General features: G+C 68.7%; 45 protein-coding genes and 1 pseudogene (1 of these 46 running past the window's edge). 32 read left to right on the top strand and 14 right to left on the bottom strand.

What is annotated here, in order from left to right; translation table 11 throughout:
- Window positions 1-159 precede the first annotated feature (159 nt).
- Together ABEA07_RS28685 and tnpC are read left to right on the top strand one after the other, a co-directional pair.
- On the top strand, window positions 160-273 hold the full coding sequence (locus tag ABEA07_RS28685) for a DUF4951 domain-containing protein (protein ID WP_425584160.1): 114 nt from the start codon (window positions 160-162) through the stop codon (window positions 271-273).
- Between the two features lie 518 nt (window positions 274-791).
- A pseudogene (tnpC, locus tag ABEA07_RS20790) lies at window positions 792-1,646 on the top strand (IS66 family transposase); the annotation flags it as partial.
- 193 nt (window positions 1,647-1,839) lie between these two features.
- Here the strand turns inward: tnpC and ABEA07_RS20795 are convergent.
- On the bottom strand, window positions 1,840-2,004 hold the full coding sequence (locus ABEA07_RS20795) for a hypothetical protein (RefSeq protein WP_345540226.1): 165 nt from the start codon (window positions 2,002-2,004) through the stop codon (window positions 1,840-1,842).
- Between the two features lie 211 nt (window positions 2,005-2,215).
- Here ABEA07_RS20795 and ABEA07_RS20800 point away from each other — a divergent pair, with 211 nt between their 5' ends.
- The 4 genes from ABEA07_RS20800 (at window position 2,216) to otsA (ending at window position 6,854) form a co-directional block, all read left to right on the top strand.
- Window positions 2,216-2,488, top strand: coding sequence for a hypothetical protein (locus ABEA07_RS20800; RefSeq protein ID WP_345540227.1), 273 nt, complete (start codon window positions 2,216-2,218; stop codon window positions 2,486-2,488).
- A gap of 263 nt (window positions 2,489-2,751) precedes the next feature.
- Window positions 2,752-3,513, top strand: coding sequence for a trehalose-phosphatase (gene otsB, locus ABEA07_RS20805; protein WP_345540228.1), 762 nt, complete (start codon window positions 2,752-2,754; stop codon window positions 3,511-3,513).
- A complete protein-coding gene (locus tag ABEA07_RS20810; protein ID WP_345540229.1) occupies window positions 3,510-5,453 on the top strand; it encodes a glycoside hydrolase family 15 protein in 1,944 nt (647 codons plus the stop codon). The genes otsB and ABEA07_RS20810 overlap by 4 nt, the downstream gene beginning before the upstream one ends.
- Before the next feature lie 15 nt (window positions 5,454-5,468).
- Window positions 5,469-6,854, top strand: a complete 1,386-nt coding sequence (gene otsA, locus ABEA07_RS20815; protein ID WP_345540230.1) for an alpha,alpha-trehalose-phosphate synthase (UDP-forming) — start codon at window positions 5,469-5,471, stop codon at window positions 6,852-6,854.
- A gap of 37 nt (window positions 6,855-6,891) precedes the next feature.
- Here the strand turns inward: otsA and ABEA07_RS20820 are convergent, their stop codons facing one another.
- Window positions 6,892-7,215 (bottom strand): hypothetical protein, encoded by a 324-nt coding sequence (locus tag ABEA07_RS20820; protein ID WP_345540231.1) that lies wholly within the window; start codon window positions 7,213-7,215, stop codon window positions 6,892-6,894.
- 177 nt (window positions 7,216-7,392) lie between these two features.
- On the opposite strand from ABEA07_RS20820, the gene ABEA07_RS20825 reads away from it, so the two are divergent.
- Window positions 7,393-8,904, top strand: coding sequence for an aminotransferase-like domain-containing protein (locus ABEA07_RS20825; protein WP_345540232.1), 1,512 nt, complete (start codon window positions 7,393-7,395; stop codon window positions 8,902-8,904).
- Here ABEA07_RS20825 and ABEA07_RS20830 read toward each other — a convergent pair.
- From ABEA07_RS20830 to hisN, 3 genes are all read right to left on the bottom strand, one after another.
- A complete protein-coding gene (locus tag ABEA07_RS20830) occupies window positions 8,825-9,751 on the bottom strand; it encodes an ROK family protein (RefSeq protein WP_345540233.1) in 927 nt (308 codons plus the stop codon). The two genes, ABEA07_RS20825 and ABEA07_RS20830, sit on opposite strands and share 80 nt — an antisense overlap.
- 4 nt (window positions 9,752-9,755) lie before the next feature.
- Window positions 9,756-9,950, bottom strand: coding sequence for a DUF2905 domain-containing protein (locus ABEA07_RS20835; RefSeq protein WP_076999379.1), 195 nt, complete (start codon window positions 9,948-9,950; stop codon window positions 9,756-9,758).
- A 211-nt stretch (window positions 9,951-10,161) separates the two neighbouring features.
- Window positions 10,162-10,944 (bottom strand): histidinol-phosphatase, encoded by a 783-nt coding sequence (gene hisN / locus ABEA07_RS20840; protein ID WP_345540235.1) that lies wholly within the window; start codon window positions 10,942-10,944, stop codon window positions 10,162-10,164.
- Between the two features lie 119 nt (window positions 10,945-11,063).
- Between hisN and ABEA07_RS20845 the strand changes: the two genes are divergently transcribed.
- On the top strand, window positions 11,064-11,453 hold the full coding sequence (locus tag ABEA07_RS20845; RefSeq protein ID WP_345540236.1) for a DUF5329 family protein: 390 nt from the start codon (window positions 11,064-11,066) through the stop codon (window positions 11,451-11,453).
- 18 nt (window positions 11,454-11,471) lie between these two features.
- Here ABEA07_RS20845 and ABEA07_RS20850 read toward each other — a convergent pair whose 3' ends face one another.
- From ABEA07_RS20850 to ABEA07_RS20870, 5 genes are all read right to left on the bottom strand, one after another.
- A complete protein-coding gene (locus ABEA07_RS20850) occupies window positions 11,472-12,359 on the bottom strand; it encodes an ABC transporter permease (protein ID WP_345540237.1) in 888 nt (295 codons plus the stop codon).
- Window positions 12,356-13,225: an ABC transporter ATP-binding protein gene (locus ABEA07_RS20855; protein ID WP_345540238.1), complete on the bottom strand. Its 870-nt coding sequence runs from the start codon at window positions 13,223-13,225 to the stop codon at window positions 12,356-12,358. The genes ABEA07_RS20850 and ABEA07_RS20855 overlap by 4 nt, the downstream gene beginning before the upstream one ends.
- Window positions 13,226-13,236: 11 nt before the next feature.
- Window positions 13,237-14,307, bottom strand: a complete 1,071-nt coding sequence (locus tag ABEA07_RS20860) for an ABC transporter substrate-binding protein (protein ID WP_345540239.1) — start codon at window positions 14,305-14,307, stop codon at window positions 13,237-13,239.
- A gap of 20 nt (window positions 14,308-14,327) precedes the next feature.
- Entirely contained in the window at window positions 14,328-15,212 is an 885-nt protein-coding gene (locus ABEA07_RS20865) for a TauD/TfdA dioxygenase family protein (RefSeq protein WP_345540240.1), read from the bottom strand.
- A gap of 139 nt (window positions 15,213-15,351) precedes the next feature.
- A complete protein-coding gene (locus ABEA07_RS20870; protein ID WP_345540241.1) occupies window positions 15,352-16,452 on the bottom strand; it encodes a class I SAM-dependent methyltransferase in 1,101 nt (366 codons plus the stop codon).
- A 31-nt stretch (window positions 16,453-16,483) separates the two neighbouring features.
- On the opposite strand from ABEA07_RS20870, the gene ABEA07_RS20875 reads away from it, so the two are divergent.
- From ABEA07_RS20875 to ABEA07_RS20930, 12 genes are all read left to right on the top strand, one after another.
- Window positions 16,484-17,278, top strand: a complete 795-nt coding sequence (locus ABEA07_RS20875; protein WP_345540242.1) for an SDR family oxidoreductase — start codon at window positions 16,484-16,486, stop codon at window positions 17,276-17,278.
- On the top strand, window positions 17,275-17,664 hold the full coding sequence (locus ABEA07_RS20880) for a dihydroneopterin aldolase (protein ID WP_345540244.1): 390 nt from the start codon (window positions 17,275-17,277) through the stop codon (window positions 17,662-17,664). The genes ABEA07_RS20875 and ABEA07_RS20880 overlap by 4 nt, the downstream gene beginning before the upstream one ends.
- Window positions 17,664-18,575, top strand: a complete 912-nt coding sequence (gene ttcA, locus ABEA07_RS20885; protein ID WP_345540534.1) for a tRNA 2-thiocytidine(32) synthetase TtcA — start codon at window positions 17,664-17,666, stop codon at window positions 18,573-18,575. The genes ABEA07_RS20880 and ttcA overlap by 1 nt, the downstream gene beginning before the upstream one ends.
- A 64-nt stretch (window positions 18,576-18,639) precedes the next feature.
- A complete protein-coding gene (locus tag ABEA07_RS20890; RefSeq protein ID WP_345540246.1) occupies window positions 18,640-19,275 on the top strand; it encodes a DUF4136 domain-containing protein in 636 nt (211 codons plus the stop codon).
- 31 nt (window positions 19,276-19,306) lie between these two features.
- Window positions 19,307-19,945, top strand: coding sequence for a histidine phosphatase family protein (locus ABEA07_RS20895; protein WP_345540247.1), 639 nt, complete (start codon window positions 19,307-19,309; stop codon window positions 19,943-19,945).
- 368 nt (window positions 19,946-20,313) lie between these two features.
- Window positions 20,314-27,684: an amino acid adenylation domain-containing protein gene (locus ABEA07_RS20900; protein ID WP_345540248.1), complete on the top strand. Its 7,371-nt coding sequence runs from the start codon at window positions 20,314-20,316 to the stop codon at window positions 27,682-27,684.
- Window positions 27,681-32,690: an amino acid adenylation domain-containing protein gene (locus ABEA07_RS20905; RefSeq protein ID WP_345540249.1), complete on the top strand. Its 5,010-nt coding sequence runs from the start codon at window positions 27,681-27,683 to the stop codon at window positions 32,688-32,690. The genes ABEA07_RS20900 and ABEA07_RS20905 overlap by 4 nt, the downstream gene beginning before the upstream one ends.
- Window positions 32,691-32,702: 12 nt before the next feature.
- Window positions 32,703-33,419, top strand: coding sequence for a 4'-phosphopantetheinyl transferase family protein (locus ABEA07_RS20910; protein ID WP_345540250.1), 717 nt, complete (start codon window positions 32,703-32,705; stop codon window positions 33,417-33,419).
- Window positions 33,416-34,222 (top strand): alpha/beta fold hydrolase, encoded by an 807-nt coding sequence (locus tag ABEA07_RS20915; RefSeq protein WP_345540251.1) that lies wholly within the window; start codon window positions 33,416-33,418, stop codon window positions 34,220-34,222. Before ABEA07_RS20910 ends, ABEA07_RS20915 begins: the two co-directional genes overlap by 4 nt.
- On the top strand, window positions 34,215-35,159 hold the full coding sequence (locus tag ABEA07_RS20920; RefSeq protein WP_345540252.1) for an alpha/beta fold hydrolase: 945 nt from the start codon (window positions 34,215-34,217) through the stop codon (window positions 35,157-35,159). The genes ABEA07_RS20915 and ABEA07_RS20920 overlap by 8 nt, the downstream gene beginning before the upstream one ends.
- A 103-nt stretch (window positions 35,160-35,262) precedes the next feature.
- Window positions 35,263-35,757 (top strand): hypothetical protein, encoded by a 495-nt coding sequence (locus tag ABEA07_RS20925; RefSeq protein WP_345540253.1) that lies wholly within the window; start codon window positions 35,263-35,265, stop codon window positions 35,755-35,757.
- Window positions 35,738-37,705, top strand: a complete 1,968-nt coding sequence (locus ABEA07_RS20930; RefSeq protein WP_345540254.1) for a hypothetical protein — start codon at window positions 35,738-35,740, stop codon at window positions 37,703-37,705. Before ABEA07_RS20925 ends, ABEA07_RS20930 begins: the two co-directional genes overlap by 20 nt.
- 50 nt (window positions 37,706-37,755) lie before the next feature.
- Here ABEA07_RS20930 and ABEA07_RS20935 read toward each other — a convergent pair whose 3' ends face one another.
- The gene (locus ABEA07_RS20935) at window positions 37,756-38,676 is read right to left on the bottom strand and encodes a LysR family transcriptional regulator (RefSeq protein WP_345540255.1); all 921 of its coding nucleotides are present in this window, start codon (window positions 38,674-38,676) and stop codon (window positions 37,756-37,758) included.
- A gap of 103 nt (window positions 38,677-38,779) precedes the next feature.
- Here ABEA07_RS20935 and ABEA07_RS20940 point away from each other — a divergent pair, with 103 nt between their 5' ends.
- Window positions 38,780-39,223, top strand: a complete 444-nt coding sequence (locus ABEA07_RS20940) for a VOC family protein (protein ID WP_345540256.1) — start codon at window positions 38,780-38,782, stop codon at window positions 39,221-39,223.
- A 40-nt stretch (window positions 39,224-39,263) separates the two neighbouring features.
- On the opposite strand, the gene ABEA07_RS20945 is transcribed toward ABEA07_RS20940, so the two are convergent.
- Together ABEA07_RS20945 and ABEA07_RS20950 are read right to left on the bottom strand one after the other, a co-directional pair.
- Window positions 39,264-42,425, bottom strand: a complete 3,162-nt coding sequence (locus ABEA07_RS20945) for an efflux RND transporter permease subunit (RefSeq protein ID WP_345540257.1) — start codon at window positions 42,423-42,425, stop codon at window positions 39,264-39,266.
- Window positions 42,422-43,669: an efflux RND transporter periplasmic adaptor subunit gene (locus tag ABEA07_RS20950; RefSeq protein WP_345540258.1), complete on the bottom strand. Its 1,248-nt coding sequence runs from the start codon at window positions 43,667-43,669 to the stop codon at window positions 42,422-42,424. The genes ABEA07_RS20945 and ABEA07_RS20950 overlap by 4 nt, the downstream gene beginning before the upstream one ends.
- A gap of 220 nt (window positions 43,670-43,889) precedes the next feature.
- Here ABEA07_RS20950 and ABEA07_RS20955 point away from each other — a divergent pair, with 220 nt between their 5' ends.
- The 6 genes from ABEA07_RS20955 (at window position 43,890) to mdoH (ending at window position 51,813) form a co-directional block, all read left to right on the top strand.
- Window positions 43,890-44,354 carry a hypothetical protein gene (locus tag ABEA07_RS20955; RefSeq protein ID WP_345540259.1) on the top strand — a complete coding sequence of 155 codons (465 nt, stop codon included), beginning with the start codon at window positions 43,890-43,892 and terminating at the stop codon, window positions 44,352-44,354.
- A 142-nt stretch (window positions 44,355-44,496) separates the two neighbouring features.
- On the top strand, window positions 44,497-45,870 hold the full coding sequence (miaB, locus tag ABEA07_RS20960) for a tRNA (N6-isopentenyl adenosine(37)-C2)-methylthiotransferase MiaB (protein WP_345540260.1): 1,374 nt from the start codon (window positions 44,497-44,499) through the stop codon (window positions 45,868-45,870).
- Window positions 45,870-47,297 carry a sensor histidine kinase gene (locus ABEA07_RS20965; RefSeq protein WP_345540261.1) on the top strand — a complete coding sequence of 476 codons (1,428 nt, stop codon included), beginning with the start codon at window positions 45,870-45,872 and terminating at the stop codon, window positions 47,295-47,297. Before miaB ends, ABEA07_RS20965 begins: the two co-directional genes overlap by 1 nt.
- A gap of 29 nt (window positions 47,298-47,326) precedes the next feature.
- Window positions 47,327-47,992, top strand: a complete 666-nt coding sequence (locus ABEA07_RS20970) for a hypothetical protein (protein WP_345540262.1) — start codon at window positions 47,327-47,329, stop codon at window positions 47,990-47,992.
- A 19-nt stretch (window positions 47,993-48,011) separates the two neighbouring features.
- Window positions 48,012-49,433: a sigma 54-interacting transcriptional regulator gene (locus tag ABEA07_RS20975; RefSeq protein ID WP_345540264.1), complete on the top strand. Its 1,422-nt coding sequence runs from the start codon at window positions 48,012-48,014 to the stop codon at window positions 49,431-49,433.
- A gap of 388 nt (window positions 49,434-49,821) precedes the next feature.
- Window positions 49,822-51,813, top strand: a complete 1,992-nt coding sequence (gene mdoH / locus ABEA07_RS20980; protein ID WP_345540265.1) for a glucans biosynthesis glucosyltransferase MdoH — start codon at window positions 49,822-49,824, stop codon at window positions 51,811-51,813.
- A gap of 71 nt (window positions 51,814-51,884) precedes the next feature.
- Here mdoH and ffh read toward each other — a convergent pair whose 3' ends face one another.
- Window positions 51,885-53,270, bottom strand: coding sequence for a signal recognition particle protein (ffh, locus tag ABEA07_RS20985; RefSeq protein ID WP_345540266.1), 1,386 nt, complete (start codon window positions 53,268-53,270; stop codon window positions 51,885-51,887).
- Window positions 53,271-53,359: 89 nt separating this feature from the next.
- On the opposite strand from ffh, the gene ABEA07_RS20990 reads away from it, so the two are divergent.
- The 5 genes in view from ABEA07_RS20990 to ampD are tightly spaced (at most 10 nt apart) and all read left to right on the top strand, a layout consistent with a single transcriptional unit that may run on beyond the window.
- On the top strand, window positions 53,360-54,169 hold the full coding sequence (locus ABEA07_RS20990; RefSeq protein WP_345540268.1) for a cytochrome C assembly family protein: 810 nt from the start codon (window positions 53,360-53,362) through the stop codon (window positions 54,167-54,169).
- On the top strand, window positions 54,166-54,405 hold the full coding sequence (locus ABEA07_RS20995; protein ID WP_345540269.1) for a PP0621 family protein: 240 nt from the start codon (window positions 54,166-54,168) through the stop codon (window positions 54,403-54,405). The genes ABEA07_RS20990 and ABEA07_RS20995 overlap by 4 nt, the downstream gene beginning before the upstream one ends.
- Before the next feature lie 10 nt (window positions 54,406-54,415).
- Window positions 54,416-56,107 carry a sensor histidine kinase gene (locus ABEA07_RS21000; protein WP_345540271.1) on the top strand — a complete coding sequence of 564 codons (1,692 nt, stop codon included), beginning with the start codon at window positions 54,416-54,418 and terminating at the stop codon, window positions 56,105-56,107.
- A gap of 4 nt (window positions 56,108-56,111) precedes the next feature.
- Window positions 56,112-57,629, top strand: a complete 1,518-nt coding sequence (locus ABEA07_RS21005; RefSeq protein ID WP_345540273.1) for a sigma-54-dependent transcriptional regulator — start codon at window positions 56,112-56,114, stop codon at window positions 57,627-57,629.
- Window positions 57,607-57,671 carry the 5' portion of a 1,6-anhydro-N-acetylmuramyl-L-alanine amidase AmpD gene (ampD, locus tag ABEA07_RS21010; protein WP_345540274.1) on the top strand. Its footprint extends 541 nt past the window's final position, so 65 of the gene's 606 nt are visible here — the first part of the coding sequence; the start codon lies at window positions 57,607-57,609; the stop codon falls past the right edge of the window. Before ABEA07_RS21005 ends, ampD begins: the two co-directional genes overlap by 23 nt.

Below are 57,671 nucleotides of genomic sequence, written 5' to 3' on the forward strand. Positions count from 1 at the left end.
GATCAACGGCGCATGGTACGTCTTCGACCCCAGCTACAAGACTCACACCTTCAAGACCGGCATCGACCTGGCCGGCGCCGCCGGCTACAGCGCGGCGAGTTACCTGAGCGCCGCCCCGATGCTGTTGGACAGATGCAAGCGCAGGGGTTGACGCAGGAGATGGCCACGCAATGGCGCGGCTTCTATGCCAACGAGTTTGCTCGAAACGCTAACAATTTGACTGCGCAGAATCGTGTTCAGCTGATGGACACTATTCTCGGACTGATGAAATAGGTAGAACTATGACGACATCGCAAAGGTTTAGCTACATCAATGGCTCGGATGTTGAACTACGCGTAATCGTTGAACCGTGGGCTGATCAATTTTTGATCCGTCCTGGTCAACGGGTTGAGGTACTTGTTCGCGGTGATGGCACGGCTGGTGCTGTTGAGCTAGAACAGCTTCCTACAGGTCTGATCATTTATGGCTACGAGGGCTGCATCGTCTCCCTCCTATCGGATGGCAAAGAACTTGCACCTTCGGCCCAAAGGTAGTTGCCGCGAAGGGTGCCCAGAACATCGCGAATGGACCCCGACTCGCGCAACAGTTGACGCATAGCGAAGCTGCCTCGATCTTCGTGAACGGGGGGCTCCACGCAGACGTCATTGCTGCATCGAAGGTAGCTATACCTGGGAGTCAGCTAAACAATCCTGCGCTTGTGAAAGCGCTGACCGCGGATGGAAGCAATATTGCTGACTGGGCGAAGATGACTACGCAAACGTTCAACAGCCCCTCGGGGCCATTCCAAGCCCACTTCTATCAAAATCTCAAGGGATGACAGCCGCGGCAGGACCATCACCGCACGGCTGTGGGTATACCTGGCCGGCGGGTGGTTGCCCGATGACCAGCAGCGCTGGCGCCGCGTGGCGCCGGCGGCCCTGTACGACTTCACCACCGACGGCTCGGGCGAGCATGCGCGGCGCATGCTCGGTGCCTGGCGTGGGTTCCTGCAAGCCGATGACTTCTCGGGGTATGCGCAGTCCTGGCGCGACGGCATGACGCATGCGGCGTGCCTGGTTCACGCAAGACGCCGGTTTGCCAAGATCGTCAAGGACGCGCCCAAGGGATCGCCGCCGGGGCTGGCGCACGAGGCGCTGCGCTTCTTCGCCGAGATCTACCGTATCGAGAGCGACATCCGCGATGCCGACCCGGACCGGCGCTTCGAGCAGCGGCAGCTTCGCACCAAGCCGCTGATGAAGGATCTGCACGACTGGCTCGCGGGCCATGCACCCACGGTGCTGCCCAAGCCGCCCCTGGGGGAGGCCTTCGGCTACGCGTTGAGCAACTGGACGGCGCTGAACACCTTCGTCGAGCACGGCATCGTGGAGGCGGACAACAACATCAGCGAGCGTGCCCTGAAGCCAGTGGCCCTGTCGAGGAAGAACTGGCTCTTCGCGGGTTCCGAGCGCGGTGGACAGGCCGCGGCCGTGGCCTTCAGCCTGATCGAGACGGCGCGGCTCAACGGGATCGAGCCCTATGCGTACCTGCGCGACGTCCTCCAGCGCATCAACGGCCATCTACAGCTACGGGCCCTTCGGCGACGAGATCATTCTGGCGACACCGCTGGACAAAGTGCGACCGGGAAGCTACTTCGCGCGAGAGCTTGAGTACATGGGGAGTAAGGGCTACGTCCCGAGCGCCGATGGAACTCGACTCATCAGACCTTGATGCCATGATCGATCTAGCCGATATTGCGCCCGCTTTCTCGTTTGTCGTGAGCAAGGGCCTTGTACCGATCGCGGGCGATTACAAGCCCCAGGAGTTCGGCAATGCGGCTCTTGTGATGGGGGGGCGCCGTTCTCACTTCGATTCGAGCGTGATCGCGGCCAGGTCTTTGTGGACGTTGGAAGCAATGCCGCGGGATGGCACAAACTTGAGTACGTCCTTGAGTTCGTGGACAACTCCGTCGCCCATGAGCAGCTTGGCGAACCGCCGGACCCAACGGCCATGGCGAACCTGCTTCAAGGGCGCTGGCCCAAAGATTGGCCAGTCGAGATAGGTCGACTCGGAAAGTCAATCCGCGAATCTGGAGATGCTGGCGGCCTGACGCTGGTGGATTCCAAGAAAAGATGGATTGCGATGTGCGACTTGGTGACCTCATCGGCTGCTATCAAAATCCGAAGACGAGGCGATCGGCCTATTTGCTGATGGGTTGGCTTGGAATGAGGGAGGGCGCTTGATCGAGCTTTCCACGAGCGCAGCTTCAACAAGCTCGAACTCACCGCCGATGCCCGCGGCCAGCGCACCGGCCCAGGGCCTGCCGACGTCGCAGACGGTCAGGACCAGCGCCACCGATAGCGTAGTCACCACCACCTACGAGGCGGCCAACAAGTACGTGCCGCAGACCCGCACGGTCGATGCGGCGGCAGGCCAGCTCAACCTCGCGACCACCTCCACCGACGACGCGTTGGGCAACCTCACCGCTTGGGCGGGCCGGGTCGGGTCATGAGATCGCGGATAGCGTCAAAGACCTGTTGGCTGATGCGGGCGTTGCACTGAATTCGTCAACGAGCATCGATTGCGGCAACGCACGTCCGCCGCACGGGCGGGGCCTTGCCCGCCTGGGCCAGTCGACGGCAATGTGACCCGGTGGCAGTAACGAGCGGCTCAGCGCGCTTGAGCGTGTCAGCGGGCACTCCCCCTACAGACTAGACCCCATTGCCGGCTTTGACCGACGCAGCACCCCCACCGACTCTGCTATGGTTTTCCCCCATGCAGACGCCCCCCAGCCTCACGCGCGACGCTGCGCTCTTCCTCGACTTCGACGGCACCCTCGTCGGCATCGCCGAAACGCCCGAGGCGATCGAGGTGCCCAGCGCCCTGGTCCCCCTGCTGAGCGACCTGAGCGAGCTGCTGGGCGGGGCGCTCGCGGTGGTGTCCGGCCGACAGATCGACGTGCTGGACCGCTTCCTCGCCCCCCTGCGCCTGCCGGCCGCCGGCGAGCATGGAGTGCAGCGGCGGGACGCCGAGGGCCAGATGCAGGAACAGCGTCCGCCCGACCTGCAGGAGGTGCTGGACACGGCCAACGAGCTGGCCCGCGTGTACGAAGGCCTGCTGGTGGAGCGCAAGCACGCGGCGATCGCCCTGCACTACCGGCTCGCGCCCCAGCTCGAGGCGGTGTGCCGCGACGCGCTGATGCGAACCATCGGCGACCAGCCCCAGTTGGAGCTGATGCACGGCAAGTTCGTGTTCGAGGTCAAGCCGGCGGGCATCAACAAAGGCATCGCCATCGACGCCTTCCTGCGGGAGGCGCCTTTCGCGGGACGCACACCGGTGTTCGCGGGCGACGACACCACCGACGAGAGCGGCTTCGCGGTCGTGCAGCCGCGCGGCGGGGTGGCGATCAAGGTGGGTTCCGGGCCCAGCCTCGCGCTGCACCGGCTGGATTCCCCCCGGGCGGTGTTCGAATGGCTGGTGGAGGCACGCAAAATGCTGGCCGATTCGCCATCCACCCGCCGAGGAAAACCCGCATGACGAAAAACCCGAAAGAGGTCAGGCCCCAGGAGGTTGAAGAGAAGCAGCCCAGCCGTGCCGGCGAGTCGATCGCCGCGGCGTCCAACGCGAGCGACAAGCCGGCCACCGGCCCCGAGCCGGTCACGCAGCCCGCCGCCCGCGGCGGTTTCGCCCCGCCGCTGGAGTCCTCGCTCAACGTCGGCGTGATCGGCAACTGCGCCTACAGCGCCCTGATCGACTCCCGCGCCCGCATCGTCTGGTGCTGCCTGCCGCGCTTCGACGGCGACCCGGTGTTCAATGCCCTGCTGCACCCCGGCGAGGACGCCAGCGCCTGGGCCATCGACATCGAAGACTTCGCCTCCAGCAAGCAGTGGTACGAGCCCAACACGGCCGTGCTGCGCACGCAACTTTTCGACAGCGCCGGCCAGGGCGTGGAGATCACCGACTTCGCGCCGCGCTTCTACAGCCGCTCACGCTACTTCCGCCCGCTCAGCATCGTGCGGCGGGTCAAGCCGGTCCAGGGCACGCCCCGCGTGCGCATCGCGCTGGCGCCGCGCTTCCAGTGGGGCAGCACGCCGCCGCAGATCACGCGCGGCAGCAACCACATCCGCTACGTGGGGCCGGACTTCGCACTGCGGCTGAACACCGATGCGCCCGTTTCGCACGTGCTGTCGGAGCAGCCCTTCGTACTCTCGCGTGAGCACAACTTCATCCTCGGCGCCGACGAGACGCTGATGGACGGCATCGCCGACACCGCGCGCCACTTCGAGCAGGAAACCATCGCCTACTGGCGCACCTGGAGCAAGCGTCTGGCCATTCCCTTCGAATGGCAGGACGCGGTGATCCGCGCCGCGATCACGCTCAAGATGTCGCTCTACGAGGACACCGGCGCGATCGTCGCCGCCATGACCACCAGCATCCCCGAGGCGCCGGGCAGCCAGCGCAACTGGGACTACCGCTACTGCTGGCTGCGCGACGCCTTCTTCGTGGTGCGCGCCCTCAACAGCCTGTCCGAGGTCGGCACCATGGAGGACTACCTGCGCTGGCTCGGCAACGTGGTGATCGGCTCGCACGGCGAGCACATCCAGCCGCTGTACGGCATCGGCCTGGAGCGCGAGCTGCCCGAGTCCTTCGTCGAAGGACTGGGTGGCTACCGCGGCATGGGCCCGGTTCGGGTGGGCAACCAGGCGCAGGAGCACTTCCAGCACGACGTCTACGGCAACATCGTGCTGGGCGCCTCCCAGGCCTTTCACGACCACCGCCTGCTCAGCCGCGGCGGCGTGGCCGAGTTTCCGCACCTGGAGGCGGTGGGCGAGCAGGCGATCCGCGTCTACGGCACGCCCGATGCCGGCATGTGGGAGCTGCGCACGCGCGCCCGCGTGCACACCAGCTCGGCCCTGATGAGCTGGGCCGCCTGCGATCGCATCGCCAAGGTCGCGCGCGCGCTAGGGCTGCCCGAGCGCGCGGCCTACTGGCATGGCCATTCCTCGCGCATGCGCGAGGAGATCCTCACCAAGTCCTGGTGCGAGGAGCGCCAGGCCTTCGCCGAGAGCTTCGGGGGGCATGAGCTGGACGCGAGCATCCTGCTGATGGTGGAAGTCGGGCTGATCGACGCGCGCGACCCGCGCTTCATCTCCACCGTCGAGGCGATGGAAAAGACGCTGTGCGACGGCCCCTACATGCGTCGCTACGAGGCGGCAGACGATTTCGGCAAACCCGAAACCGCCTTCAACATCTGCACCTTCTGGCGCATCGACGCCCTGGCCAAGATCGGCCGCAAGGCCGAGGCGCGCCAGATTTTCGAAACCATGCTCGCCGCTCGCAATCCGCTGGGCCTGCTGTCGGAAGACACGCACCCGGTCACCGGCGAGATGTGGGGCAACTTCCCGCAGACCTATTCCATGGTCGGCATCATCAACGCGGCCGTGCGCCTGTCGGCGCCGTGGGATTCGTGCATCTGATCATCTAAGGAGCCCATGAGCCGACTCGTCGTCATTTCCAATCGCATCGCCGACCCCCGCAAGCCGGCTGCCGGCGGGCTGGCCGTCGCCCTCGGCGAAAGCCTGCAGCAGACCGGTGGCCTCTGGTTCGGCTGGAGCGGCAACATCGTCGAGGAAGCGCCCACGGGCGAGGGCGAGCTGCGCGTGCAGCAGGCCGGCAAGACCACGCTGGCCACCATCGACCTCGGCCGCGAAGACCATGACAGCTACTACCTGGGCTACAGCAACGACGTGCTGTGGCCGGTCTTCCACGACCGGCTCGACCTCGCGAACTTCGACGCCGGTTTCATCAGCGGCTACCGCCGGGTCAACCAGCTCTTCGCGCGCAAGCTGCTGCCGCTGCTGAAGCCGGACGACATCATCTGGGTACACGACTACCACCTGATCCCCCTGGCCGCCGAGCTGCGCGGCATGGGTTGCCGCCAGCGCATCGGCTTCTTCCTGCACATTCCGCTGCCGCCGCACATCATCATGGCGGCGATCCCGCAGCACGAGTGGCTGATGCGCTCGCTGTTCGCCTACGACCTGATCGGCTTCCAGACCCACCAGGACGTGCAGCACTTCGAGCAATACGTGCGCAACGAGGCCAACGGCGAGGTCAAGGGACAAGGCCTGTACCGCGCCTACGGCCAGACCGTGCGCTGCCGCGCCTTCCCGATCGGCATCGACGTCGACGAGTTCGCCGCGCTCACCCACGCCAAGGAATCGCGTGAGATGTTCGAGACCATGCGGCGCGAATACTCCAGCCGGCGCCTCTTGCTGGGCATCGACCGGCTCGACTACTCCAAGGGCATTCCGAACCGGGTGCGCTCCTTCCGCGAGCTGCTGGCCAACTACCCGGAGAACCGGCGCAGCGCGACCCTGATCCAGATCGCGTCGCCCACGCGCGAGACGGTGGACGCCTACGCCGACATCCGGCGCGAGCTCGAGTCGCTGTGCGGCGCCATCAACGGCGACTACGGCGAGCTCGACTGGATGCCGGTGCGCTACATCCACCGCATGGTCGCCCGCAAGCGCGTGCCGGGCCTGTGCCGTGCGGCGGCGGTGGGCCTGGTGACGCCGCTGCGCGACGGCATGAACCTGGTGGCCAAGGAATACATCGCGGCGCAGGACCCGGCCGACCCGGGCGTGCTGGTGCTGTCGCGCTTCGCCGGCGCCGCCGAGCAGCTGAAGGAAGCGCTGCTGGTCAACCCCTACGACACGCACGGCACCGCGGAGACGGTGCAGCAGGCGCTGCAGATGCCGCTGGAGGAGCGTCGAGAACGCCACCAGATGCTCCTGTCGCGCATTCGCGCGGAGGACGTGCACTGGTGGCGGCGCACCTTCCTCGATGCGCTGCGCGCGGCGGAGAGCGTTCGCTAGACCCGCGCTGGCGTTGCTCCATTTCGTCGATCCTCCCTCAATGGAGTAGCAGGCGAAGAAGCTGCGCAACGGGCGAGGGGCGCAGCGCCATGTGCGATGCCGGCCTCGGCACGCCGCGGATGCGTGCCGGCGCTGGCGCCCGCGCCTCGATCTCGACCCAGCCGCCGCGCTCGGCGACATAGGCCTCGCCCTCGCGGTAGTCGTTCTTCACGGCGAGAACGGTCTCGCCGAACCACGAGGGCGGCGAGACCACGCGTACGCGGCCTTCCAGCACGACCAGCGCGGCGCCGGCATCGAGGGCGACGCGCAGGGATTGGCCCGGCAGGAGTTCGGTGGACAAGGGAAGATCGGGGGCGGTCATGGCAAGCCTTCGGGGGGTGGACGGTGCATCCATCGTAGGAAGGGCAATGCTCAATAAACAGGCACAGGCACGCGGGATTGTGGCCAGAACAGAGCGGCTGCGCGGGCCTCTGTTACGGTCGTTTTTTGCCCATCTGCTTCTGTTGCTGCCGCTGCCCTTTTGAAGCAGCATCCAGGGATGGACGCCGTCCCTCTCTACCGCCAGCTCGCCACACACTACATCGACGCGATCCGGGCCGGCTCGCTCAAGCCGGACGACAAGTTGCCCTCGCTGCGCCACCTGATGCGCCAGCACGGCATCAGCCTGTCGACCGCGCTGCAGCTGTGCCGATCGATGGAAAGCGAAGGCTGGGTCGAGGCGCGCGAACGCTCGGGCTATTTCGTGCGGCGCCCGCGGCGCCTGGCGATGGCGGCGATGGACGAGCCCGCGGCCGACCGCGCACCCGACCCCGCCCAGTTCGTCGGCATCCACGCCAAGGTGTCGGACTTCGTCGCGCGCAGGCGCCGGGTGACGGACAAGCTCGACCTGTCCATCGCGCGCGGCGCGCCCGGGCTCTATCCCAGCGAGGCGCTGCGCCGCGCGCTGACGGCCGCGCTGCGCCGGCGCCCCGGGATGCTGGCGGTGGCCGCGCCGCTCAAGGGCCATCTGCCCTTCCGCGAAGTGCTGGCGCAACGCAGCCTGCGGCTGGGCATGACGCTCTCGCCGGACGACATCCTCGCCACCAATGGCTGCATCGAGGCGCTGAACCTCGCGCTGCGCGCAGTGGCCCAACCCGGCGACACGGTGGCGGTGGAATCGCCCACCTTCTACGGCCTGTTGCAGATACTGGAGAGCCTGGACATGCGGGCGCTCGAGATCCCGACGAGCCCGCAGACGGGCATCTCGATCGAGGCCCTGGAGCTGGCGATCCGCACTTACGACAACATCAAGGCGGTGATCGTGGTGCCGCACTTGCAGAACCCGCTGGGCAGCGTGATGCCCGACAGCCACAAGGAACGGCTGGCGCGGCTGTGCGAGCAGCACGCGATCCCGCTGATCGAGGACGACACCTACGGCGCGCTGCTCGATGCGCCGATGCCGCCGCGCGCGCTCAAGTCCTTCGACGGCTCCGGCAACATCATTCATTGCGCCTCGCTGCACAAGATCCTGGCGCCTGGGCTGCGGCTGGGCTGGATCAGTGCGGGGCGCTGGCAGGCGCGCGTGGAGATGCTGAAGTTCGCGCAGACACGCAACAACGAGGCGCTTTCGCAGGCTGGCGCCGGCCAGTTCATGGCGACCGGTGCCTACGACCGCCACCTGCGCCACCTGCGCCAGTGTCTGAAGGCCCAGCGCGAGCAGACGGCCGACGCGATCGCCGGCTACTTCCCCGGGGGCACCCGGATCAACCTGCCGCCCGGCGGACTGCAGCTATGGGTGGAGCTGCCGCAGCGCCTGTCCTCGACGCGTGTCTTCGAAGCGGCGCTGGAGGAGCGCATCGTGATCGCGCCGGGCACGCTGTTCTCGAACTCCTCGCGCTTCGACCACTTCATGCGCATCAACTGCGGCTGGCCCTATGGCGAGGCGATCGATGGCGCGCTGCGTCGGCTGGGGGAGATCGTGGCGGAGGTGATCAGTCCAGCAAGGCCAGCGCCGCGTAATCCCCCACCCGCTCGCCCAGCCCCGCCGGTACCAGTACCGCATCCCGCGTGAGTGCCGCCAGCTTGCCGTCGATCTCGGCGGCCAGCTTCGGCAGGAGAACATCGCGGTTGTGCCAGAACACGCTGCCGCCCAGGCTGATGCGCTCCAGGTCCAGCGTGGCGATGAGGTTGAAGAGCATGCGCCCCATCACCCGGCACAGCCCATCGATGGCGGCCTGGGCCTGCGCGTCGCCGGCCGCGGCGGCGGCGAACACTTCGTGTGCCGGACGGGCGAAGCGGCGCGCGATCGCGTTGCCCGCGACCAGCGCCTCGACGTCGCCCCGGTTGCCGCAGCCGCACAGCGCGCCGTTGTCGTCGTCCGCCACGAAGCTGTGGCCGGCATGGCCCGCGTTGCCGTTCTTGCCGTGCAGCACGCGGCCGTCCACGCACAGGCCCACGCCCACGCCGGTGCTCCAGGTGACGTAGGCGCAGTGGTCGCTGCCCTGCAGCGCGCCCCAGCGGCGCTCGGCCTCCAGCGCAGCCACGGCGTCGTTCTCCACCCGGACGTGGCGGAAGCGCTGCCTGAGCGGCGCCTCCAGCACGGCGGTCATCCAGTCGTTGGGCAGGCCGCGGGCCGGGCCGGCGATGCCGCCGCAGATGTTGGGCGTGGCCAGCTCGAACAGGCCGTCGCGCAGGACAAAGGGTCCGGCCGAGGACACGCCCACGCGTTCGACCGAATCGGGGTCGACGCCCTGTTCGGCGCAGGTCTCGTCGACGAGCCGCAGGATCTGCCGCGCCACCGCGTCGTTGTCGCCGGTCTTGGCGGTCGGTTCGCTCCTGCGCCCGATCAGGGGCGAGGTGCTGTCGGCCGACAGGCTGACCGCCACCTTGGTGCCGCCGATGTCGACACAAGCTCTCATGGGTTCAGATCCACCTTGCAATGAGGGCCGCGATCATGCTGAGCACGACCGTGCTTCCGATGGGCAATTGCCAGTCGCGCCCGAAGGCGCGGAACTCGAAGTCGCCGGGCAACCGCCCGAAGCCGAAGCGCCGCAGCCACTGCGTCAGCCCGCTCATCAGCAGGAGCGCGAGGACGACGACGATCAGCCAGCGAATCATGCGGGGAGTCTAGTCCACTGAAACACTGAAAAATCGACTGGTGCAGTCCACCCGAAACGGGCGCGCTGCGGCGTTGCAAATGCTCGCGATACCGACCGGTATCGCTGCGCTTTGCGCCTTGCATCGCATCCCGTCTCGGGCGGCCCTCACCATTCATTTCAATGTTTCAGTGGACTAGTGCAGTGCTTCACGGTCGCCCGCCAGGGCATGGTCATGCATTCAGGATCTCCAGCGCCTGCTGGTGCAGCGCCGGCGTGGCGGCGGCCACCACGCGTCCGTCTGAGTCCAGGCCCAGTGGACGCCCTGCCCAGTCCGTGATGACGCCGCCGGCGGCCTCGATCAGGCCGGCCGGCCCCAGGTAATCGTAGGGCTGCAGGCCGCTCTCCACCACCAGGTCGATGGTGCCGCCGGCCAGCTGGGCGTAGCTGTAACAGTCGCCGCCGAAGCGGCGCATCGCGCATCGGCGGCTGAGCCGGTCGAAGGCCTCCCAATCCGCCGGGCCGAAGATGTCGGGCGAGGTGGTGAAGATGCGGGCCGCCTCGACCGAGGCGCATGCGCTGACGCGCACCGGCCGCCCGTTGCGATGGGCGCCCAGGCCGGCCTGGCCGACCCAGCGCTCGCCGAGCACCGGCATGTCGACGATGCCCAGTTCCACGCGCCCGCCGCGCAGCAGGCCGATCAGCGTGCCCCACAGCGGCGAGCCGGTGATGAAGCTGCGCGTGCCGTCGATCGGGTCGAGCACCCAGACGAATGCGGCCTCGACGCCGACGGCGCCGTGCTCCTCGCCGTAGATGCCGTCGCCGGGCCGTTGCGCGGCCAGGATCTCGCGCATGGCGGTCTCGGCCGCCCGGTCGGCCAGGGTGACCGGGCTCTCGTCGGCCTTGGCGATCACTTCCAGCGGGGTGCGGAACAGGCGCAGCGAATGGACGGCGGCCGCGTCGGCCAGGGCGTGGGCGATGCGCAGCAGCTCTTGGGAGGAATCGATGGAACTCATGGCGGATGACGTTGGCAGGACGTCCATTAGACCCGAGCCCGCGGTTTGACACTGTGCCCCGGCTGGGCCAGCATCGGCCCGGGTGCGTGAACGCTCCGCACAACACCTCGAGGAAGCTCATGCACCGCCGCCATTGCCTTCGTCTCGCCGCCCTGGCCCTGGGCCCCGTCCTCGTTCCCGCCGCGCGCGCCACGCCTTCGGAGGATGAGCATCGCCTGATCACCGCGCTGATCGCGCGCGTGCGCGGCATGCACGAGATGAAGTTCGTACGCAACGGCGAGCCGCACGATGCCGCCGAGGCGGCCGAGCACCTGGAGGCCAAGTACAAGCACTTCCGCAAGGAGATCGTGACCGCGGAGGACTTCATCGAGCTTTGCGCGACCCGTTCGGAAGTGACGCGCAAGCCCTACATGGTGCAGCTCGGGAACAACAATCCGCTTGAGGCGCGGGCCTTCATGCTGCGGGAGCTGCGCACGATGCGGCAACGGCAGTCCCGGCACCAGGGCTGAGCCCGGTCTTCAACGCTGTCAGCGCTGCTGGCCCCAGCGGCGCACCGTCAGCCGCTCCAGCGTCGCGAAGCCTACGTTCTCCACGGCCAGCCCGATCAGCACCACCAGCGCGAGGCCGGCGAAGACGCGGTCCGTGTAGAGCTCGTTGCGGTTCTGGAAGATGTACCAGCCCAGGCCGCCCTGCCCCGAGGAGGCGCCGAACACCAGCTCGGCCGCGATCAGCGTGCGCCAGGCGAAGGCCCAGCCGATCTTCAGCCCCGAGAGGATGGAGGGCAGCGCCGCCGGCACCAGGATCTGCAACACGTAGCGCAGGCCTTTCAGCCCGTAGTTGCGGCCGGCCATGCGCAGGGTCTCCGGCACGCCCTGGAAGCCGGCGTAGGTGGCCAGCGCCAGCGGCCACAGCACCGAGTGGATCAGCACGAAGACCAGGCTACCGCGGCCCAGCCCGAACCACAGCAGGGCCAGGGGCAGCAGCGCGATGGCAGGCAGCGGATTGAACATCGAGGTCAGCGTGTCCAGCAGGTCGCGGCCCAGCCGGGTCGAGACCGCCAGCGTGGTCAGGGCGAAGGCCAGCAGCACGCCGGCGACGTAGCCCTGCAGCAGCACGCCCAGCGAGATGCGCGCCTTGTTCGGCAGTTCGCCGCTGGCAAGGCCTTGGACGAGGGCCTGCGCGGTCGCGCCGAAGGTGGGCAGCAGCAGGTCGTTGTCCTGCCAGCGCGCGAGCAGTTCCCACACCAGCGCCAGGGCGGCGAGGATCAGCCCCTTGCGCAGCCAGCCGTGGGCCCGGAGGCGGGTGGACATCGGCAGCGGGCGCTCCACGGCCAACGCGGTGAAGGGCTCGAGCCGGCACTCGTATTCGGGGCGCACCGGCGGATGCTTGGCGTTCACGGGATTCGTGGTGCTCATGCGGCGGCCTGCTCTTCTTCGAACAGCAGCCGGTGGATGCGCTGCGCCGTGGCCTGGAACTCGGCACCGCCCTGGCTGTGCTGGTCGAATCCGTGGCTGTTGATCTCGGCACGCATGCGCCCCGGGTGCGGGGAGAGCAAGGCGATACGGTTGCCGACCACGAGCGCCTCTTCGATCGAATGGGTGACGAATAGCAGCGTGAAGCGCACCTCTTCCCACAGCGCGAGCAGTTCCTCCTGCATGCGGCGGCGCGTGAGCGCGTCGAGCGCCGCAAAAGGCTCATCCATCAGCAGCACGCGCGGCTGCATGGCCAGCGCCCGCGCGATGGCGACGCGCTGCTTCATGCCGCCCGAGAGTTGGTGCGGATGCACATCGGCAAAACGGGCCAGGCCCACCTTGTCGAGGTAGTGCAGCGCGCGTTCCTCGGCTTCCTTGCGGCCCCGCGCGCCGGAGGCGCGCAGGGGGAACATGACGTTCTGGCGCACGGTCTTCCACGGCGGCAGTTGGTCGAATTCCTGGAACACGACGATGCGGTCGGGGCCGGGCTTCACGATGCGGCGGCCGTCGAGCCGGATCTCACCTTCGACCGGGGGAATGAAGCCGGCCACCGCCTTGAGCAGGGTCGACTTGCCGCAGCCGGAGGGGCCCAGCAGCACGAAGCGGTCGGCCTCGAACACGTCGAAGCGCACCTGGTGGGTGGCGCGCACCACGCGCTGCGCCGTGCGGTATTCGAGGCTCACGCCATCGACCTGCAACAGCGGTCCGCCGCTAGCGGGTGCGCGCGCGTCCGAGGCCACCGGCGCGGGCGAGCGCGAGGCCGGGCGCGAGAGGCCGCGGCGCGAGGCAAGAACGGATGCCGACGACATGCTCCGCTTCCTCAGTTGCCCGACACGTTCTGGGCGTCGTCGAAGAAGTAGTCCTTGACCGAGCCGGGCTTGTTCCTGATGGCGCCGACGCGATGCATGAACTCGGCCAGCGCGTAGGTGTTCTGCGGGGTGGTCTTGAACTGGACTTCGGGGTTCTTGATGATCCTGAGGAGCAAATCGCGGTCGATCTTGGCGTTGCTCACCTTGAGGTAGATGTCGGCCGCCTTCTCCGGGTTGGCCGTGATGAAGCGCGCGGCCTCGCCCAGGGCATCGATGAAGGCCTTGTAGGTCTTGGGGCTCTCGCTGCGGAATTTCTCGGTGGCGTACAGCACGGTGGCCGAGGCCGGGCCGCCCAGCACCTGGTACGAGTTCAGCACGATGCGCGCGTTCGGGTTGCCTGCCAGCTCCTGCTCCTGGAAGGGCGGATTGCCGAAGTGGGCCGTGATCTCGGTGCCGCCCTTGATGATGGCCGCGGCCGCGTCTGGATGCGGCACGGCCACGCTGATGTTGTCGAGGCGGTTGAATTCCTTGTCGCCCCACAGCTTGGCCGATGCGAGTTGCAGCACGCGCGACTGCACCGACACGCCGACCGCCGGGAGCGCGATGCGATCCTTGTCAGTGAAGGCGGCGATGGACTTCACGTTCGGGTTGTTGGTGACCAGGTAGTAGGGAAAGTTGCCCAGCGAGGCCACGCCGCGCACGTTCTGCTTGCCCAGCGTGCGGTCCCACACCGTGAGCAGCGGGCCGACACCAGCGCTTGCGATCTCGATGTTGCCGGACAGCAGCGCATCGTTGACCGCCGAGCCGCCGGAGAGTTTGACCCACTCCACCTTGGCGTCGACGCCCGCCGCCTTGGCGTGCTTCTCGATCAGCTTCTGCTCCCGGGCCACGTTGAGCATCAGGTAGACGATGCCGAACTGTTCGGCGATGCGGATGCGGCCTTCGGCCTGAGCCGCAGGGCTGCTCCCAAGGCGAATACCGGAGCCGGCGGCGAAGGCACTCATGTGAACTGCGAGGCTGGCGACGGACAGGGCGAGGCCTGCCAGCAGCGCGGTGGCGCTGCGTGCAAGAGATTTCTTCATGGTCTGGGTGGTTTAGGGTTTTAGAAAGGCGTATCGCCCTCGATCGTGGTGCGATAGAGCTTGCGCCGCAGGTGGTCCGGGGTGCCCGCGGCCAAGTGCATCACCGAGCGGTTGTCCCAGAACACCAGGTCGTGCGGCGCCCAGCGATGGCGGTACACGTACTCGGGCTTCGTGCCGTGCGCGAAGAGTTCAGCCAGCAGCGCGTCGCTTTCGTCCTGCGGCAGGTCGACGATGCGGGTCGTGAAATGCTCACTGACGAAGAGTGCCTTGCGACCGGTCTCGGGATGGGTGCGCACCACCGGCTGCACAGCCGGGGCGACCTTGGCGATCTGCTCTTCGGAGAGCTTGGGGCGCCACGGGTTCCTGGCCCGCAGTTCCTCGTACTTGGCCAGGTAACTGTGCTCGGCCTTCAGCGGCAGGATGCGGTGCTGCAGCGCGGGCGGCAGGCCCTCCCAGGCCAAGTGCTGGTCGGCGAACAGTGTGTCGCCGCCCTCGCTGGGCAGTTCCTGCGCGTGCAGCAGCGAACCGAGGCTGGGGTTCTGCTTGTAGGAGATGTCGGAGTGCCAGTACGCACCGGCATCGCCCAGGCCGAGGGGCTCGCCATCGGGCTTCTTGATGTTGGAGACGGTCAGGATCTCGGGATGGCCCGCCAAATGGAACTGGTGCAGCACGTGGATCTCCAGCGGGCCGAAGCGGCGGCTGAAGGCAATGTGCTGCTCGGGCGTGATGCGCTGGTCACGGAAGACCAGGACGTGGTGGTCCAGGTGCGCGCGGTGGATGCGGGCGAAGTCGGCCGCGTTGATCGGGCGGCCGATGTCCAGTCCGATCACCTCGGCGCCGACCGGCGCATCGACGCGGCGGATCTCGAAATCCTGGGTCGGCGCGGAATTGGAAGGGGCAGTCATTCAAAGGCGTTGAGCGGGAAACCGGTTACTTTAGGAGCCGGTGCCGGCAATGCCAACGAATCGTTCGTTGTTAGCTCAAAGCCAACAAAACTGAAGCGTGTCGAAGCAACCTCGCAGCACTCGGGGCCGGCCCCCGGCCTCACAAGGTATGGCTGCGGTCCCCCTCCGCGAAGCCCAGTGCCTCCCAACCCTCGCCCGCCGCGAAGCCGATCACCTTGAACAGCTCACCCATCTCGTGCTCGTGAATCAATCGGGCGGCCAGCGTGCGCTCGGGCAGCGAGGCCGCTTCGAGCATGGGCAGCAGGCCGGCGTTGAGCAGGAACCTCGCCTGGCTGGTGTAGCCCAGTACCGCCAGGCCGGCGTCCTGCCCGGCGAGCGCGATGCCGGTGAAGTCCACGTGCGCGGTGATGTCCTTCTGGCCCACGTCGGCCAGCGGATCGGCATCGGCCAGGTGGCCGCGGTGGCACATCACGGTGCCCATGTGGCGCTGCGGGTGGTAGTACTCGGCCTCGGGAAAACCGTAGTCGATGAAGAAGGCCGCGCCCTGCTCCAGCCGCTCGGCCAGGGTCGCGATGAAGGCGCGGGCCTGGGGGTGGATCTCGGTCAGGTAGTCGTGACCGCCTTCGATCTCCACCGGCGGGCGCAGCTCGGTGGGCCGGTCGTCCCACCCGAGCGCTCCATTGGCCAGCCGCACCACACCGCGTTCGAACCACTGGCCGCCGCGCCGCGCCACCAGTTGCACCGGCATCGCATCGAGCACCTCGTTGCCGACGATCACGCCGCGCATGCGCTCAGGCAATTCCGACAGCCATTCGACCTTGCCGGCGTGGGCTGCCAGCGCGTGCTGCTGGCGCTCGCGCAGCAGGCCTGACAGGTCCACGATGCGGTAGCGCGCCACGCGATCGCCCAGGGCGCCGAGCAGTTGGGCGGCCAGGGCGCCCGAGCCGGCGCCGAATTCCCAGAGCTCGTCGGTGCCGGTGCGCTCCAGCGCCTCGGCCACCTGTCGCGCCAGGGTCCGGCCGAACAGCGGCGTGAGCTCGGGCGCGGTGACGAAGTCACTGCCGGACTCGGGCATGCGCCCGAACTTGCGGCTGGCGTTGGCGTAGTAGCCCAGGCCGGGCGCGTACAAGGCCAGGGCCATGAAGCGGTCGAAGGGCAGCCAGCCACCGGCGCGCTGCAGGGCGGCGTCGATAATCCGGGTCAGGGGGTCCGCGCGCTCGGCGCCGTGGTTCTCTGTCATCTCTGGGTCATAACACAGGAAATCCATCAGCATGCACGAATCCACCCCACGCCCCCGCGGCGTGCTCGTGACCGGCGGCGGCCGGCGGCTCGGTGCCGCCGTTTGCGAGGCCTTCGCGCGCGCGGGCTGGACCGTGTGGTGCCAGTACCGGGCCTCGCGCGACGAAGCCGAAGCGCTGTGCGCAGGCCTGCGCGCCGGGGGCCTGACGGCGAACGCCGTGGCAGCCGACATCGGCAGTGCCGCCGGCCGGCGCGCCCTGCTGGAGCGCATCGGCACCGAAGGGCCCCTGGCCTGCATCGTCAACAACGCTTCGGCCTTCGAGCCCGACACCGGCCTGGACTTCGATGAGCAGACCGCCATGCGCCAGCTCGGCGTGAACCTCATGGCCCCGATGGACTTCGCCCGCCTGCTCGCCCAGCAGGCCGGGACGGGCGACGGCCTCGACCGCTGCGCCATCCACGTGCTGGACCAGAAGGTCTACAACCTCAACCCGGACTACTTCTCCTACACCGTCTCCAAGCTGGCACTGGAGCGCGCCGTCGCGCTGCAGGCGCAGTCGCTGGCGCCGGCGCTGCGGGTGTGCGGCGTGGCACCGGGCATCCTCTACCCCAGCGGGCCGCAGAACGAGGCCAATTTCCAGCGGGCCGCCAACGCCAACCTCATGCGCCGGCCGATCGACCCGGCCGACGTGGCGCGTGCCTGCGTCTTCCTCGCCGACACACCCAGCGTGACCGGCACCACCGTCAGCGTGGACAACGGCCAGCACCTGGTGCCGCTGCCGCGCGACATCATGTTCGTCGTCGACGAACTGCTGAGAACACCATGAGCTACACACCCATCGACCCGCTGCTCGTCAACTGCCGGCGCCTCTTCCTGCGCGACTACGAGGTCTGGATCAACATCGGCGTGCACGAATTCGAGAAGCGCGCCGAGCAGCGCGTGATCATCAACGTCGACCTCTACGTGCCGCTGGACCTGTCCACGCCCAAGGAAGACGAGCTCGACGAGGTGGTCGACTACGACTTCATCCGCCGCACCGTCGCCACGCGGCTGACCAAGGGCCACATCCACCTGCAGGAAACGCTGTGCGACGACATCCTCGAGCAGGTGCTGGCCCATCCCAAGGTGCAGGCGGCGCGCGTGTCGACCGCCAAGCCCGATGTGTATCCCGACTGCCAGTCCGTGGGGGTCGAAGTCTTTCGGAGCAAATGATGAGTGCAGTGTGGACCGACGAGGCGGCCGCCTCTCCTGCCGCCAGCCTGAGGATCGAGCGCGAGGCGCACAAGCTCGAGAAGCGCCTGTGCCGCGAGGTCGGGCGCGCCATCTTCGACTACAACATGATCGAGGCCGGCGACAAGATCATGGTCTGCGTCTCGGGCGGCAAGGACAGCTACGCGATGCTGGACATCCTGCTCAAGCTCAAGGCGCGCGCGCCGGTGCATTTCGACCTCGTCGCGGTCAACCTCGACCAGAAGCAGCCCGGCTTTCCCGAGGAGGTGCTGCCGACCTACCTGAAGTCGTTGGACGTGCCCTTCCACATCGAGGAGCAGGACACCTATTCCATCGTCAAGCGCGTGATCCCCGAGGGCAAGACCACCTGCGGCCTGTGCAGCCGGCTGCGCCGCGGCATCCTCTACCGCGTGGCCGACGAGCTGGGCGCGACCAAGGTGGCGCTGGGCCATCACCGCGACGACATCCTGCAGACCTTCTTCCTCAACATGTTCTTCGGCGGCAAGCTCAAGGCCATGCCGCCCAAGCTGGTGAGCGACGACGGGCGGCACATCGTGATCCGCCCGCTGGCCTATGTGCCCGAGAAGGACCTGGTGCGCTGGGCGCAGCACCGCGCCTTCCCCATCATCCCCTGCACCCTGTGCGGCAGCCAGGAGAACCTGCAGCGCAAGCAGGTCGGCGAGATGCTGCGCGAGTGGGAGCGCAAGCATCCGGGGCGCCTGGAGAACATGTTCAACGCGCTGCAGAACGTGGTGCCCTCACACCTGCTGGACGGAACGTCCCACGACTTCAAAGGCCTGAAGACGACCGGCGTGGCCGACGAGGACGGCGACAAGGCCTTCGACCCGCCGGAGTTCCCGATGCCTTCGCCCCTGCGCGTCGTGCAGCTTTGAGCCTGCGGAAGCGCGGGGCGCCCCCGCGCCCCCGCCCCCCGCCTCTTCCGGCCAGGAGTCCCGCATGAAACACCTGTTCGCCGCCCTTGCCCTCGCCGCCGGCCTGTCCGGCTGCGCCACCCGCTGGGTGGTCGACAGCGAGGTCCGCAGCTTCTCCAGCATGAACACGGTGCCGGCCGGCGCCACCTACCGTTTCGAGCGCCTGCCCTCTCAACAGGCGAGCGAGGCGCAGCAGGCGGAACTGGAGGCCATGGCCGCCCCGGCGCTGGAGCGCGTCGGCCTGCGCCGCGACGACGCCAATCCGCAGTACACCGCCCAGATCGGCGCCCGCGTGAGCGCCGAACTCTCGCCCTGGGCCGACCCCTGGTACTACAACGGCGGCCTGTGGCCCGGCTACCCCCTCCACCGGCCCTGGGGCTATCCGGCAGGCGGCTACGGGCGCGGCTGGTACGGCGGCGGCTGGTACGGGCCGGTGTTCACGCCGCCCGCCAATCCCTGGTACGCGCGCGAGGTCAGCATCGTGCTGCGCGAGCTGCCGTCGCACCGGGTGGTCTACGAGACCCGCGCCCGCAACGACGGGCCCTACACCGCCAGCGCGGCCGTGCTGCCGGTCATGTTCCAGGCCGCGCTGCAGGGCTTCCCGAATCCGCCGGCCGGCGAGCGCCGGGTTGACATCGCGATCCCTGCCGCCAGGGACTGAGCTTTTCAGGGCTCCCCCTAGAATTTCCCGGATGGAGGTCACCCGACTCATCGCCGTGCGCCACGGCGAGACCGCCTGGAACGTGGACACCCGCATCCAGGGCCAGCTCGACATCGCGCTCAACGCCACGGGCCTGTGGCAGGCCCGGCGCGTGGGCGAGGCCCTGGCCGATGAGGAGATCGGTGCCATCTATGCCAGCGACCTGGCCCGCGCCTGGCAGACCGCGGAGGAAATCGCCCGCCCACGCACCCTGACGATCTGCGCCGAACCCGGCCTGCGCGAGCGGGCCTTCGGGCATTTCGAGGGCCGCACCTTCGCCGACATCGACGCCAACCTGCCCGAGCAGGCCCGGCTGTGGCGCACGCGCGACCCATCCTTTGCGCCGGAAGGCGGTGAATCGCTGCTGGACTTCCGCGAACGGGTGACCGCCACGGCCGCCCGGTTGGCGGCCCGCCATCCCGGCGAACTGGTGGTGCTGGTGGCGCACGGCGGCGTGATGGACGTGCTCTACCGCGCCGCCACCGGCCAGGAACTGCAGGCCCCACGCACCTGGCACCTGGGCAACGCCGCCATCAACCGCCTGCTGTGGACGCCCCAGGGCTTCACGCTGGTCGGCTGGGGCGACACCAGCCACCTGGACCAGGGCAGCCTGGACGAAGCCGCCGCCTGATAGATTCCTTCAAAAGTAGAACTTTTCCATCATCCATTGCCTTTTTATTTGGCTTTGAAGTAGCCTGTTTGTATTCAAAATGTAAGAAGGCGGGCACAATCGTGTCCATGGATCGATTCCGGCCCCCGGAGAACGCAACCAAATGCGTCGAGTGTTGCAGGAGGACTTCCCAAAAGACATAGGCGGCAGGCAGTGCTTTTAGCCGGTGGCGGACTGCGCTACCTCGGAGCAACATCGGCCCATTCGTTTTGAATGCTTTGTGATTACTGAGTGAAGCCGATACATGTGCAGTCGCGGCAACGTGGCGGCATCAAGACAAACAGGGGTTATTGCCGGACGAGGCCAGTTCATAGCGGAGTCACCAGTTCATGGAGCAAGCACCCATTTCCCCATCCACTTCCGAGCCGTCGCTCTCGCTGACGGACCTGTTCGTCCCGCGTTCCGCCCAGCCTGCGCAGGCGCTGCAGGTTTCCAGCCTCGACGTGTCGCCAGCCCTGGCCGCCCGCTGGTCGGCGGAGGCGCGACAGGGGGGCTACCTTGCGGACACGCTGTTCGCGGCGGCCTGGGTTCTTCTCCAATCCCGCTGGCTGGGCACGCCGTCCGTCGAACTGCACGAGGCGCCAGGCCAGGTCCCGCTGGGCCTGCGCTGCGATCCGGACGGCTCCGCCTGGCAGTGGATCGCCGAGGTGGACCGCGCGCGCCGCGCCGGCGCGCCCACTGCGGCGTCCGAGGCCGCATCCGTCCCGCCCTTCGCCTGCTGGCTGCGCGAGGGCGCGCCGCACAGCCAGGACGGCACGGTGATGCTGCAACTGGGCTTCCAGGCGCCCGCCACCCTGCGCCTGGCCGGCGCCGCCACGCTGATGGACAGCGCGCTCGCGATGGGCCTGCTGCTGGCCGTGGCCGATGCCGCCGCCGAGCTGATGGATCACCCCGAGGCCCGCCTGGGCGAGATCCGCACCCTGTTGTCGGCCGACCGGCAACGCCAGCTCGGCGAGTGGAACAGCCCCGCCACGCCCTATGACCGCAGCCTGACCGTCCACGGCCTGTTCGCACGCCAGGTGGCCGGGCGTGGCGATGCGCCCGCCCTGGTCGGCGAGGGCGGCACCCTGAGCTACCGCGCCCTGGACCAGGCCGCCGACACCATGGCCCGCCGGCTGCAAGCCCGCGGCATCCGCCCCGGCGATGCGGTCGGCATGCTGCTCGACCGTTCCAGCGACGCCATCGTCGCCATCCTCGGCATCCTGAAGGCCGGCGCGAGCTACGTGCCGGTGCAGCCCGACTTCCCGGCCGATCGCATCGCCTTCATGCTGGCGCATTCGAACGTCGCCCTGGTACTGACCCAGGCCGCCTACCGTGGCCTGGTGCCCGCCGAGCGCCCGCTGCTGGCCATCGACGAGACCCGCGCGGGCGACGAGGCCGCGCTGCCGCCCCTGCGCCCCGCCGAGGCGGACGGCGAATCGGTGGCCTACGTGATGTACACCTCGGGCTCCACCGGCACGCCCAAGGGCATCGAGATCTGCCACCGTTCGATCCTGCGCCTGGTGCTGAACGCCCACTACGTCGAGCTGCCGCCCGGCGAAGCGGTGCTGCACGCGGCGCCGCTGGGCTTCGATGCCGCCACGCTGGAGATCTGGGGCCCGCTGCTCAACGGCGGCATCTGCGTGGTGCACGACGAGAAGGTGCCGACCGGCGCCGGCCTGGCTCGCACCATCGCCCGGCACGAGGTCAAGACCGCCTGGCTCACCGCCGGTCTGTTCAACGCGGTGGTGGACGACGACCCGGCCCAGCTCGCCGGCCTGCGGCAGTTGCTGACCGGCGGCGAGGCCCTGTCGGTGCCGCACGTGCGGCGCGCCCTGGCGGCCCTGCCCGGCACCACGCTGATCAACGGCTACGGCCCCACCGAGTGCACCACCTTCGCGGCCACGCACCGCATTCCGCGCGACCTGCCGGCCGAGGCCCGCTCGGTGCCGATCGGCCGCCCGATCAACGACACCGTCCTGCGCGTGCTCAGCCCCTCGATGTCCCTGCTGCCGGCCGGCCTGGTGGGCGAGCTGTGCATCGGCGGCCGGGGCGTGGCGCGCGGCTACCTGGCGCAGCCCGAGCTCACGGCCGAGCGCTTCGTGCCCGATCCCTTCGGCGCGCCCGGCGATCGCCTGTACCGCACCGGCGACCAGGTGCGCTGGCTGCCGGACGGCACCATCGAATACATCGGCCGCATCGACGGCCAGGTCAAGATCCGCGGCCACCGCATCGAGACCGGCGAGATCGAGTCCGTGCTGCTGGCCCACGAGGGCATCAAGTCCTGCGCGGTGGTGCCGCAGAAGGACCCGGCCGGTCGACTGCGCCTGGTCGCCTACCTGGTGGCACGCGGCCCGCAGTTGCCATGGAGCGCGCTGCGCCAGCACCTGGCGGAGCGCCTGCCGGAGGCCATGATCCCCTCGGCCCAGGTCTGGCTGGAGCAGTTGCCCGTCACCAACAACGGCAAGCTGGACCGCCGCGCCCTGCCCGAGCCGCCGCGCCAGCGGCCGGAACTGGCGCAGCCCTATGCGGAAGCGCGCACCGAGACCGAACGCCGCGTCTGCGCCGCCTTCGCGCGCGCCCTGGGCATCGACCAGGTGGGACGCGACGACAACTTCTTCGACCTGGGCGGCGATTCGCTGCTGGTGCTGCGGGTGCTGAAAGACCTGCAGCAGGGCAGCGCGCGCCGACTCAGCAGCAATCTGTTCTTCCGCCAGCCCACGCCCGCCGCGCTGGCCGCCGACATGGACGCCGCCGGCACCGCACCGGCCACCCCGCAGCCGGCCCGTGCGCCCGCCAAGGCCGCCTCGACCGACAGCGAACCCGTCGCCCTGATCGCGATGGCCGGCCGCTTCCCCGGCGCGGCCGACGTCGAGCAGTTCTGGGACAACCTGATGGCTGGCCGCGAATCGATCAGCTTCTTCGACGACGCGACGCTGGATGCCGGCGTCTCCGCCGCGCTGCGCGCCGACCCGCTCTACGTGCGCGCCCGCGGCGTGATCGAGGGCATCGAGAACTTCGACGCCGCCTTCTTCGGCATCAACCCGAAGGAAGCCGAGCTGATGGACCCGCAGCACCGGGTCTTCCTGGAGATCTGCTGGGAAGCGCTGGAGCGCGCCGGCTACGTGCCCGACAAGGCGCCGGGCCCGGTCGGCGTGTGGGGCGGCATGTACAACCCCACCTACTTCCAGCGCCACGTGGCGACGCATCCCGACCGGATCGAGATGCTCGGCGAATTCCAGGTGATGCTGGCCAACGAGAAGGACTACATCACCACCCGCGTGGCGAACAAGCTCAGCCTGACCGGCCCGGCCATCAGCGTGCACACGGCCTGCTCCACCTCGCTGGTGGCCATCGCCCAGGCCTTCCACGCGCTGCGAACCGGCCAATGCCGCATGGCGCTGGCCGGCGGCGCCTCGGTCACCTGCCCGCCGCGCAGCGGCTATCTCTACAACGAGGGCTCCATGCTCTCGCCCGACGGCCATACGCGCAGCTTCGACGCGAAGGCCAAGGGCACCGTCTTCAGCGACGGCGCGGCGGTGGTGCTCCTCAAGCGCCTGTCCGACGCGATCGCCGATGGCGACACCATCTACGCGGTGCTGCGCGGCGCCGCGGTCAACAACGACGGCGGCGCCAAGGCCAGCTTCACCGCGCCCAGCGTGGACGGCCAGGCCGCGGTGATCGAGGCGGCACTGGCACAGTCCGGCGTCGACCCGCGCAGCATCTCCTACGTCGAGACGCACGGCACCGCCACGCCGATGGGCGACCCGATCGAGGTCGAGGGCCTGGCCCGCGCCTACGCCGCGCACACCGCCGACAAGGGCTTCTGCACCATCGGCTCGCTCAAGAGCAACGTGGGCCACATGGTCACGGCGGCCGGTGCGGCGGGGCTGATCAAGACCGCGCTGGCCCTGCACAGCGAAGTCATTCCGGCCAGCCTGCATTACGAAGCGCCCAACCCGGCGATCGACTTCGAGGCCACGCCTTTCACCGTCAACAGCACGCTTCGGCCCTGGCCGCGCGCCGAGGCGCCGCGCCGTGCCGGCGTCAGCGCCTTCGGCGTGGGCGGCACCAATGCGCACGTGATCGTCGAGGAGGCGCCGCCGCGCGAACCCTCCGATCCGGCCACCGGCCCGCAGTTGCTGCTGCTGTCCGCGCGCTCGCCCGCCGCGCTGGCGACGGCGGCGGCGCAACTGGCCGATCACCTCGAGACACACCCCGACCTGCCGCTGGCCGACGTGGCCCACACGCTGCGCGTGGGGCGCAAGGCCTTCGCGCAACGCGCCTGCGTGGTGGCCGATTCCATCGATGCCGCCGTGGCCGCGCTGCGCACGGCCGATTCGCCGGCGCGCGCCGCCGCCGCGGCCGCGGCCTGGGTGCCGCAGCCGGTCTTCATGTTCCCCGGCCAGGGCGCGCAGTACGCGGGCATGGGCCTGGCGCTGCATGCCGCGGAGCGGGTGTTCCGCGAAGCCTTCGACGCCTGCCTCGCGGCCTTCGAGGGCGTGCTGGAGTACGACCTGCGCGCACGCATCGCGTCCGACGACACGGGCGCCCTGTCCGCGACCTCGGTCACGCAGCCCGCCACCTTCGCCCTCGAGTACGCGCTCGCGCGCCAGCTCATGTCGCTGGGCGTGAAGCCGGCCGCGATGATCGGCCACAGCGTGGGCGAATTCGCCGCCGCCGTGCTGGCCGGCGTGATGCGCCTGGAAGACGCGGCCCGCCTGGTCGCTCGCCGCGGCGCGCTCATGCAGGCCCAGCCGGCGGGCACCATGCTGTCGGTGCGCATGGCCGCGGCGGAGCTGCTGCCGCTGCTGCCCGAAGGCATCTCGCTGGCCGCCGACAACGGCCCCTCGGTGAGCGTGGCCGCCGGCCCGGCCGAGGCGATCGAGAAGTTGCGCGCCGACCTGGAAGCCAAAGGCATCGTCGCCAGGACGCTGCAGACCTCTCACGCCTTCCACTCGGCCATGATGGACCCGGCGGTCGCGCCCTTCGAGGCGCTGGTGCGGGAGCTGCAGCTCTCAGCACCGCAGTTGCCGATCTATTCGACGCTCACCGGCCGCCTGCTCACGGCCGAGGAAGCCACCGACCCGCACTACTGGGCCCGCCACCTGCGCGAGACCGTACGCTTCTCGCCCGCCGTGCGCGAGGTGCAGGCCCAGCTGCCCCATCCCCTCTTCATCGAGCTCGGCCCGCGCAACACGCTGGCCACGCTGGTGCGCCAGCATGCGAGCAAGGCCCAGCCCGCGCCGGCCGTCTCGCTGCTGGCCGACCAGCCGGCGAGCGAATGCGCCAGCTGGCGCCTGGCCGCCGGACGGCTGTGGGCGCAGGGCGCCGAGATCGATCTGTCGCCGCTGGACACGCGCGCCCGCAAGCACCGCGTGCGCCTGCCCACCACCCCCTTCGAGCGCAAGCGCTTCTGGGTCGAGATCGCATCGCCGATCCCGGCCCCGGCCCCGGCCCCGGCCCCGGCCATGGCCATGGCCGCGCCCGCGCTCGCTTCTTCTTCCACGGCCACCCAGGCCCCTGCCCTCACGATTCCGGAGTTGCCCATGACCACCGCCGTTTCCGCGCCGCCCGCCCGCCGCGCTTCGCTCGTCACGCGCCTGCGCGAGCTGTTCGAGAACATCTCGGGCGCCGACATGGCCGAGGTCGACGGTGCCGCGCCTTTCGTCGAGATCGGGCTGGATTCACTCACGCTCACGCAGGCGGCGCTGCAGGTGAAGAAGACCTTCAAGGTCAACCTGACCTTCCGCCAGCTCATGGAGAGCTATCGCAGCTTCGACGCACTGGCCGAGTTCCTCGATGCCACGCTGCCGCCCGAAGCCGCGCCCGCGGCACCGGCCGCCGTGCCCGCGAGCGCCGCCGCGGCGGTGGCCCCGCAGCAGGCAGTCGCCGCGATGCCCGTGGCGGCGGCGCCGGTGGTCCTGCAGCCCCTGCCGGCGATGACGATGGCACCCGCCAGCGGAAGCGTGGTGCAGCAGGTGATCGCGCAGCAGATGCAATTGATGCAACAGCAACTCGCATTGCTGTCGGCGGCGCCCCAGGTGCCGGCCAGCCCCGTGCTGCCGGCCCCCGTGGTGGAGCAACCCACGCCCAAGGCCTCCGCCGCGGCCACGGCGTCCAACACCCCGGCAGCCGGCGAGCCGGCGGCTGCCGACGAGCCCGCGCCGGCGATCAAGTACGACGTCAAGAAGGCTTTTGGCGCCATCGCCCGCATCCATACGCAGAGCAAGGAGCCGACCGAGCGCCAGAAGGCGCGGCTGGCCGCCTTCATGCGCCGCTACGTGGAGCGCACCGCCAAGAGCAAGGCCTTCACCGCCCAGAACCGCTCGCACATGGCCGACCCGCGCGTGGTCAACGGCTTCCGCCCGGCCACCAAGGAGATCACCTACCAGATCGTGATCGAGCGCTCCAAGGGCTCGCGCATGTGGGACATCGACGGCAACGAGTACGTCGACACGCTCAACGGCTTCGGCATGAACCTGTTCGGCTGGACGCCGGACTTCATCAACGACGCGGTCAAGAAGCAGCTCGACCTGGGCTACGAGATCGGCCCCCAGCATCCGCTGGCCGCCGATGTGACGAAGCTGCTGTGCGAGCTCACCGGCTTCGACCGCGCCGGCCTGTGCAACACCGGCTCGGAGGCGGTGATGGCGGCGCTGCGCATCGCCCGCACCGTGACGGGCCGCAGCACGGTGGTGCTGTTCACGGGCTCCTACCACGGCACCTTCGACGAGGTGCTGGTGCGCGCCGGCCGCCAGGCCAAGGGCATGTCGGCCGCGCCGGGCGTGATGCAGGGCATGTTCGGCGACGTGCGCGTGCTCGACTACGGCACGCCCGAGGCGCTGGAATTCATCCGCGCCAACGCCGATGACCTGGCCGCGGTGCTGGTCGAGCCGGTGCAGAGCCGCCGGCCCGACTTCCAGCCCAGGGAATTCCTGCGCGAGGTGCGCGCCATCACGGAGAAATCCGAGACCTGCCTGATCTTCGACGAGGTCATCACCGGCTTCCGCTCCGACCTGGGCGGCGCGCAGGCCATCTTCGGCATCCGCGCCGACCTCGCCACCTACGGCAAGGTGCTGGGCGGCGGCTTCCCGGTCGGTGTGATCGCCGGCAAGCGCGCCTACATGGACGCGCTGGACGGCGGCGCCTGGCAGTACGGCGACGATTCCGTGCCCACGGTGGGCGTGACCTACTTCGCCGGCACCTTCGTGCGCCACCCGCTGGCCCTGGCCGCTTCCAAGGCCGCGCTGGAGTACCTGAAGCAGGACAACAACAAGCTGCAGACCCAGCTCAACCTCCACACCGCCGCGATGGCCGACGAGCTCACCGCCTTCTGCCGCGAGGTGGGCGCGCCGCTGGAGATCCGCTACTTCTCCTCGCTGTGGCGCGTGACCTGGCTGGAAGACCACCCGCTGCAGGACCTGCTGTTCGCGATGATGCGCAGCCGCGGCGTCCACATCCTGGACAACTTCCCCTGCTTCATGACGACCGCGCACACGCAGCAGGACATCGCCACCATCAAGTCGGCCTTCAAGGAATCGATCGCCGAGATGCAGGAAGCCGAGCTGCTGCCACGCCGCGCGGCCCCCAAGATGACCATCGATCCGGCGCATCCGCCTACGCCGAACGCGCGCCTGGGACGCGACAAGGACGGGCAGCCCGCTTGGTTCGTGCCCGATCCCAAGGCCCAAGGCAAATTCACCAAGTACCAAGCATGACCGACGCCGTCGCCACTTTGCCCACCGAGGAAGCCGCCGAGGACTTCGACCCTTTTGCGGGGGGTCTGATCGAGCGCATCGTCCCGACCACCGAAGCGCAGCGCGAGGTCTGGCTGGGCGACCGGCTGAGCCCGGAAGCCTCGCTGGCCTACAACGAGTCGATGCGGCTGCATCTCAAAGGCGCCCTCGACACCGCGGCGCTCGCACTGGCGCTGGACCGGCTGGTGGCGCGCCACGAGTCGCTGCGCGCCACCATCTCGCCGGACGGCACCCAGCTGCTGATCGGCGAGCCCGCGCCGGTGGCGCTGGTGGAGCATGACCTCAGCACGCTCGACCCCGCCGCGCAGAAGCGGCGGCTGGAGGACGACGGCGTGGCCGTGGTGCTGGAGCGCTTCGACCTGGAGCGCGGCCCGCTGTTCCGCGCAGCCCTCTACCGCCTGTCGCGCATCGACCACATCCTGGTGCTGAGCGCCCACCACGTGGTCTGCGACGGCTGGTCGTGGGGCGTGATCAGCGAAGACCTCGGTGCGCTCTATGCCGAGCAGATCGGCGCCGGCCCGGCCCTGGAGCCGGCGGCGCAGTACTCCGAGTACGCCACCTGGGAAACCGCCGAGGCCGACAGCCCCGGGATGCAGGCCCATGTCGACTACTGGCTCAAGCGCTACGCGGGCGGCAGCCTGCCGGTGCTGGAGCTGCCGCTGGACCACCCGCGGCCGCCGGTGCGCACCTTCAACGCCTACCGCATCGACCACGTGCTGGAGCAGCCGCTGATCGACGGCCTGCGCAAGTTCGGCGCCAGTGCCGGCACCAGCCTGTTCGCCACCATGTTCAGCGCCTTCGCGGCGATGCTGCACCGCCTGACGGCGCAGGAAGACCTGGTGATCGGCATCGCCGCCGCCGGCCAGATGCCCAGCGAGATGCACACGCTGGTGGGCCACTGCGTCAACCTGCTGCCGATCCGCGTCGCGGTCGATGCGCAGCAGCCCTTCGAGAAACTGGCACGCGAGGCGGCCAGCACCCTGCTCGACGCCTTCGAGCACCAGACGCTGGGCTACGGCGCGCTGCTCAAGAAGCTGCCGGTGCCACGCGATCCCAGCCGCCTGCCGCTGGTGAACGTGCTCTTCAACGTGGACCGCGACGCCGCGCCCAACGACGGCAACTTCCCCGACATCCAGGTCGAGCAGAGCACCATCGGCCGCCGCTACGAGAACTTCGAGCTCTTCCTCAACATCACGCCGGTGCGCGGCGGCATGCAGATGGAGGCGCAGTACAACGCCGACCTGTACGACGACGCCACCATCCGCCGCTGGCTGGGCATGTACGAGACCCTGCTGCGCGCCATCGTGCGCGACCCGGCGCAGGCGGTCGGACGCCTGGCCCTGCTGTCGGACGCCGAAGCGCATGCGCTCGCCGCCCTGCAGCCGGCGCCCACGCCGATCGAAGGCGCGCCCCTGATGCATGCCGGCTTCGTCGCGCATGCCGCCAGCCAGCCCGGGCGCCCCGCGCTGCGCGACGGCCAGCATGGCCTGAGCTACCGCGAACTCGACGAACGCTCCAACCGCCTGGCCCACGCGCTGCGCACGCGCGGCATGGGCCGCGGCGAACGCGTCGGCCTGTGCCTGGACCGCGGCTTCGACATGTTCGTGGCCCTCCTGGCGGTGCTCAAGAGCGGCGCCGCCTACGTGCCGCTGGACCCGGCCTTTCCGCAGGCCCGCCTGGACTACTACGCCGAGGACGCGAAGCTCGGCCTGCTGCTGACCTCTTCCGCCATCGCCGCCGCGCCCAAGGCCTGGCGCGCGGACGCGGCCGAGCGCGTGCTGCTGCTGGACCGCGACACCGACTGGCTGGCGCAGCCCGCCACCGCCCTGCCGCCCGGCCCGCAGGATGCGCAGGGCGAGGACACGGCCTACGTGATCTACACCTCCGGCTCCACCGGCAAGCCCAAGGGCGTGTGCGTGCCGCACCGCGCGGTCGCCAACCTGATGCAGACCATGCAGCGCGAGCCCGGCATCGGCCCGCAGGACCGCCTGGCCGCCGTCACCACCCTGTCCTTCGACATGGCGGTGCCCGAGGTCATGCTGCCGCTGGCCGCCGGCGCCGAGATCGTGATCGTGCAGCGCGAGACCGCCATGGACGGCAACCGGCTGCGCGCGACGCTCGAGTCCGAGGGCATCACCATCCTGCAGGCCACGCCCGGCATGTGGCGCCTGCTGCTGGACGCGCAGTGGTCCGGTCCGCGCGGCTTCCGGGCCTGGATCGGCGCCGAGCCGGTGCCGGCCGACCTGTCGCTGGACCTGATGGACCGCACCAGCGAACTGTGGAACCTCTACGGCCCGACCGAGACCACGGTGTGGTCCACCGTGTGGCGCATGGAGCGCCCGATCGTGGCGGCGCGCGGCGTCTCCATCGGCAAGCCGATGGCCAACACCGGCGTGTGGATTCTCGACGCCAACCTGCAGCCCTGCCCGATCGGCGTGCCCGGCGAGATCTGCATCAGCGGCCTGGGCGTGACGCTGGGCTACCTGGACCGGCCCGAGCTGACGGCCGAGCGCTTCGTCACCACCGCCATCGACGGCGTGCCGACCCTCATCTATCGCAGCGGCGACCGCGGCCGCTGGCGCAACGACGGCCTGCTGGAGCACCTGGGCCGCTTCGACTTCCAGGTCAAGGTGCGCGGCTACCGCATCGAGCTGGGCGAGATCGAGGCGCGCTGCAGCGAGATCGACGGCGTGGCGCGCAGCCTCGTCGTCACCCGCGAGGACCAGCCCGGCGACGTGCGCCTGGTCGCCTACCTGGCGCCCTCGGCGGGCGCCGAGATCGACCTGGGCGCGCTCGACCGCCACCTGCGTGCCCGCCTGCCGCAGTACATGGTGCCGCAGCACGTGGTGACGCTGGACGCCTTCCCGCTGCTGCCCAACGGCAAGGTGGACCGCAAGGCCCTGCCCAAGCCCAGCGCCACGCACAAGGACGCGGGCGAACGCCTGGCGCCGCGCAACGAGCGCGAGGCGCTGGTCCTCAAGACCATGGAGCAGGTGCTGAACCTGCCGGGCCTGGGCATCCGCGACGACTTCTTCTCGCTGGGCGGCCATTCGCTGCTGGCGGCGCGGCTGACCACGCTGCTGTCGCGCGAGCTCGACCGCACGGTGCCGCTGCGCCTGCTGTTCGAGGCACCCACCGCCGAGCGCCTGGCCGCGGCCATCGACGCGATGGAAGGCAGCGCCGTGCCGCGCAGCGCGCCGATCGCGCACGTGCCCGGCCGCACCAGCGCGCCGCTCACGCCGATGCAGGAGCGCATCCGCTTCGTCGAGGAGCTGCACCCGGGCCGCCCGACCTACAACGCGCCCTCCGCGCACCGCCTCGGCGGACCGCTGGACGTGGCGAAGTTCAAGGCCGCGCTGGCCATCATGATCGAGCGCCAGCCTTCGCTGCGGACCGCCATCGGCCCGCATCCGCAAAGCGGCGAGCCGGTCGCCCTCATCGCGCCGCAAGTGGCCTACGAGCTGCCGGTGATCGACCTGGGCCACCTGCCCGCGGACCAGCGCGAAACCGAGCTGGTCGAGCGCATGCACGAGCTGGCCGACAAGCCGATCGACATCCACCGGGCACCGATGTTCCACGCGGCGCTGTTCCGCATCGCCGACGACGACCATGCCTTCGTGTTCGTGCCGCATCACCTGGTGTGGGACGGCTGGTCCTTCGACGTGCTGCAGAGCGAACTCTCGACCATCTACGGCGCGCTGGTGCGCGGCCAGGACCACGGCCTGCCGCCGCTGGCGGTGACCCACGGCGACTACGCCGACTGGTACGCCAAGTGGCTGACCGAGCCCGAGTTCGAGGCGCAGCTGCGCTACTGGAAGGACCGCTTCGCCAACTCGCCCACGCCCAAGGCGCCGCGCCCCGACATGCCGCGCAAGGCCGGCATGAGCGGCCAGGGCGGCGCGCACTGGATCACGGTGGAGAAGCAGCTCACCGAGCGGCTGCGCGAGATCGGCCAGCGCAACGACGCCACGCTCAACATGCTGACGCTGGGCATCTACATCCTGATGATGAGCAGCATCGTCGACAGCCGCGCCATCGTGATCGCCACGCCGGTGCGCGGCCGCGAGGCGCCCGAGCTGGAGCCGGTGATGGGCTTCTTCAACAACGTGCTGCCGCTGTCCTTCCAGGTCGACCCGGGCCTGCGCTTCGGAGAGTTCATGCGCTACGTCCGCCAGGAGCTGATCACGGTGATGAGCCACCAGCAGATCCCCTTCGAGCGGCTGGTGGAGGAGCCCGAGTTCAAGGAGCGCGCCCAGGGCGTGGGCCTGTACCAGGCGCTGTTCTCCTTCCAGGACGCACGCGAGCGGCCGCGCGACATCGGCGGCCTCACGCACCGGCAGATGCACCTGCCTCAGCGCGGCGCGACCGACGACCTCGGCATCTGGCTGATGGACAAGCCGCATGGACTGGAAGGCGCGGTGGTCTACAACGCCGACATCTACAAGCGCGAGACCGGCGCGGCCTTCAAGGAGCGCTACATGGAGCTTCTGCAGAAGGTGGCGCAGCGGCCCGACGCGACGCTGGCCGAGCTGTCCTCGCCCGAGGGCTCCGAGAGTGCCGTCTACCTGCAGCGCCTGGCCGCCGCCGACGCGCCCGCGCCCACCGCGGCGCAAGCCGTGGCCGCCCGTCCCGCCCAGCCGCAGGTGCTGCTGCAGCCCGAGCAGGCCAAGCTGGCGCAGATCTGGGCCAGCGCGCTGGCCATCGACGTCAACGACATCCGCGCCAACGACAACTTCTTCGACCTCGGCGGCGACTCGCTGCTGGCAATGCGCGTGGTGCAGCAGGCGGAGCAGGTGATGGGCTTCCGCGTGGAAGCGCGGCGCTACGTGTTCGAGAGCCTGGGCCAACTGGCCTCGGCTGCCGCCGGGACCGCGATCCAGGCGGGTGCGCCCGCGGCAGCGGCCGAGAGCGGTTCGAAGCGCGGCGGCCTGCTCGGCCGCGTGCTGGGCTGGGGCCGCAAGAGCTGAGGTCCCGCCACCATGACGATCCAGCAGCTCCCCTCCTCTGCCCACTGCCGGCTCTGGCAGGTGGACCTGGACGCCACGCCGGCACCGCAGGCGGTGGCGTCGCTGTCGGAATCGGAATGGGAGCGCGCCCGGCGCTTCGTCTTCAAGCGCGACCGCAGCCGCTACATCGCCGCGCATGCGGCGCTGCGCGAGATCCTGGGCTCGCAGTGCGGAATTCCGGCTTCCATGCTGGAATTCCAGCTCGGGCCCTTCGGCAAGCCGGTGCTGGCCGAAGGCCGGCTGCATTTCAATCTGAGCCACAGCCAGTCGCTGGCGCTGATCGCGGTGTGCGAGCACACCGAAGTGGGCGTGGACGTGGAGCTGTTGCGCCCGATGCCCGATGCCGAGGCGCTGGCCGAGACCTACTTCAGCCCCGCCGAGCGCCGCGCGCTGGCCGCGCTGCCGCCCGAGGCGCGCGAGCATGCCTTCCTCTGCTGCTGGACCCGCAAGGAGGCCTGCCTCAAGGCCACCGGCATGGGCCTGTCGGTGGACACCCGCAGCTTCGAGGTGGGCGTTTCGCCCGAGCCGCGCGAGGTCCATATGGGCGCCGGGGAGGACGCTGCCCGCCTGGCGCTATCCTCCTTCCATGACGTCCATGGCGCGCTGTGCGCCGTGGCCCGCCTGCTGGCCCAAGGGACCGCGGCAGCCGCGCCGCCGCGCCCCCTGGCCGAGCGAGAGTTCTGCGTATGACACCGATGCTTTTCGGCCCGGCCTCCAGGCAATTGTTCGGGCTCTACCACGCACCCGAGCGGGACAGCCAGCTCGCCGTGCTGATCTGCATGCCGCTGGGCCAGGAGGCCGTGCGCGGCCACCGGCTGTTCCGCGTGCTGTCCGACCGGCTGGCGCGCGCCGGCGTCGCCGTGCTGCGCTTCGACTACTACGGCAGCGGCGATTCGCCCGGCGAGGACACCGACGGCGATCTCGAAGGCTGGCGGCGCGACGTCTGCACGGCGCACGAGGAGCTGCGCCGCCGCGCGGGAAACCGGCGCATCATCTGGCTCGGCGCCCGCCTGGGCGCGAGCCTCGCCGTGATGGCCGCCAAGAGCGGGCGCTGCGACCCGACCCGGCTCATCCTGTGGGACCCGATCGTGGACGGCGCGCGCTACCTGGACACCTTGCGTGCCGGCCACGTGGACGCGCTCGAGCGCTCCTTCTGCGTGCCCGACACCGACTGGCGCCGCCGCCTGGCGCGCGACCCGGACGCCTTCACCGAGGAGATCTTCGGCTTCGGCGTGTCGCCGCTGATGCGACAGCAGCTGCGCGCGCTGTCACCCGATGCACTGCAGCTCACCGCGCTGCACGAAACCGTGGTCCTCGCCGATGCGGAGGACCAGGCAGCCCATCAATGGGCGGGCAAGGAGACGGCCCGCCACATGCCGCTGCGGATCTCGGCCTTTCAGCACCCGCTGATCTGGACCTCCGATCCGCATCCCAACAACGCCATGGTGCCCACCGAGGCGTTGCAACGTCTGCTGGCAGAAGTTCATGAATGACTACAAAGAGACACCCGTGCAGTTCGGGCCCGACGGCTCGCTGATCGGCATCATCACCACGCCGGCCGACGGCCCGCTGGCCCCCGTGGCCTGCCTCATGCTCAACATGGGTGCCAACCACCGCATCGGCCCGCGCCGCATCAACGTCAAGCTGGCGCGGCAGATGGCGGCGCGCGGCATCAGCAGTGTGCGGCTGGACCTGGCAGGCCTGGGCGACAGCGGCCCGGCCAGTGGGTCCGAGCACTTCCTGACGCAGGCGGTGCTGGACCTGCAGGCCGCGATGAACCTGATCCAGACCATGCTGGGCGTGCGCCGCTTCATCGTGATCGGGCTGTGCTCGGGCGCGACCAACGGCCTGTCGCTGGCGGTGGCCGATTCGCGCGTGGTCGGCCTGCTGATGTTCGATGGCTACGCCTTCCCCGGCCGCCGTGCGCAACTGGAGCGCCAGTTCCGCCGTGCGCTCGCCGTGCCGACCAATCCGGCGGTGATCGGCAAGACCGTGCGCTGGCTGCAGCGCAAGTTCTCCGCCAAGGCGGCTGCAGCGGCCGCGCCGCACATCTTCGAGCCGGATCCGCCGGAGGTCACGGCCGCGGTGTTCCGCCGCTCGATGACGCAGGTGGCGGAACGCAACGTCTCGGTGCTGCTGTTCTACACCGGCACCATGCACGTGGTGGACCGCGGGCGCGACCAGCTCGGGCCCTTTGCGCACGAGGACTTCACCCAGCGCTTCGAGTACCGATTCATCGGGGACATCGATCACAGCCTGACCTCGGTGGCGTCGCAACAGACCTTCATGGAGGTGGTGTGCGACTGGGCGCTGCGCGTGGTGCAGGGGGCGACCAGCGTGGCCGCCTCCCCGGGCGCCGCCGCCCGAACCGGACCGGCCATCGGCAGCCATGCCACCAAGGGCGCGTTGCAGCACGATCCGGTGACTTGAGCCCGCCGCTGCAAGACACTGTCCGCGCCCGAGGCGGGTGAGTCCGGCCGGGCGGCGCCTGCCTGTCCGGAACTGCGCGGCAAATCCCGGTTACTCAGGCCGGATGAACACACTGCCGCTCGACTGCCTCGTCGCCCACTTTCTCGCCAGTGAATGCGGGCCCGCCAGCCGCCTCGACGAAGAGCAGGTTTACGCCATTCCGATCGACGAGACCTACTGGCTGGGCGTGCAGAAAAGCGAAGCGGAAAACAGCCTGCTGTTCTTCGCACATCCCGGGCCGGCAGTGCCCTCGCATCATGTCCGGGAGCACGACGAAGAGACGTCCGAGCGATATTCCGAGGAGCTGGACCTCGGCGACGACGAGGATGGAAGCTGGGTATTGACTGCGGACAGATCCACGGGAAGCTACACCCTTTGGATCAGCGCGAAACATCCGCGGGTGGGACATGTGGAATTTGCGAGGATTGTCAGCAATCTGCGCTGGCGCTTTTCCATCTGGAACGAGGTTCTCACGAGCGGGAACGATGGATTGCCGAAGGTTACTGAGGAAGTTCCCGCACCACCATCCAGGCTCCAACATGGATTTTTTTTCGCGTAGATTCCAGGCAATTTCCGGATCTTCTCGCAAATTCGTCAACCAGAAAGACGACTCCTCATCCGAGGAGGAAGGCGATAGACCAATTCACGGGAGCGGCCAAACTGACCCCGGGCTGCGCTCGCCCAGGATCAATGGAAAGTGGCCCTCCCACCTGCAAAATTTGTTCCATACGCTTTCCATTTCCAAGAGGCACGCACAGCCGGTAATTACTGCCGCGATCGACCTGCTTTACCTGCTCAAGCTTGATGGCAAAGCCTGCGAAAACCTTCGACAATCAGGCCTCATCGACGATATGGCCATTGAACTGAGGAACGGGACGCTGCGCTTTGATCGGGCATTGTCCGGCCGCGGAAGTTTCCTGATACGAATTTTCGAGCATCTGGTGTTGCTGGACAATACCAAAGCGGCCAGAAAATTTCTTCAACTTTGCGACGAACAGTCTCTGCCTCTGGTCATTGAAACCGAGGCAAACAATTACCTGCACGCACGGCTTCAAGGTGATGCCAAGACAGCCAAAGACGAAATGGCTTTCTACACCAAAAGCGTGAAAACGACGATCAAGGGGGGTGTCGCAGCATGTTTGGCGAAAAACAAACTGGAGCGCCTCATCAAAGGCTGCCCCCCAAATGCACGCCACAAGCTCCGCAAGCTCCTCGCGGACGACGTGGTGTCCCAAGCCCGCGACCAGTCTCCGTCGCTCACCAGTGCCATCTTGGCGCTTCAGAACGCCCCGCCGGAATGGAGCGAGGCAGACCTCGAATTGACCTCGCTGGTGCTGAATATCAGGACCGTACTGTCCGACATAGAGGTTGACAAGCAATTATCTTTCGTCAAGAACGAAAAGGTCGTCGAACTATTCCGTGCGATCGAAGAGGGGCTGAGCAAAAAAACCCTCGACCTTTCGGCCTTGCTGGTGAAGTTATGTCCAGGCGCAAATACAACGACAGGCGCAGCAATATTCGTGGGAGCCCTGGTGGGGCATCTGATCAGCAAGGCGGAGGGTCCATTCGATTTTGAAGGCGTTCTGTCGGCTGTGCGGCTTTCGGGCATGCCTGGCGCATACACGAAACATATTGCATACCCTGCTCTTATGGCGATGACCGGCGAAGATGCTACGCGCCTTGCTCAGGCCATGTCGAATTTGCTCGGTGAAACAGGGATCACATTAGCAGAGCTCATGGCACTGAAACAGTTGGCAACAGAACTCGAATTTTATGCTGTCGAGCACGAGCTCCCGTCTAAGAGCTGGACCCTCATCATCCATCAATCAACCGATGCAATACGGAAATTCACAGAGACCAGGGCCGGCATGCAGGATTCCGAGGAGCAAGCCAGACACGATGCCGAAGTCAGAGAACGAGAGCTCAAGGCCAAGCAAAGAATGCGGGAGAATGAGGCCAAACTAAAGGAGGAGCGCAAGAATAATATTTTGGCATCGCTTCCCGATGGTGTGACTGGCACGATGGCCTTGTTTTCAGAGCACGGCAACATTGCAGAGAAAGTTTCGCGTGTCCGAGCGCTGCTGGATCAGTTGGACGAAAAGCATCTCGACGTGCACAAAATCGCGTGCGACTTGGCCGAACTCGGGTCAACTGACGCGCTGGGGCTGCTGGGCTCTCTGGCTGCGGCGTTGCCCCCCGAGGACGGCCGCGCTCTGCTTCTTGCAGTGCCTCGCGAACTAAGGGAGCGCCTCAACTACGAAGCGACGGTACGGGCCATTGCCTCCAACTGGTGGCACATCAAGGCTGGGCCAGAAGGGAGACGTGATCTTGTGGGCATCGTGAAGGAGTTCTGCGACTTCATTAAACCTTTGAAAGCGCTGGTCGGTTTCGATGCTTGGAGCTGCGGAAGGCACATGCGCTCCATCACGATAGGCAACATGCAACCCCACGAGCTGGAATACACACAAGATCATGAGACGGTGGAAAGAATGCTCGGAAAACTGTAGGCGCCGTTCGTCGTGCGGGCGCGGACCTGCTCGGGCACCAACGTCACACTTCATGACAAAGCGCGCGTAGCGGCACGACCCTGGACCCTGGTCCGCTTGGCGATGCCCTTGTAGGCAGCACGGATCTGCTCCACCAGCAGCCCCGCCGCGCCGGCCGGCGCACGGTTGCCCCGATGCACCAGCCCGATGTCGCGGTGGAACGTGTGGCGCCCGAGATCGATGGCCCGAACCGCGGCAGGCCAACGCCGATGCGTCGCGGTCTGCGGCGCCAGGGCCACGCCCACGCCCTGGGCCACCAGCGCCACGATCGCGTCCAGTTCGTCGAGTTCGCAGAGGTCCTGCACCTCCACGTGCGCCGCGCGCAGGAAGCGATCGACCTGCCGGCCGCCAAAGGACGCACGGTCGTAGCGCACGAAGGGCTGGGTGCCCAGCAGTTCCGCCCAGTCCTCGCCCTTTACGCCTCGCGGCACGAGCAGGCGGAAGGGCTCGCGCGCCAGGGTGGTCCAGCGCAGGTCGCTCTGCAGCGCAAAGGGCGGGCGGATGATCACGGCCATTTCGATATCGCCGGCGTCCACCCTGTTCAGCAGCTCCAATGACACGCCGGGCGTGACGCGCGTTCGGCAATCGGGAACCTGCCGGTGGAAGGCAGCCAGCGCCTCGGCCAGTTGCAGGCGCTGAACGGAGGCGATCGCGCCGATGTCGAGCGGCACCGCGGCGCGCGAGGCCGCGTGGCGCGAGCCCAGCTGGCCGTAGAGCCGGATCAGTTCGGTCGCCTGCGCGAGCGTCTCCTGGCCCTTGGCATTGAGGCGGGCGGAGCGGCCGGTGCGGTCGAACAACGTCAGGCCCAGGTCCGCCTCCAGGCGCTGCATCTGCGCGCTGACCGCCGCCTGGGTCAGGCCGACCTTCTCGCCGGCGGCGGCGAAAGTGCCCTCTCGAGCCACGGCGACCAGGGTTTTGAGTTCTCGAATCATTCACAAATTCTGTTGATGCTGGGACCAAAAATGTATTGATTTTCCTTTTGCCGATCCAGGCCTACCATCGCGCTTCCGTTTCTCACCGGCTCGAGACTTCGCGATGAACGCCCCCACCACCAACCCCGGCCTGCTCTCACCCTTCCACCTCGCCTTCCCCGTCCACGATCTGGCGGCGGCCCGCCGTTTCTATGGCGAGCTGCTCGGCTGCCCCGAAGGCCGCAGCTCCGACGAGTGGATCGACTTCAACTTCTACGGGCACCAGATCGTCGCCCATCTCGCCCCCGGCGAGACCGGCACGGCCGCGCGCAACGCGGTGGATGGGCACGGCGTGCCGGTACGGCATTTCGGCATCGTGCTGCCGATGGCCGAATGGGAAGCCATGGCCGAGCGGCTGAAGGCGCAAGGCACCGAGTTCGTGATCGAGCCCTACATCCGCTTCAAGGGCGAGCCCGGCGAGCAGGCGACGATGTTCTTCCTCGACCCGTCCGGCAATGCACTGGAGGTCAAGGCCTTCGCGGACATCGGACGGCTGTTCGCGAAGTGAGGCGCGGCGGGCAGGACCGCAGGCCCCGCCCTACCGGCGCTCAGGCCGTGTGGCCCGCGGGCTGCTGTGGTGCACGCCCTTCGGCCGGCAACTCCTGCATCGGCCCGCTCCCGCTGTAGCGGTCCAGCGCCAGGTAAATGGCCGGCGTGATGTAGAGCGTGATCACCTGCGAGAAGATCAGCCCGCCGACCACCGCCACGCCTAACGGCTGGCGCAGTTCGGCGCCGGCACCCAGGCCCAGTGCGAGCGGCAGCGCGCCCATCAGCGCGGCCAGGGTGGTCATCATGATCGGACGGAAGCGCAGGCGGCAGGCCTCGCGGATCGCCGCCACCGGCGTCATGCCGCGCGCCCGCTGCGCGTCCAGCGCAAAGTCGATCATCATGATCGCGTTTTTCTTGACGATGCCGATCAGCAGCAGGATGCCGATGGTCGCGATCAGGGTCAGGTCGAAGCCGAAGAGCTTGAGCGAGAGCAGCGCGCCCACCGCCGCCGAGGGGAGCCCGGCCAGGATGGTGAGGGGGTGGATGTAGCTCTCGTAGAGCACGCCTAGCAGCACGTAGATGACCAGCACCGCCAGCACCAGCAGCACGGCCTGGCTGGCCTGAGAGCTCTGGAACACCGCAGCATCGCCGCCGTAGCTGGTGATGATCGAGGGCGGGATCTTCAGCTCGGTCTTGAACCGGTCGATCTTCGCGGTCGCGTTGCCCAGCGGCGTATCGGGCGCCAGGTTGAAGGACACGGTCACCGCCTGCAGCTGGCCCTGGTGGTTGACCGAGGTCGGGCCGACGGTGCGCTTGACGGTCGAGAAGGCCGACAGCGGCACCAGCTGGCCGGCCTTGTTGCGCACCGACAGGCGCGACATGTCTTCCTCGAATTGCCGGTCGTCGTCGGCTGCGGACAGGATCACCTGGTAGGTGTTGCTGGGCGCGTAGATGCTGCCGATCTGCCGGTCACCGTAGGCGTTGTAGAGCGCGGTGCGCAGGTCACCGACGGCGACGCCGAGCACGCCAGCCTTGTCGCGGTCGATCTGCAGGGTGGCCTGCAGGCCACGGTTCTGCGAATCGCTGGTGACATCGCGGAAGGCCGGGTCGGCGCGCATCCGCTCCATCAGCTTGTCGGCCCATGCGCCGATGGCGCCGGCGTTGACGCTCTGCAGCGTGTACTGGAAACGGGCCTTGCTCTGCCGCCCGCCGAGGCGCAGGTTCTGCACCGGCTGCATGTAGACGGCGACGCCGGGAATCTCCCGGAAGCGCTTGCGCAATTGCTCCAGCACCTGCGGCATGGGCGGACGCTCCCCGCGCGGCTTGAGCACGGCGAACAGGCGCCCGGCGTTCTGCGTCGCCGTCGGGCCGCCGACGCCGATGAAGGAGTTGACGTAGGCCACGCTGGGATCGGCCTGCAGCGCGTCGGAGACGCGGTCCTGCAAGGCCTTCATGGCGGGGAAGGAGATGTCTTCAGCCGCCTCGGTGGTGATCTGGATCTGGCCGATGTCCTCCTCGGGGAAGAAGCCCTTCGGGATGGAGACGAACAGCCAGGCGGTCAGCGCGAAGGTGGCGGCCGCCACGCCCAGCATCACGGCGCGATGGCGCAGGGTCCAGTCGAGGGTGCGCATGTAGCTGGCATGCACCCACCGATAGCCACGCTCGAAGGCGCGGCCGATGGCGGTACCGGGCTCGGGATGGTGCTCGTCCTCGTCGTCCTCCACCACGCCGCCTTCGCGCGGGTGGTGGCGCAGCAGGCGGCTGGCCAGCATGGGCACCAGGGTCAGGGAGACCACGGCCGACACCATCACCGCCAGGCCCACCACCACGGCAAATTCGTGGAAGAGAAGGCCGATGACGCCGGGCATGAAGAAGATGGGGATGAACACCGCCACCAGCGAGATCGAGATCGAGACGATGGTGAAGCCGACCTCGCGCGCGCCGCGCAGCGCGGCGGCCATGGGCTCCATGCCGCGCTCCACGTAGCGCATGATGTTTTCGAGCACCACGATGGCATCGTCCACCACCAGGCCGACCGCCAGTGTGATGCCCAGCAGCGAGACGTTGTCGAGGCTGTAGCCGAAGGCGTAGAGCAGCGCGACGGCGCCGATCAGCGAGATCGGGATGGTGGCCGCCGGGATCAGCGTGGCCACGACGCGGTGCAGGAACAGGAAGATCACCAGCACCACCAGCAGCACCGTGCCCAGCAGGGTGAGCTGCACGTCGTGCACCGCTTCGCGGATGGAGATGGAGCGGTCGTTGACCATGTTGATCTCGACCGACTGCGGCAGTTCCTCGCGGAAGCGCGGCATCAGGGCGCGCACCGCGTCCACCACCTGCACGGTGTTGGCATTGGGCTGGCGCAGCACCGCCAGCGAGATCGAACTCTGGCCGTTGAAGCTGCTGGCGGTCTTGACCGACTCGAAGCTGTCCTCGATGGTGGCCACCTCGTCCAGCCGCACCGGCGCGCCGTTGCGCTGGCCGACGATCACCTTGGCGAAGTCGGCTGCACGCAGCATCTGCTCGTTGGCCTGGATGGTGAGAGTCTGGCGCGGCCCGTCGAGCACGCCCACAGGCGTGTTGGCGTTCGCCAGGCGCACCGCGTTGGCCAGCTCGTCGAGGGTGATGTTGCGGGCGTTGAGCAGGTCCGCATCGGCCTTGATGCGCACCGCGAAGGCCTTGCGGCCGTAGACCGCGACCTGCGCCACGCCGTCGATGGTGGACAGCGTGGGCGAGACCAGGTTCTCGGCATAGTCGTTGAGCTCGGCCGGGTTCATCGAGGCAGAGACCATCGAGATGAACAGCACCGGCGCATCGGCCGGGTTGACCTTGCGGTACGAAGGCATCTGCGTGAGTTCCACCGGCAGCTGGCGCTGGGCGCGCAGCAGCGCTGCCTGCACGTCGACCGCGGCCGCGTCGATGTCGCGGCTGCTGACGAACTCCAGCGTGATCGAGCTCACGCCCTGGGTGTTGACCGAACTGATGGTCGAAAGGCCGGGAATGGTCGAGAACTGCTTTTCCAGGGGCAGCGCCACCGAGGAGGCCATGGTGTCGGGGCTGGCACCCGGCAACTGCGCGTTGACGTTGATGACCGGCGTGTTGTAGCTCGGCAGGGCCGCGACCGGGATCTGGAAGTAGGCGAAGATGCCGGCCACCACCGCGGCGGCCGAGAGCAGCACCGTCATCGCGGGACGACGGATGCAGAGCTCCGAAATGTTCATGTGCGCTCCCGCTCCGCGACCACCGCCTGCCGCACCGGTTCGACCGCGGCGGCGCTGCCCGGGGTCGCTTCAGGCGCGCCGGCGGGGCGCGACGCCGGCTGGGCGGAGGAGGCGTCCAGGCGCACCTTGCCGCCGGGGCGCACATTCTGCTTGCCCTCGATCACGACCTGCTCGCCGGGCTCCACGCCCTTCACCGCGACCCGGGTGCCGAAGTTGTGCAGGATCTGGACCTTGCGGCGGGTCGCCTTGTGGTCGGCGTCGACCACGTAGACCGAGCTGCCTTCGGCCAGCATCATGACCGCGGCCGCCGGAATCACGGTGGCACCGCTCAGGGTGCGCACCGTCACCCGGGTCTCGACGAACTGGCCGGGCCACAGACCCTGGTCGGTGTTGTCGAAGACGGCCTTGGCGCGCACGGTGCCGATCAGCGGATCGACCGTGTTGTCAACGAAATTCAGCCCGCCCTTCATCGGGGTGCTGCGGCCGGGCACCAGGGCTTCGACCGGGGTGTTCTCGCGGGCCGCCGCCAGCAGGTCCTGCAGCCGGCCCTCGGGGACGGGGAAGCTGACGGCGATCGGATCGAGCTGGGTGATGGTCACCATCGTCAGCGTGGGCTGCACCAGGGTGCCGGGGTAGATGTTGACGGCGCCGATGCGGCCGGCGATCGGCGCGCGCAGAGTCGCGTAGCCCAGGGCCACCTGCGCCGACTGCACCGCCGCCTTGTCGGCCGCCACGGCGGCACGCTGGGCTTGCAACTGCGACAGCGTGGCGTCGACGGCGCTCCTGGCGATGAAGTTCTGCGCCACCAGTTCCTGGCTGCGGCGGTACTGGCGCTCCAGGTCGCCCAGGGTGGCCTCGTCCTTCTGCTGCTGGGCCCGGGCCTTGGCCAGGTTGGCCTGATCGGGGCGGTCGTCGAGGCTGAAGAGCAACTGGCCCTGCTTGACGAACTGGCCTTCCTTGACGTGCACCTCGCGCACGGTGTTCGTGACCTGCGGGCGCAACTCCACGCTGTTGAGTGAGACCACGCTGCCGTTGACCTGCACCGTGATCGGCACGTCCTGCTTCTGCGCGGCGGCCAGGGTGACCAGCGCCGGGGCGCCGGCGGCGGGTGCCGCGTTCCTGCCAGCGACGGCCGGCGAAGCTTCCTGCCCCGCGGTCTGGGCACGGTTGCCCGACCACTTCCAGGCACCGGCTGCGGCCAGGACGAGCACCCCCGCAAGGGCAAGGACGAGTTTCTTGTTCATGAACGCTTTAGTTGGGTAGAAAGGCGTCCGCGGCTCCGCTAGGCGCACTTTTGCCTGACATGTCTATTGGATCAGCGCTCGGGGGGCCGCGTCTATCACGGCCGTAAAGATTAAGTAAAGCAGCCATGAAGCAACGCACACCCAGGCGGTCTGCCTGCGGGGAAGCACAGGCGCCGGCCGGTAGAATCGCCCGCGCCCCCACAGCCTCTGGATGAACACCATGAACCGCTGCAAATCTCATTGGAACGCTCTTGTCTGGGTCGCACTGTGCGCCGTGCTGGCGCCGGCTGCGGCGCAGGATCTGGTCCAGACCCAGAACGAGGCCGCGCTCGGCGGCCGCAACTTTCCCCAAGGCACGCTGCGCGGCCGGCTCCTGGTCGTGAATTCGCCCGAAGTCGAGCTTGACGGCACGGCCGAGCGGCTGGCACCCGGCGTGCGCATCCGCAGCGCCCAGAACATGCTGGTGATGCCGGCCCATCTCACGGGCCAGAACCTGCTGGTCAACTACCGGCGCGATGCCGCCGGGCAGGTCAACGAGGTCTGGATCCTCACCCCGGATGAAGCGCAGGCCAAGCGGGCCTCGGCCGACAAGCCGCTTCTGAACTTCTGGCCCTTCGTGGCCGACACCGGGCCGCGCGACGACGGCAAGACGCCGTTCGACCAACTGCCCCGCTACGGACAGTGACGCTCACCCCCAGGCTCGCTCACTTCGTGTAGCCGCCAACCCTCTCCGGGGGCGACACCAGCGGCTCGGCAGAGCCGATTCCGCGGTGTCTCGCGAACGAGCCGCGCCATTTCCATCTCCATCTCCGTCTCGGGAGAACTCCATGCCATCCCCCAAAGTTTTCATCAAGACCTTCGGCTGCCAGATGAACGAGTACGACTCGGACAAGATGGCCGACGTGCTGCGCGCCGCCGATGGCTACGAACCCACCACCAACGTGGAAGAAGCGGACCTGATCCTCTTCAACACCTGCTCGGTGCGCGAGAAGGCGCAGGAGAAGGTGTTCTCGGACCTCGGCCGCGTCAAGCACCTGAAGGCGCGCGGCGTGAAGATCGGCGTCGGCGGCTGCGTGGCCAGCCAGGAGGGCGAGGCCATCATCGCGCGGGCGCCCTACGTCGACGTGGTGTTCGGCCCGCAAACGCTGCACCGGCTGCCCGAGATGCTGCACGCGCGCGAGCGCGGCGGCGCGCCCCAGGTGGACATCAGCTTTCCGGAGATCGAGAAGTTCGACCACCTGCCGCCGGCGCGGGTCGAGGGCGCGACGGCCTTCGTCTCGATCATGGAAGGCTGCTCCAAGTACTGCAGCTACTGCGTGGTGCCCTATACGCGCGGCGAAGAGGTCAACCGCCCGCTGGACGACGTGCTGGTCGAGGTTGCCGGCCTGGCCGACCAGGGGGTGCGCGAGGTCACGCTGCTGGGCCAGAACGTCAATGCCTACCGCGGCCGCATGGGCGATACCGCTGAGATCGCCGATTTCGCGCTCCTGATCGAGTACATCGCCGAGATTCCCGGCATCGAGCGCATCCGCTACACCACCAGCCACCCCAACGAGTTCACGCCCCGGCTGATCGAGGCCTACGCCCGCGTGCCGCAACTGGTCGGCCACCTGCACCTGCCGGTGCAGCACGGCAGCGACCGCATTCTGATGGCGATGAAGCGCGGCTACACCGCCATGGAATACAAGAGCACGGTGCGCAAGCTGCGCGCCATCCGGCCCGGGCTCTCGCTCAGCAGCGACTTCATCGTGGGCTTCCCCGGCGAGACAGAGGCCGACTTCGAGAAGATGATGAAGCTCATCGAGGAGCTGGAGTTCGACAACAGCTTCAGCTTCATCTTCAGCCCGCGGCCCGGCACACCGGCAGCGCAGCTGCACGACGACACGCCGCACGAGCTCAAGCTGGCGCGCCTGCAGCGGCTGCAGGCGGCAATCGACGCCAACGTCAAGCGCTTCGGCCAGGCGCGCGTCGGCACGCTGCAGCGCGTGCTGGTGGAAGGCCGCTCGCGCAAGAACGCGGGCGAGCTGATGGGCCGCACCGAGTGCAACCGGGTGGTCAACTTCGAGGGCGATCCGCGGCTGGTGGGGCAGATGATCAACCTGCGCATCACGCGCTCGCTGGCCTATTCGCTGCGCGGCGAGGTGCCGACCACCGAGTCGGCCCTCTCATCCGTGGCACCGGCCAGGGCGGCCGCCGGCTGATGGCAGGACTCAAGTCGGCGCGCGGCTCCTTCCAGCAGCTGCTGCTTTTCGCATTCCTCCTGATCACCGCGCTGCTGGTGGGCGTGGCGCTGCGCTCGGTGTTCCAGTACGACACGCTGATGGCCCAGAGCCGCAACGCCGCCGGGCGCGCGCTCACGCTGTCCGGCGCGGCGCAGTCGCTGGCGGAGCGCAGCGCCGCCATGGAACGCGCCGGCCGCCAGTCGCTGGTGCTCAACGACGCGGTGCTGCGGCGCCGCTTCGAGGATGCGGCGCGCGATGCGCGGCAGGTGCTGGACCGCCTGGGCGCCAACGGTGTGCCTTCCGCCGGCCTGGACCAGTGGCGCGCCCAGATGGCGGTGATCGAGGGTCTGATGAGCGGCGCGCCCGAGACCGCGTTGGCGCGCGAAAGCTCCATGGCCATCCAGTTCCGCGACCTGGATGCGCTGAACACGAACATCGCGCAGCAGGCCCAGCTCCTGATCGAGACCCAGAACGACGCACTTGCCCAGCGCCTGGAAAGCGCCCGCCGGCGGCTGATGCGCGAAGTGCTGGCGGCCAGCGTGCTGGCGGTGGTGCTGGCGCTGGCCTTCGGCATCTGGCTGGCGCGGCCCTTCCAACGGCTGCAGCGGGCCATCGTCGGGCTGGGTGAGAACCGGCTGGACGAGCCGATCGACATCCAGGGGCCGGCCGACGTACGCCGCGTGGCGCAGCAGCTCGAATGGCTGCGCCTGCGGCTGACCGAACTGGACGCCGACAAGGCGCGCTTCCTGCGGCACGTCTCGCACGAGCTCAAGACACCGCTGGCCGCACTGCGCGAAGGCGTCTCCCTGCTGGAAGACGGCGTCACGGGCGCGCTGAACCCGGCGCAGCGCGAGGTCGCGCAGATCCTCCAGCAGAACACTGTCTCGCTGCAAAGCCAGATCGAGGCGCTGCTGCGCTTCAACGCCGCCGCCTTCGAAGCACGCGAGCTGCGCCGCCAGCGCACGCCGCTGCTGCCGCTGATCGAGGAGCAGATCGAGGCCCAGCGCCTGCAGTGGCAGGCCAACGGCCTGACCGTGCGGGCCCAGGGCGAGCCCCTCGCCCTGGTGGTGGACCCGGTGAAGCTGGGCACCGCGCTGGCCAACCTGCTGTCCAACGCGATCCGGTATTCGGCGCGCGGCGGCACCATCACACTGAACGTTTCGAGCACGGCCGACACCGCCATCATCGACATCCAGGATGCCGGCCCTGGCATTGCCGAAGGCGACCGGGACCGCGTTTTCGAGCCTTTCTACCGGGGCGAGCGCCAGCCGGAGCACGCGGTCAAAGGCACCGGCATCGGACTGTCGATCGTGCAGGAGTACATTGCAGCCCATGGCGGCCGCATCACGCTGCTGCCGGAGGGGCCCGGTGCGCGCTTCCGCATCGAGTTGCCGCGCTCCACCTGACCCGCCCGCCTCGCGCATTCGTCCGACCCATGCTCCTGTATTCGATCGTCCGCAGACTCGCCCTGTCCATGACGCCCGTCTTCATGTCCCTGCTGCTGGCTGCATGCGCTTCGGCGCCACCGCCCCCGGCCGAGTCCGTGGCGGTGGAGCCGGCACCGCCGCCGCCACCGCTGCCGCCTCCCCCGCCACCGGTGCGGCCCGTAGAGGCCGAGCCGATGGCGCCGGCGACGCAGCCCAGCTGGGTGCTGACGCAACACACGCAGGGCCCGGTGGCGGCACTGCTCGGCTACGCCGACAGGGTGCGCCCGCTCGGCGGCAACGAGCTGAGCGCCGAGATTGCCCGCCTGGGCGAGCCCGGCGAGGTGCCGATCGCGCAGGTGCAACTGGCGCTGGTGCTGGCGCAGACACGCTCGCCGTCCGACCTCGGCCGTGCGCTGGGGCTGTTGCAGCGCGTGATCGCCAATCCGTCCACCGACGCGCAGGTCCTGCATCCGCTGGCCCGGCTGATCGCCGCGCGCTACCAGGAGCAGCGCCGCGTCGAGGAAGAGCGCGACCGGCAGGCACAGCAGCTGCGCGACAGCCAGCGGCGCATCGAACAGTTGAGCGACCGCATCGAGGCGTTGCGCGCCATCGAGCGCAGCTTCTCGCGGCCCAACAGCCCGCCGCCGGCCGTCGCGCCGAAGCCTGCCCATTGAGACGAAGGGAAGGCCTGCGATGAGCCCCGCGAACAAGCCCGCCGAGTCCACCGGCCCCCGCCTGCTGGTGGTGGACGACGATGCGGACCTGCTGCGCCTGCTGTCGCTGCGCCTCACCGCCGCGGGCTACCAGGTCACGACCGTCACCTCGGCCGAATCGGCGCTCACGCAACTGGAGATCGAGCATCCCCAGCTGGTGCTGAGCGACGTGCGCCTGCCGGGCCGCGACGGCCTGCAGCTGTTCGACGAGATCCGCAAGCGCCATCCGGCGCTGCCGGTGATCCTGCTGACCGCGCACGGCACCATCCCTGACGCGGTCGAGGCGACGGCCCGCGGCGTCTTCACCTACCTGACCAAGCCTTACGACGCGCGCGAGTTGCTCGACAAGATCGCCCAGGCCCTCGCCCTCGGCGCACCCGCGCCCACCGCCGGCAAGAGCGGCGACGAGAGCTGGCGCTCGGAGATCGTCAGTCGCAGCAACCGGATGGCGGAGTTGCTGGCCGAGGCGCGCATGGTGGCCAAATCGGACGCCAGCGTGCTGCTGCGCGGCGACAGTGGCGCCGGCAAGGAGCTGCTGGCCCGCGCCATCCACCGTGCCAGCGCCCGCGCCGACAAGCCCTTCGTGGCGGTCAATTGCGGCGCCATTCCGGAGGCGCTGCTGGAATCCGAGCTCTTCGGCCACGTCAAGGGCGCCTTCACCGATGCGGTGGCCAACCACAAGGGGCTTTTCCAGCAGGCCGACGGCGGCACCCTGCTGCTCGACGAGATCGGCGACATGCCCCCGGCGCTGCAGGTCAAGCTGCTGCGGGTGCTGCAGGAGCGCGCGGTGCGACCGGTGGGCTCGACGCAGTCGATCGCGGTGGACGTGCGCATCATCTCGGCCACCCACCGCGACCTCGATGCTGCGATGGAGGCCGGGCAGTTCCGGGAAGACCTCTACTACCGCCTCAATGTCGTGACGCTGAGCCTGCCGCCCCTGTCGGCCCGGCGAGAGGACATCCCCCTCCTGGCCAACCACTTTTTGCACCGGCTCTCCAGCAAGTACGGCAAGCGCCTGTCCGGCTTCGCGCCGGAGGCATTGAAGGCCTTGACCACTGCGCCCTGGCCGGGGAACGTGCGGCAGCTGTTCAACGTGGTCGAGCAGGTGTGCGCGCTGTCGAGTTCGCCGCTGATCCCCCTGGCGCTGGTGCAGCGGGCGCTGCGCTCACCCAGCGTCGAGGTCCAGACCTATGCCGAAGCCAAGCAGCGCTTCGAGCGGGAATACCTGGTCGGCCTGCTCAAATTGACAGACGGCAATGTGGCCGATGCAGCACGTCTGGCGGACCGCAATCGCACGGAGTTCTACCGGCTGCTGCAGAAGCACATGCTTACGCCAGGACACTTCAAGGCGGAGGCCCCGTCGGGTGGCAGCGATGCTGTCGCTGACGAGCGACGGGGCTAAGTGGTTGATCTATAAGGGAATTGGCACCCCCTCCGCCGGACGTGTCGGGGAACGGCGACAAATTCGGAGGTTTTGGAGGCCTTTGGGCCTCCAGATCGGCTTCCGGCGCTTTCGAATCGCTGTAAGTCATTGATCTGAAATCATTTTTCTGGGCTGGCACAGGGATTGCGGCTGTAGCCGCATGACAGCAATCACCAGCCCATCTTTCGCACTGCGTCCGCAGCGCGACGGCCTGCGTCAAAAGCAGTATTCCCCCTCGCGGCCCCGCGCCGCGGGCCATTCGCCGGCGGCTCTGGCCCATGCCGGCGGCGCGACGCCGGATTGCGTGTTCAAGCGTTTTCCGGCAATTGGCGACACCGCCTCCGACAAGCAGCGGGGGTAATGGTTCATGAAGCCCAACGACTTCTCCCAACTCAACGTCCTCACCGAGGCCGATTTCTCCCGCCGCAGCCTGCTGCGCGAGGAGCGCCATCCCAACTCGGTCACCGCACCCCCGATCAATCGCGGCTCGATGACGCCTCGCCCCTGGCGCGGCTTCTGGAACAGCATCGGCACCGCCCTGCTGGTCAAGCTCGGTGCTGGCCAGCCCGCCGCCCAGGCCGCCCGCGCACCGCAGCCCACCCAGGCCTGGCAGCGCGCCGCCCAGCAGCGTCGCCTGGCGTTCATGGCGCTCACGGTTTTCAGCACGATCATCGCCTCGACGCTGTTCGCCGGCGTCCAGCCCGACTACAGCAACCTGTGGCTCGAATACGGCCAGATCGGTCTCTACGGCCTGCTCTCGGGCTGGGTGGTGACCGGCTTCGTGACCGCGCTGATGGGCTTCTATGTCTCGGTCCGCGGTGACAAGCACGCGCTGTCGGCCAGGCAGGTGGCGCACCATCCGATGAATCCGGAGGCGCGCACGGCCATCATCATGCCGATCTGCAACGAGGACGTGGCGACCGTGTTCGCAGGCCTGCGCGCCACCTGCGAATCGGTGGCGGCGACCGGCCACGCGAAGCAGTTCGACGTCTTCGTGCTGTCCGACAGCTACAACCCCGAAGTGGCTGCCGCCGAGCGCCAGGCCTGGGAAGAGCTGCGCGCGGCCCTGGCCGAGAGCCCGAACCAGCCGCAGGTCGAGGTCTACTACCGGTTGCGCACCCGTCGCACCCACCGCAAGGCCGGGAACGTGGCCGACTTCTGCCGCCGCTGGGGCAAGGACTACCGCTACATGGTCGTGCTCGACGCCGACAGCGTGATGAGCGGCGACTGCCTGACCTCGATGGTCAAGCTGATGGAAGCCAATCCGACGGCCGGCATCATCCAGACCGCCACGCAGGCCATCGGCCACGTGACGCTGCACGCCCGCGCCCAGCAGTTCGCGTCGCGCGTGACGGGCCGTCTCTTCACGCTCGGCATGCAGTTCTGGCAGCTGGGCGAATCCCATTACTGGGGCCACAACGCGATCATCCGCATCGAGCCCTTCATGCAGCACTGCGCGCTGGCGCCGATCCGCGGCAAGGGTGGCTTCGCGGGCGGCATCATGTCCCACGACTTCGTCGAGGCCGCGCTGATGCGCCGCGCCGGCTACCACGTGTGGCTGGTGGCCGACCTGGTCGGCAGCTACGAGCAGCAGCCGCCGGACCTGCTGGCCGAGTTGCAGCGCGACCGCCGCTGGTGCCAGGGCAACCTGCAGAACGCCCGGCTGATGGCCGAGCCCGGCCTGCACCCCGTGCACCGCGCGATGTTCGTCACCGGCACCATGGCCTATGTGTCGGCGCCCCTGTGGCTGGCCTTCCTGACGCTCGGCACCGCCCTGTGGCTGACCGGCTCGAGCCTGGTCGAGCACTGGCTGGTGATGCCGATGGAACTGGCCGGCCTGTGGCTGTGGACGCTGTGCCTGCTGTTCCTGCCCCGCATCCTGGGCCTGGCGGCCGTGGTCATGCGCGGCGAGCAGCGTCAGTACGGTGGTGTCGGCGGCCTGCTCAAGAGCGCCGCGCTGGAAAGCGCGCTGGCCATCGTGCAAGCCCCTGTGCGCATGCTGGCCCACTCCCTGTTCGTGGTGGTGGCCCTCACCGGCATCAAGCTCGAGTGGAAGTCGCCCCCGCGGGAAGCCGCTGCCGTGCCGTGGCGCATCGCCGTTGCGCAGCTGGCGCCCATGACGCTGGTGATCGCCGCGCTGGCCGTGGGCATCGCGCTGATCGATGCGAGCGCCCTGGTCTGGTTGATGCCGGTGGGCCTGCCCCTTCTGCTGGCGATCCCGCTGACGGTGCTGACCAGCCAGATCGCGCTGGGCAACGCGATGCGCGACCGCGGGTTTCTGGTGATTCCCGAAGAATCGCGTTCGCCGGCCGTGCTGCGCCGGGCCTGGATGCACGCAGTGCGCCTGGCGAGGGCCTGAAGCCTTCGGCCAACGCCACCCATGAAAAAGCCCGCTCGCAGCGGGCTTTTTTCTTGGCAGGTCGGATGGGCTCAGAACCGCGGCATACCCCCGCCTCCGCCCATCCCGGGCAGCCCCTTCATGCCGCCCATGCGCTTCATCATCTTCATGAGGCCGCCGCCCTTCATCTTCTTCATCATCTGCTGCATCTGTTCGAACTCGTTGAGCAGGCGGTTCACTTCCTGGACCTGCACCCCGGCGCCGGCAGCGATCCGGCGCTTGCGCGTGGCCTTGAGCAGTTCGGGCTTGCGCCGCTCCAGCGGCGTCATGCTGTTGATGATGCCTTCCTTGCGGCGGATGTCGCGCTCGGCGCGGCTCATGTCGGCCTCGGTGGCCTTGGCGGCCATCTGCGCGGGCAGCTTGTCCATGATGCTGGACAGGCCGCCCATCTGCTTCATCTGCTGAAGCTGGCCGAGGAAGTCGTTGAGGTCGAAGCCCGCGCCGCTCTTGACCTTGGCGGCCAACTTCTGCGCAGCCGCCACGTCGACACCGGCCGTGACCTGCTCGACCAGCGCGACGATGTCGCCCATGCCGAGGATGCGGCCCGCATGGCGCTCGGCGTCGAACACCTCCAGCCCGTCGATCTTCTCGCTGACGCCGGCGAACTTGATCGGAACACCCGTGACCTGCCGCACCGACAGCGCCGCGCCGCCGCGCGAGTCGCCGTCCGTCTTGGTGAGAACGATGCCGGTCAGCGGCAGTGCGTCCTTGAAGGCCTTGGCGGTGTTGACCGCATCCTGACCCTGCATCGCATCCACCACGAAGAGGGTTTCGACCGGGTTCAGCGCGGCATGCAGCTGCTGGATCTCGGCCATCAGCACTTCGTCGATCGCGAGGCGGCCGGCGGTGTCGACCAGCAGCACGTCGAAGAAATGGCGCTTGGCATGGTCGAGTGCGGCGCGCGCGATATCGAGCGGCTTCTGGTCCGGCGTGCTGGGGAACCACTCGGCGCCGGCCTGCCTGGTCACGGTTTTGAGCTGCTCGATGGCGGCGGGGCGGTAGACGTCCCCCGAGACCGTCAGCACCTTCTTCTTGCGCTTCTCGATCAGGTGCTTGGCCAGCTTGGCGGTGGTGGTGGTCTTGCCGGCGCCCTGCAGGCCGGCCATCAGGATGACCGCGGGAGGCTGCGCCACCAGATTGATGTCGGCCACCCCCTCGCCCATGGTCGCGGCGAGTTCGCGATTGACGATGCCCACGAGGGCCTGGCCGGGCTTCAGCGAGCCCAGCACCTCCTGGCCCAGGGCCTTTTCCTTCACGCGGGCGACGAAGTCGCGCACCACCGGCAAGGCGACGTCGGCCTCGAGCAGGGCCATGCGCACTTCGCGCAGCATGTCCTGGACGTTGCTTTCGGTGATGCGGGCCTGCCCGCTGACCTGCTTGACGAGCCGTGAGAATTTTTCGGTGAGGGCGCTGGCCATGGTGCTTCCCGCGACGGGGATCGGTAGGTGGAGGAGCAGGCGCACCCTGGGGAAGGTTCACGCCAAGGCGAGAGGCTAAACTCCGGCCGATGATTCTAGCGATCCCCTCTCCACTCGGCGTGGCACTGGGCATCGCCGCCGCCGCGGCTTACGGCGCGACCGCTGCCGCTTCTTCCTGGCTCGGACGGCCGTCGACGCAATCGATGCTGGGCCTGGCCTGGCTGCTGCACGCAAGCCTGCTGGCCTGGTCGCTCGCCGGCGCCGATCCGCGCTTCGGCTTCGCGCCCGCGCTGTCGGTGACGGCATGGCTGGTGACCACGGTCTACGCGATCGAAAGCCGCCTTTACCCGCAGCTGCAGGTGCGGCGCGTGCTCGCGGGTCTGGGCGCGGCGGCGGTGCTGCTGGCGCTAGCCTTTCCCGGCACGCCCTTGCACGTGGCCGCCTCGCCGTGGCTGCCGCTGCACCTGGCGCTTGGCATCGCTTCCTATGGCCTGTTCGGCGCGGCCGTGATCCACGCCTGGATCATGACCCGCGCCGAGAAGCAGATCCGCCTGGCGGCCGAGCCGCAGGCCGGCGTGCCGCTGTTGACCATGGAGCGGCTGACCTTCCGCTTCGTGACCGCCGGCTTCGTGCTGCTCTCGGCCACCCTGCTGGCCGGCCTCCTGTTCAGCGAACAGCTCTACGGCCCCCATGCGCGCGGCTGGAAGTGGGACCACAAGACGGTGTTCTCGGTACTGGCCTGGATCAGCTTCGCGGTGCTGCTGATCGGCCGCGCCCGCTTCGGCTGGCGCGGCCGCACCGCGCGGCGCGTGCTTTATGCCGGGGCGGCGCTGCTGCTGCTGGCCTACGTCGGCTCGCGCTTCGTGCTCGAGGTCGTGCTGGGACGTGGGGCGGCATGAAGTACCTCATCGTCCTCGTCGTGGTCCTGGTGGCGGTCTGGCTCTGGCGCAAGGGCCGGCGCGAGGAGTTGCAATCGCGCCGGCCGCCACCTCCGGCGCCGGGCGAGATCGCACCGCCCCAGGCCATGCTGCGCTGCGCCCATTGCGGGCTGCACCTGCCGGCCGCGGACGCCGTGCGCGGCGCGGACGGCGTCGCGTACTGCAGCACAGCACACCGCCAGGCCGCCACGCGCTGAGGCCCGCCCGATGACGCCGTTCCTCTGGTCGCGTGCCGAATCGGCGACCGATTGGGCGCCCCTCGAACTGAACCGCCGGGAAAGCTCGGCCCTGCAGCGGCTCTGGCGCGGTTTCATGACCGCGCGCAGCTTCGTCGCCCTCGTGCTGCTGCTGCTGCAGGCCTTCGTCTATGCGCTCGGACAGGCTCCGCGGCCTGCGGCAGTGGTGCTCACGGGCGGCTACCTGGTGATCACGCTGGTGACCGCGCGCTACGCAGTATTCCAGCCGCCGATACGCCGCTTCGGCTCCGCCTGGGTGTCCACCATTGGCATCGACCTGCTGATCTTCAGCGCGTTGCAGCTGCTGCAGGTGGGCAGCATCAACTACACGCCGCTGTTCGCCCTGCCGGTGCTGATGGGCGCCGTGCTCGGCATCGGCAAAGTGGGCCTGGGCACCACCGCGGTGGTGGCAATGCTGCTCCTGGTCCATGCGGGCTGGTATTGGCTGCAAGACCAGGCGGATGCTTCGGCACGCTTCGTCCAGGCGGCATTGACCGGGACGGGCCTGTTCGTGGTGTCCCTGCTGGCCAACGAGTTGGCGCGCCGGCTGACGCGCGAGGAAGCCCTGGCCCAGAGCAACCGCAGTGCCGCACAGATGCACGCGCTCGTGAATGACCTGGTGATCGAGCAGCTCAGCGAAGGCGTGCTGGTGATCGACGCCAAGGGCCAGGTCCATGCAGCCAACCCCGCCGCCGACGAGATCCTGGGGCAGGGCCTGGCCCAGCTGGCGCTGCCCTTCGCGCTCAACGCGCATCCGGCCTGGGCGCCGCTGGCGGCGATCGCGCACAACACCTTCGTGCGGCGCACATCGCAGGCGCGCAAGATCCCGATCGCACAGGCCCTGGGCGCGCCCCGCGAAGTCCGCGTCCGCACGCGCCTCACGCGTGCCGAGGAGCATGGCATCGAGCGCCTGTGCGTGATGTTCCTGCAGGACCTGCGCGAGCTGGAAGCCCGCATCCGCACGGAGAAGCTGGCGGCCATGGGCCGCATGTCGGCCGCGGTGGCGCACGAGATCCGCAACCCGCTGGCAGCGATCACGCAAGCCAGCGCCTTGCTGGGCGAGGACCTGGTCGACCCCTCCCATCGCCGGCTGACGAGCATGGTGCAGCAGAACGCACAGCGCCTGTCGCGCATCGTGGACGACGTGCTCGACGTCGCGCGCGCCCGGCAACAGCGCACGCTGCCGCTGGGAGAGCAACTCGTTCTCGATCCCACCGTGCGCACGCTGGCCGAGGAATGGGTACGCCAGACGCAGCGACAGGGCGTCCTGCTGATGCTGGAGGCAGGCAACAGCGTGGTGCTCTTCGATGTCGAGCATCTGCGCCGCATCCTGGTGAACCTGCTGGACAACGCCGCGCGCTACGCCGGCGCACGCGAGGGCTCGATCCAGGTGACGACACGGCAAAACGCGACCGGGCGCGCCAGCCTGCACGTGTGGAGCGATGGCGCACCACTGGAACCCGCGGTGCAGCGCCACCTTTTCGAGCCTTTCTTTTCCTCCGAAAGCCGCTCGAGCGGCCTGGGCCTCTACCTGTGCCGGGAGCTGTGCGAGCGGCACGGCGCCATCATCGGCTACGAGCGCCGCGCGCTGCCTTCTGGCGGGCCCGAGGGCAACGAGTTCGCCGTCACCTTCCTGCCGGGCGATGGCAGGCTGACACAATAGCGCCGTGAGCAGTTCCCATCCATCGGCGCCACGCCCCGCCCAGATCCTTGTCGTCGATGACGAGCCCGATCTGCGCACGCTGTATGAACTCACCTTGCTGCGAGAAGGCTATCGCGTCGAGGCCGCAGGAAGCGTCTCGGAGGCGCGCGAGCATCTGGATGCCGGACGCTTCGACGCCGTGATCACCGACATGCGCCTGCCCGACGGGCTGGGCCTGGAGATCCTGCAGCGCATCCAGCAGGATCAGCGCAGCGAGCGCTGCGTCGTGATGACGGCCTACGGCTCGGCCGAGAACGCGGTGGAGGCGCTGAAGGCCGGCGCCTTCGACTACCTGACCAAGCCGGTGGACCTCAAGCAGTTCCGCAGCGTGGTTGCATCGGCGGTCCAGGCGCAGGCCCAGGCGCCCGTGGCGGCACGTGCTGTGCGCTCCATCGAAGGCAACGACGGCAAGGCGGCAGCAAGCGCGGCGAACGATGCCGGGCAGGCCGCGCTGGAACGTCTTGTCGGCGACTCGGAGCCGATGCGCCTGGTCAAGGCCCGCATCGCCAAGGTGGCACGCGGCATGGCGCCTGTGCTGGTACGCGGCGAGTCCGGCACCGGCAAGGAACTGGTGGCGCGCGCGGTGCATGCGTGCAGCCAGCGCAGCGAGGGCCCCTTCGTGGCCGTCAACTGCGGCGCGATCCCGGAAAACCTCTTGGAGGCCGAGTTCTTCGGCGCGAGAAAAGGTTCCTATACCGGGTCCGCGCAGGATCGGGACGGTTATTTCCAGGCCGCGCGCAACGGCACGCTTTTCCTCGACGAGATCGGCGACCTGCCGCTGGCGATGCAGTCCAAGCTGCTGCGCGCGATCCAGGAACGCAGCGTGCGGCCGATCGGCTCGACCCAGGAAGACGCGGTCGACGTGCGCATCGTGAGCGCCACGCACAAGGATCTGCAGGCGGAGGTCCTGGCCGGACGTTTCCGCCAGGATCTGTTCTACCGGCTCAATGTGATCGAGATCGCGGTGCCGGCGCTGCGCGACCGCCGCGAGGACCTGCCGGCCCTGTGCGAGGCACTGCTGGCCCGCATCGCCCGCGATGCGGGCATGCCGGCGCCGACACTCTCGGCCGAGGTGCTGGAGCGGCTGTCGCGGCATCCCTTGCACGGCAACGTCCGTGAGCTGGAGAACCTTCTGCATCGCGCGGTCGCACTGAGCGATGGCGAAGTGCTGCACCTCGACATCGCCAGCCCTTCGTCCTCGACGGCGACAGCGACCGGGCCTGCTCCTGCACCGCCCGAAGCGCCAGCCGCCCCGCTGGTGCTCGTCAACCCCGCGGCGCCGGTCCCCAGCGACCTGCAAAGCTATCTCGACCAGCAGGAGCGCGAGATCCTGATTCGCGCGCTGCGCGAAAGCGGCTTCAACCGGACGGCAGCCGCGGCCCGATTGGGGCTGAGCCTGCGGCAGATCCGCTACCGCATCGCGCGCCTGGGCATCGCCACGCCAGGCGTGGATGACAGCCATGGCAACGGCGCCGACGAGTGAGGGCAGCGACGGCCTCTGGCAGGCCGGCTGGTACCGCTTCGC

The organism is Variovorax defluvii, assembly GCF_039541515.1.
In the GTDB taxonomy this organism is placed as follows: domain Bacteria; phylum Pseudomonadota; class Gammaproteobacteria; order Burkholderiales; family Burkholderiaceae_C; genus Variovorax; species Variovorax defluvii.

Coding starts and splice junctions, on each gene's coding strand:
- ABEA07_RS28685 (WP_425584160.1), top strand. CDS start 160: ATGGCCACGCAATGGCGCGGCTTCTATGCCAACGAGTTTGCTCGAAAC.
- otsB (WP_345540228.1), top strand. CDS start 2,752: ATGCAGACGCCCCCCAGCCTCACGCGCGACGCTGCGCTCTTCCTCGAC.
- ABEA07_RS20810 (WP_345540229.1), top strand. CDS start 3,510: ATGACGAAAAACCCGAAAGAGGTCAGGCCCCAGGAGGTTGAAGAGAAG.
- otsA (WP_345540230.1), top strand. CDS start 5,469: ATGAGCCGACTCGTCGTCATTTCCAATCGCATCGCCGACCCCCGCAAG.
- ABEA07_RS20820 (WP_345540231.1), bottom strand. CDS start 7,215: ATGACCGCCCCCGATCTTCCCTTGTCCACCGAACTCCTGCCGGGCCAA.
- ABEA07_RS20825 (WP_345540232.1), top strand. CDS start 7,393: ATGGACGCCGTCCCTCTCTACCGCCAGCTCGCCACACACTACATCGAC.
- ABEA07_RS20830 (WP_345540233.1), bottom strand. CDS start 9,751: ATGAGAGCTTGTGTCGACATCGGCGGCACCAAGGTGGCGGTCAGCCTG.
- ABEA07_RS20835 (WP_076999379.1), bottom strand. CDS start 9,950: ATGATTCGCTGGCTGATCGTCGTCGTCCTCGCGCTCCTGCTGATGAGC.
- hisN (WP_345540235.1), bottom strand. CDS start 10,944: ATGAGTTCCATCGATTCCTCCCAAGAGCTGCTGCGCATCGCCCACGCC.
- ABEA07_RS20845 (WP_345540236.1), top strand. CDS start 11,064: ATGCACCGCCGCCATTGCCTTCGTCTCGCCGCCCTGGCCCTGGGCCCC.
- ABEA07_RS20850 (WP_345540237.1), bottom strand. CDS start 12,359: ATGAGCACCACGAATCCCGTGAACGCCAAGCATCCGCCGGTGCGCCCC.
- ABEA07_RS20855 (WP_345540238.1), bottom strand. CDS start 13,225: ATGTCGTCGGCATCCGTTCTTGCCTCGCGCCGCGGCCTCTCGCGCCCG.
- ABEA07_RS20860 (WP_345540239.1), bottom strand. CDS start 14,307: ATGAAGAAATCTCTTGCACGCAGCGCCACCGCGCTGCTGGCAGGCCTC.
- ABEA07_RS20865 (WP_345540240.1), bottom strand. CDS start 15,212: ATGACTGCCCCTTCCAATTCCGCGCCGACCCAGGATTTCGAGATCCGC.
- ABEA07_RS20870 (WP_345540241.1), bottom strand. CDS start 16,452: ATGACAGAGAACCACGGCGCCGAGCGCGCGGACCCCCTGACCCGGATT.
- ABEA07_RS20875 (WP_345540242.1), top strand. CDS start 16,484: ATGCACGAATCCACCCCACGCCCCCGCGGCGTGCTCGTGACCGGCGGC.
- ABEA07_RS20880 (WP_345540244.1), top strand. CDS start 17,275: ATGAGCTACACACCCATCGACCCGCTGCTCGTCAACTGCCGGCGCCTC.
- ttcA (WP_345540534.1), top strand. CDS start 17,664: ATGAGTGCAGTGTGGACCGACGAGGCGGCCGCCTCTCCTGCCGCCAGC.
- ABEA07_RS20890 (WP_345540246.1), top strand. CDS start 18,640: ATGAAACACCTGTTCGCCGCCCTTGCCCTCGCCGCCGGCCTGTCCGGC.
- ABEA07_RS20895 (WP_345540247.1), top strand. CDS start 19,307: ATGGAGGTCACCCGACTCATCGCCGTGCGCCACGGCGAGACCGCCTGG.
- ABEA07_RS20900 (WP_345540248.1), top strand. CDS start 20,314: ATGGAGCAAGCACCCATTTCCCCATCCACTTCCGAGCCGTCGCTCTCG.
- ABEA07_RS20905 (WP_345540249.1), top strand. CDS start 27,681: ATGACCGACGCCGTCGCCACTTTGCCCACCGAGGAAGCCGCCGAGGAC.
- ABEA07_RS20910 (WP_345540250.1), top strand. CDS start 32,703: ATGACGATCCAGCAGCTCCCCTCCTCTGCCCACTGCCGGCTCTGGCAG.
- ABEA07_RS20915 (WP_345540251.1), top strand. CDS start 33,416: ATGACACCGATGCTTTTCGGCCCGGCCTCCAGGCAATTGTTCGGGCTC.
- ABEA07_RS20920 (WP_345540252.1), top strand. CDS start 34,215: ATGAATGACTACAAAGAGACACCCGTGCAGTTCGGGCCCGACGGCTCG.
- ABEA07_RS20925 (WP_345540253.1), top strand. CDS start 35,263: ATGAACACACTGCCGCTCGACTGCCTCGTCGCCCACTTTCTCGCCAGT.
- ABEA07_RS20930 (WP_345540254.1), top strand. CDS start 35,738: ATGGATTTTTTTTCGCGTAGATTCCAGGCAATTTCCGGATCTTCTCGC.
- ABEA07_RS20935 (WP_345540255.1), bottom strand. CDS start 38,676: ATGATTCGAGAACTCAAAACCCTGGTCGCCGTGGCTCGAGAGGGCACT.
- ABEA07_RS20940 (WP_345540256.1), top strand. CDS start 38,780: ATGAACGCCCCCACCACCAACCCCGGCCTGCTCTCACCCTTCCACCTC.
- ABEA07_RS20945 (WP_345540257.1), bottom strand. CDS start 42,425: ATGAACATTTCGGAGCTCTGCATCCGTCGTCCCGCGATGACGGTGCTG.
- ABEA07_RS20950 (WP_345540258.1), bottom strand. CDS start 43,669: ATGAACAAGAAACTCGTCCTTGCCCTTGCGGGGGTGCTCGTCCTGGCC.
- ABEA07_RS20955 (WP_345540259.1), top strand. CDS start 43,890: ATGAACCGCTGCAAATCTCATTGGAACGCTCTTGTCTGGGTCGCACTG.
- miaB (WP_345540260.1), top strand. CDS start 44,497: ATGCCATCCCCCAAAGTTTTCATCAAGACCTTCGGCTGCCAGATGAAC.
- ABEA07_RS20965 (WP_345540261.1), top strand. CDS start 45,870: ATGGCAGGACTCAAGTCGGCGCGCGGCTCCTTCCAGCAGCTGCTGCTT.
- ABEA07_RS20970 (WP_345540262.1), top strand. CDS start 47,327: ATGCTCCTGTATTCGATCGTCCGCAGACTCGCCCTGTCCATGACGCCC.
- ABEA07_RS20975 (WP_345540264.1), top strand. CDS start 48,012: ATGAGCCCCGCGAACAAGCCCGCCGAGTCCACCGGCCCCCGCCTGCTG.
- mdoH (WP_345540265.1), top strand. CDS start 49,822: ATGAAGCCCAACGACTTCTCCCAACTCAACGTCCTCACCGAGGCCGAT.
- ffh (WP_345540266.1), bottom strand. CDS start 53,270: ATGGCCAGCGCCCTCACCGAAAAATTCTCACGGCTCGTCAAGCAGGTC.
- ABEA07_RS20990 (WP_345540268.1), top strand. CDS start 53,360: ATGATTCTAGCGATCCCCTCTCCACTCGGCGTGGCACTGGGCATCGCC.
- ABEA07_RS20995 (WP_345540269.1), top strand. CDS start 54,166: ATGAAGTACCTCATCGTCCTCGTCGTGGTCCTGGTGGCGGTCTGGCTC.
- ABEA07_RS21000 (WP_345540271.1), top strand. CDS start 54,416: ATGACGCCGTTCCTCTGGTCGCGTGCCGAATCGGCGACCGATTGGGCG.